Origin of the sequence: Spirosoma panaciterrae DSM 21099 (genome assembly GCF_000374025.1) — a bacterium.
Classification (GTDB): Bacteria; Bacteroidota; Bacteroidia; order Cytophagales; family Spirosomataceae; genus Spirosoma; species Spirosoma panaciterrae.
In genome coordinates this window covers 1-57671 of sequence record NZ_KB893194.1, presented here as the reverse complement: position 1 = coordinate 57671, position 57671 = coordinate 1, and the positions used below count along the sequence as shown (strand labels likewise).

50 protein-coding genes and 1 pseudogene (1 of these 51 running past the window's edge) are annotated in these 57671 nt (G+C 49.2%); 29 read left to right on the top strand and 22 right to left on the bottom strand.

What is annotated here, in order from left to right; translation table 11 throughout:
• The 3 genes and pseudogenes from B153_RS0120695 to B153_RS0120690 all read right to left on the bottom strand — a co-directional run.
• A protein-coding gene (locus B153_RS0120695; protein WP_026262323.1) for a YoaK family protein crosses the window boundary here: on the bottom strand, nucleotides 1-672 show its 5' portion. It extends 84 nt beyond the left edge of the window; only the first 672 of its 756 coding nucleotides appear in the window; the start codon lies at nucleotides 670-672; its stop codon lies off the left edge, out of view.
• A 286-nt stretch (nucleotides 673-958) separates the two neighbouring features.
• A pseudogene (locus B153_RS38885) lies at nucleotides 959-1129 on the bottom strand (cupin domain-containing protein); the annotation flags it as partial.
• A 160-nt stretch (nucleotides 1130-1289) separates the two neighbouring features.
• Nucleotides 1290-2144, bottom strand: coding sequence for a CPBP family intramembrane glutamic endopeptidase (locus B153_RS0120690; protein ID WP_020598655.1), 855 nt, complete (start codon nucleotides 2142-2144; stop codon nucleotides 1290-1292).
• 140 nt (nucleotides 2145-2284) lie between these two features.
• Here B153_RS0120690 and B153_RS0120685 point away from each other — a divergent pair, with 140 nt between their 5' ends.
• Nucleotides 2285-2608: a winged helix-turn-helix transcriptional regulator gene (locus B153_RS0120685; RefSeq protein ID WP_020598654.1), complete on the top strand. Its 324-nt coding sequence runs from the start codon at nucleotides 2285-2287 to the stop codon at nucleotides 2606-2608.
• A 176-nt stretch (nucleotides 2609-2784) separates the two neighbouring features.
• Here B153_RS0120685 and B153_RS0120680 read toward each other — a convergent pair whose 3' ends face one another.
• From B153_RS0120680 to B153_RS0120655, 6 genes are all read right to left on the bottom strand, one after another.
• A complete protein-coding gene (locus tag B153_RS0120680; RefSeq protein WP_020598653.1) occupies nucleotides 2785-3894 on the bottom strand; it encodes a Shedu anti-phage system protein SduA domain-containing protein in 1110 nt (369 codons plus the stop codon).
• Between the two features lie 136 nt (nucleotides 3895-4030).
• A complete protein-coding gene (locus B153_RS0120675) occupies nucleotides 4031-4720 on the bottom strand; it encodes an SIR2 family NAD-dependent protein deacylase (RefSeq protein WP_020598652.1) in 690 nt (229 codons plus the stop codon).
• A gap of 18 nt (nucleotides 4721-4738) precedes the next feature.
• Nucleotides 4739-7024 (bottom strand): family 20 glycosylhydrolase, encoded by a 2286-nt coding sequence (locus tag B153_RS0120670; RefSeq protein ID WP_040761781.1) that lies wholly within the window; start codon nucleotides 7022-7024, stop codon nucleotides 4739-4741.
• Between the two features lie 148 nt (nucleotides 7025-7172).
• Entirely contained in the window at nucleotides 7173-9866 is a 2694-nt protein-coding gene (gene topA, locus B153_RS0120665) for a type I DNA topoisomerase (RefSeq protein WP_020598650.1), read from the bottom strand.
• Between the two features lie 543 nt (nucleotides 9867-10409).
• Complete coding sequence (locus B153_RS0120660) at nucleotides 10410-12605, bottom strand: sensor histidine kinase (RefSeq protein WP_157634769.1); 2196 nt, start codon at nucleotides 12603-12605, stop codon at nucleotides 10410-10412.
• A 96-nt stretch (nucleotides 12606-12701) separates the two neighbouring features.
• The gene (locus B153_RS0120655; protein ID WP_020598648.1) at nucleotides 12702-13187 is read right to left on the bottom strand and encodes an Lrp/AsnC family transcriptional regulator; all 486 of its coding nucleotides are present in this window, start codon (nucleotides 13185-13187) and stop codon (nucleotides 12702-12704) included.
• A 114-nt stretch (nucleotides 13188-13301) separates the two neighbouring features.
• Here B153_RS0120655 and B153_RS0120650 point away from each other — a divergent pair, with 114 nt between their 5' ends.
• From B153_RS0120650 to B153_RS0120590, 13 genes are all read left to right on the top strand, one after another.
• Nucleotides 13302-14759 carry a CoA-acylating methylmalonate-semialdehyde dehydrogenase gene (locus B153_RS0120650; RefSeq protein ID WP_020598647.1) on the top strand — a complete coding sequence of 486 codons (1458 nt, stop codon included), beginning with the start codon at nucleotides 13302-13304 and terminating at the stop codon, nucleotides 14757-14759.
• 46 nt (nucleotides 14760-14805) lie between these two features.
• Entirely contained in the window at nucleotides 14806-16152 is a 1347-nt protein-coding gene (locus B153_RS0120645) for an aminotransferase class III-fold pyridoxal phosphate-dependent enzyme (RefSeq protein WP_020598646.1), read from the top strand.
• A gap of 246 nt (nucleotides 16153-16398) precedes the next feature.
• Entirely contained in the window at nucleotides 16399-17454 is a 1056-nt protein-coding gene (locus tag B153_RS0120640) for a nucleoside hydrolase (protein WP_020598645.1), read from the top strand.
• Nucleotides 17455-17551: 97 nt separating this feature from the next.
• Nucleotides 17552-19045 carry an NCS1 family nucleobase:cation symporter-1 gene (locus B153_RS0120635; RefSeq protein ID WP_020598644.1) on the top strand — a complete coding sequence of 498 codons (1494 nt, stop codon included), beginning with the start codon at nucleotides 17552-17554 and terminating at the stop codon, nucleotides 19043-19045.
• Nucleotides 19046-19179: 134 nt separating this feature from the next.
• Entirely contained in the window at nucleotides 19180-20562 is a 1383-nt protein-coding gene (gene hydA / locus B153_RS0120630) for a dihydropyrimidinase (protein WP_026262320.1), read from the top strand.
• A gap of 105 nt (nucleotides 20563-20667) precedes the next feature.
• Nucleotides 20668-21534 carry a nitrilase-related carbon-nitrogen hydrolase gene (locus B153_RS0120625; protein WP_026262319.1) on the top strand — a complete coding sequence of 289 codons (867 nt, stop codon included), beginning with the start codon at nucleotides 20668-20670 and terminating at the stop codon, nucleotides 21532-21534.
• A 96-nt stretch (nucleotides 21535-21630) separates the two neighbouring features.
• Nucleotides 21631-22986, top strand: a complete 1356-nt coding sequence (locus tag B153_RS0120620; protein WP_020598641.1) for an NAD(P)-dependent oxidoreductase — start codon at nucleotides 21631-21633, stop codon at nucleotides 22984-22986.
• Nucleotides 22987-23067: 81 nt separating this feature from the next.
• Nucleotides 23068-24336, top strand: coding sequence for an NAD-dependent dihydropyrimidine dehydrogenase subunit PreA (preA, locus tag B153_RS0120615; protein WP_020598640.1), 1269 nt, complete (start codon nucleotides 23068-23070; stop codon nucleotides 24334-24336).
• An 86-nt stretch (nucleotides 24337-24422) separates the two neighbouring features.
• Nucleotides 24423-25838 (top strand): FAD binding domain-containing protein, encoded by a 1416-nt coding sequence (locus B153_RS0120610; RefSeq protein WP_026262318.1) that lies wholly within the window; start codon nucleotides 24423-24425, stop codon nucleotides 25836-25838.
• A 92-nt stretch (nucleotides 25839-25930) separates the two neighbouring features.
• Complete coding sequence (locus tag B153_RS0120605) at nucleotides 25931-28252, top strand: xanthine dehydrogenase molybdopterin binding subunit (protein WP_020598638.1); 2322 nt, start codon at nucleotides 25931-25933, stop codon at nucleotides 28250-28252.
• Complete coding sequence (locus B153_RS0120600; protein ID WP_051097321.1) at nucleotides 28209-29243, top strand: XdhC family protein; 1035 nt, start codon at nucleotides 28209-28211, stop codon at nucleotides 29241-29243. Before B153_RS0120605 ends, B153_RS0120600 begins: the two co-directional genes overlap by 44 nt.
• A gap of 34 nt (nucleotides 29244-29277) precedes the next feature.
• Nucleotides 29278-29529 carry a hypothetical protein gene (locus tag B153_RS0120595; protein WP_020598636.1) on the top strand — a complete coding sequence of 84 codons (252 nt, stop codon included), beginning with the start codon at nucleotides 29278-29280 and terminating at the stop codon, nucleotides 29527-29529.
• A complete protein-coding gene (locus tag B153_RS0120590; protein WP_020598635.1) occupies nucleotides 29529-30044 on the top strand; it encodes an O-fucosyltransferase family protein in 516 nt (171 codons plus the stop codon). Before B153_RS0120595 ends, B153_RS0120590 begins: the two co-directional genes overlap by 1 nt.
• A gap of 111 nt (nucleotides 30045-30155) precedes the next feature.
• Here the strand turns inward: B153_RS0120590 and B153_RS0120585 are convergent, their stop codons facing one another.
• Entirely contained in the window at nucleotides 30156-31841 is a 1686-nt protein-coding gene (locus B153_RS0120585) for a RagB/SusD family nutrient uptake outer membrane protein (protein ID WP_026262317.1), read from the bottom strand.
• 11 nt (nucleotides 31842-31852) lie between these two features.
• Nucleotides 31853-34885 (bottom strand): SusC/RagA family TonB-linked outer membrane protein, encoded by a 3033-nt coding sequence (locus B153_RS0120580; protein WP_020598633.1) that lies wholly within the window; start codon nucleotides 34883-34885, stop codon nucleotides 31853-31855.
• Nucleotides 34886-35094: 209 nt separating this feature from the next.
• Here B153_RS0120580 and B153_RS0120575 point away from each other — a divergent pair, with 209 nt between their 5' ends.
• The 3 genes from B153_RS0120575 to B153_RS0120565 all read left to right on the top strand — a co-directional run bounded on the left by B153_RS0120575 (nucleotide 35095) and on the right by B153_RS0120565 (nucleotide 38233).
• Entirely contained in the window at nucleotides 35095-36018 is a 924-nt protein-coding gene (locus tag B153_RS0120575) for an MBL fold metallo-hydrolase (RefSeq protein WP_157634766.1), read from the top strand.
• A 46-nt stretch (nucleotides 36019-36064) separates the two neighbouring features.
• Nucleotides 36065-37429: a histidine--tRNA ligase gene (gene hisS / locus B153_RS0120570; RefSeq protein ID WP_020598631.1), complete on the top strand. Its 1365-nt coding sequence runs from the start codon at nucleotides 36065-36067 to the stop codon at nucleotides 37427-37429.
• Between the two features lie 63 nt (nucleotides 37430-37492).
• Nucleotides 37493-38233, top strand: a complete 741-nt coding sequence (locus B153_RS0120565; protein ID WP_020598630.1) for an FkbM family methyltransferase — start codon at nucleotides 37493-37495, stop codon at nucleotides 38231-38233.
• Between the two features lie 77 nt (nucleotides 38234-38310).
• On the opposite strand, the gene B153_RS0120560 is transcribed toward B153_RS0120565, so the two are convergent.
• The 4 genes from B153_RS0120560 to B153_RS0120540 form a co-directional block, all read right to left on the bottom strand.
• Nucleotides 38311-39117 carry a DUF3050 domain-containing protein gene (locus B153_RS0120560; RefSeq protein WP_020598629.1) on the bottom strand — a complete coding sequence of 269 codons (807 nt, stop codon included), beginning with the start codon at nucleotides 39115-39117 and terminating at the stop codon, nucleotides 38311-38313.
• Between the two features lie 196 nt (nucleotides 39118-39313).
• Nucleotides 39314-40066 carry a uroporphyrinogen-III C-methyltransferase gene (gene cobA / locus B153_RS0120550; protein WP_020598627.1) on the bottom strand — a complete coding sequence of 251 codons (753 nt, stop codon included), beginning with the start codon at nucleotides 40064-40066 and terminating at the stop codon, nucleotides 39314-39316.
• A 74-nt stretch (nucleotides 40067-40140) separates the two neighbouring features.
• Complete coding sequence (locus B153_RS0120545) at nucleotides 40141-42291, bottom strand: nitrite/sulfite reductase (RefSeq protein WP_020598626.1); 2151 nt, start codon at nucleotides 42289-42291, stop codon at nucleotides 40141-40143.
• Nucleotides 42292-42487: 196 nt separating this feature from the next.
• Nucleotides 42488-42736, bottom strand: a complete 249-nt coding sequence (locus B153_RS0120540) for a hypothetical protein (protein WP_020598625.1) — start codon at nucleotides 42734-42736, stop codon at nucleotides 42488-42490.
• Between the two features lie 27 nt (nucleotides 42737-42763).
• Between B153_RS0120540 and B153_RS0120535 the strand changes: the two genes are divergently transcribed.
• Nucleotides 42764-43843, top strand: a complete 1080-nt coding sequence (locus B153_RS0120535) for a tetratricopeptide repeat protein (protein ID WP_020598624.1) — start codon at nucleotides 42764-42766, stop codon at nucleotides 43841-43843.
• A gap of 410 nt (nucleotides 43844-44253) precedes the next feature.
• Here B153_RS0120535 and B153_RS0120530 read toward each other — a convergent pair whose 3' ends face one another.
• The 6 genes from B153_RS0120530 to B153_RS0120505 all read right to left on the bottom strand — a co-directional run bounded on the left by B153_RS0120530 (nucleotide 44254) and on the right by B153_RS0120505 (nucleotide 47792).
• On the bottom strand, nucleotides 44254-44700 hold the full coding sequence (locus B153_RS0120530; protein ID WP_020598623.1) for a YHS domain-containing (seleno)protein: 447 nt from the start codon (nucleotides 44698-44700) through the stop codon (nucleotides 44254-44256).
• A complete protein-coding gene (locus tag B153_RS0120525) occupies nucleotides 44697-45605 on the bottom strand; it encodes an alpha/beta fold hydrolase (protein ID WP_020598622.1) in 909 nt (302 codons plus the stop codon). The genes B153_RS0120530 and B153_RS0120525 overlap by 4 nt, the downstream gene beginning before the upstream one ends.
• Nucleotides 45606-45665: 60 nt before the next feature.
• Nucleotides 45666-46298, bottom strand: coding sequence for a LysE family translocator (locus tag B153_RS0120520; protein WP_020598621.1), 633 nt, complete (start codon nucleotides 46296-46298; stop codon nucleotides 45666-45668).
• A 34-nt stretch (nucleotides 46299-46332) separates the two neighbouring features.
• On the bottom strand, nucleotides 46333-46800 hold the full coding sequence (locus B153_RS0120515; protein ID WP_245564918.1) for a DinB family protein: 468 nt from the start codon (nucleotides 46798-46800) through the stop codon (nucleotides 46333-46335).
• Nucleotides 46801-46861: 61 nt separating this feature from the next.
• Entirely contained in the window at nucleotides 46862-47284 is a 423-nt protein-coding gene (locus tag B153_RS0120510; RefSeq protein WP_020598619.1) for a DoxX family protein, read from the bottom strand.
• Nucleotides 47285-47315: 31 nt separating this feature from the next.
• A complete protein-coding gene (locus tag B153_RS0120505; protein WP_020598618.1) occupies nucleotides 47316-47792 on the bottom strand; it encodes a YHS domain-containing (seleno)protein in 477 nt (158 codons plus the stop codon).
• 486 nt (nucleotides 47793-48278) lie between these two features.
• On the opposite strand from B153_RS0120505, the gene B153_RS0120495 reads away from it, so the two are divergent.
• From B153_RS0120495 to B153_RS0120455, 9 genes are all read left to right on the top strand, one after another.
• Nucleotides 48279-49016, top strand: coding sequence for a hypothetical protein (locus B153_RS0120495; RefSeq protein WP_020598616.1), 738 nt, complete (start codon nucleotides 48279-48281; stop codon nucleotides 49014-49016).
• Nucleotides 49003-50142: an ATP-grasp domain-containing protein gene (locus B153_RS0120490; RefSeq protein WP_020598615.1), complete on the top strand. Its 1140-nt coding sequence runs from the start codon at nucleotides 49003-49005 to the stop codon at nucleotides 50140-50142. The genes B153_RS0120495 and B153_RS0120490 overlap by 14 nt, the downstream gene beginning before the upstream one ends.
• A 15-nt stretch (nucleotides 50143-50157) precedes the next feature.
• Nucleotides 50158-50751, top strand: a complete 594-nt coding sequence (locus B153_RS0120485) for a GNAT family N-acetyltransferase (protein WP_020598614.1) — start codon at nucleotides 50158-50160, stop codon at nucleotides 50749-50751.
• A 31-nt stretch (nucleotides 50752-50782) separates the two neighbouring features.
• Nucleotides 50783-51532, top strand: a complete 750-nt coding sequence (locus B153_RS0120480; protein WP_020598613.1) for a phosphopantothenoylcysteine decarboxylase domain-containing protein — start codon at nucleotides 50783-50785, stop codon at nucleotides 51530-51532.
• 13 nt (nucleotides 51533-51545) lie between these two features.
• A complete protein-coding gene (msrB, locus tag B153_RS0120475; protein ID WP_020598612.1) occupies nucleotides 51546-52055 on the top strand; it encodes a peptide-methionine (R)-S-oxide reductase MsrB in 510 nt (169 codons plus the stop codon).
• Between the two features lie 11 nt (nucleotides 52056-52066).
• Nucleotides 52067-52717, top strand: coding sequence for a peptide-methionine (S)-S-oxide reductase MsrA (gene msrA / locus B153_RS0120470; RefSeq protein WP_020598611.1), 651 nt, complete (start codon nucleotides 52067-52069; stop codon nucleotides 52715-52717).
• Between the two features lie 69 nt (nucleotides 52718-52786).
• Nucleotides 52787-53209 (top strand): hypothetical protein, encoded by a 423-nt coding sequence (locus tag B153_RS0120465; RefSeq protein ID WP_020598610.1) that lies wholly within the window; start codon nucleotides 52787-52789, stop codon nucleotides 53207-53209.
• 10 nt (nucleotides 53210-53219) lie between these two features.
• Nucleotides 53220-53678, top strand: coding sequence for a DM13 domain-containing protein (locus B153_RS0120460; protein WP_020598609.1), 459 nt, complete (start codon nucleotides 53220-53222; stop codon nucleotides 53676-53678).
• Between the two features lie 60 nt (nucleotides 53679-53738).
• Entirely contained in the window at nucleotides 53739-54659 is a 921-nt protein-coding gene (locus tag B153_RS0120455) for a hypothetical protein (RefSeq protein WP_020598608.1), read from the top strand.
• 125 nt (nucleotides 54660-54784) lie between these two features.
• Here B153_RS0120455 and B153_RS35530 read toward each other — a convergent pair whose 3' ends face one another.
• Nucleotides 54785-55480 (bottom strand): GMC family oxidoreductase, encoded by a 696-nt coding sequence (locus B153_RS35530; RefSeq protein ID WP_020598607.1) that lies wholly within the window; start codon nucleotides 55478-55480, stop codon nucleotides 54785-54787.
• A gap of 775 nt (nucleotides 55481-56255) precedes the next feature.
• On the opposite strand from B153_RS35530, the gene B153_RS0120445 reads away from it, so the two are divergent.
• Nucleotides 56256-57392 (top strand): glycosyltransferase family 4 protein, encoded by a 1137-nt coding sequence (locus B153_RS0120445; protein WP_026262312.1) that lies wholly within the window; start codon nucleotides 56256-56258, stop codon nucleotides 57390-57392.
• Nucleotides 57393-57440: 48 nt separating this feature from the next.
• The coding region (locus B153_RS0120440; protein WP_020595249.1) for a transposase at nucleotides 57441-57671 on the top strand (231 nt) is incomplete at its 3' end.

Below are 57671 nucleotides of genomic sequence, written 5' to 3'. Positions count from 1 at the left end.
AATCGTTAAACCGATCAGTAACGTAAAGGAAGCGATGAACAGGGTTTTCATTTTGAATGTTGAAAAAAGAACTCCTGCCAAAATACCGCCTAGAAAAAAAGCCGTTATGATCGTTAATTTTAATTTTATGGCCGCCTTTAATTTGGCCTGTTGGCCCTTTGCTTTAAAGAAAAAGAGCTGAGAAACTTCTATCCCTAAGTCCGTAAATAATCCTGTTAAATGAGTCGTTCGTACGGCCGAGCTTGAAATAGTAGTAACCAGTGAATTTTGAAGCCCCATGGCAAACAGCATCGAGCAGGCAATCAAATTTGGATTGGCGAGGATATAGTCAAAGCTCAGCAACGCAATACTTGTCAGTATAACCGTTTCGGATAAGACGGGAATAATAAAAATATATTTATCCATCAACTTCTCAGTGATCTGGATAATCAGGTTTGAACAGAAAGAGCCTAAAAAGAAGAAAAATATATAGAGAAAATAATAGAAGGATTGGTGTAGATTTATTTTTAAAGCTTCTTCTACCATAAGCGCAAAATGCCCCGTCACATTGGTGGTTAATTTCTGAACGGCCAGAAAACCAACTACATTGACAATACCAGCCACAAAGGAGAGCAGAGAGGCTATTCCTAAATTCTGTCTCAAACTCCTGCTTTTCCCTTTATGCCTGAACATTTTTTTATTTACGGCGGGTTATATTGGGCATCTAACGTCGAGGTATTAGCGATGGTTAGGATTAGAATTCCGGCGGCCCGGAATCAAAGCCCGATAAAATTACAAAAGATGGTGATAATAAGCTAATGCTCAATAGAAATCCTTCTGCCTGAACCGAAGCTGATTAAAATTACAAATGTTGAGGTTTATTTCGTCCGACCAACTATTGTAAATACCATGTTGGGGGCTGGTGTTTTTTTGATTAAATGAATCGCTTCATATGGCTTTAACAGAATTGATCTTCTATTTATTTGGTAATTACAGAGGTTATTTGTCCTGTATGTTTAGTGGTTTTAGATTCAATAAGTATAATTAGACACTCTTTTTTTGAGAAAACTCTGTGATTTTTTCCTTTGTTTACAACAAACAAGTGTTTTTTAAAAATCAGGTCTGGCTGATTTTTAATTTTCATTAGAAGTGTCCCTTTTACAACGTAGAATAATTTATCTTCGTTTTCGTGATTATGCCAGGGGACTTCCTGCTATTTATTTTTTCGACTTTACTATATTGGTCATTTACTTCACCTATAATCCTTGGTGAAAAATAATTGCTAAGACTTGAAAACGCATCTTTCAAATTCATCTTTTAAATAGTTTGCTTTTTACAATTTTACCCTCTCTTATTGCCCGATAATAAAGTATTATTCCGATAAGCAATAAAAAAATTGGTGTAAAAATTGAGCCTTCAATTCCAAATGCACCCCCTGTTAATAGTTCTGGCCCCGTAAATTTTGATTGAATGATACTGCCAAAATCATTTGCTCCAGTGAGATTAGAGCCATAAAAAGGCTGAGCAAAATTCCAGCCTATATGGAAGAAATAAGGTAGCCAAATTCTTTTGGTATAAATAAACATCATGGCCATAGTAAACCCCCAAATCAAATATAAAGGAAGACTAAGTAAACTAGAAACGGGATTGGAAATGTGCTGTAATTCTACCAACATGGCAATGACAATGGCTATGTTAGTACCTAACCAATTTTCCAATACTCTTAGGATTAATCCCCTATGAAATAAGTCTTCAACTATCGCAGCAAATAGTAATACAGTAAACATTCTTGCTGAGTAGTGAGCAGTTGTAATACTAAAAGTCTGATAGTGGCCTAATACGTATAAAATGAAAATAGATAATGAAATTGTCGAAAAACCAAAAATAAAACCTCCAAACATTTCCCTGGGTAAATAGTTTAAGGATAGTTCGGTGATTTTTCTTTTATCATATAACCGGAATAAATAGTAATAACTAACCAATAATAGTATTGAAGAAATAAAAATAATAATCGGGTCAGCAATACTTTTTTCTGAAATAATGCTATAAAAAAACGGTTTTAATACAAAGTTTTGAATTACTACGAATAGAGAAAAAGGAACTGCAATGCCTACAATAATTTTTGTTATTGGAAAATGCAGAACTTTTTTAATTGATGCATTCATTGTTTCTTTTGATTTGTTGTAAGTAAAATTTCATGCAAAGAAAATTCCTTATTATCTTTACAGCAAGTATGTACAATAAAGTATCTTACATACTAAGAAGGTACTATTATTGATTATCAATAGTTTAAACTTAGGAATGAATGAAAAATAAAAATAAAAAGGCGCATTGTGCAGTTGATTATGCTTTCCAACGAATAGGTGGAAAGTATAAAGGCCGAATTTTATGGGTATTGAGAGATGGTTTTTTGAGATATGGGGAATTAAAAAGAGCAGTGGTAGGTATAACACCAAAAATGCTTACCCAAACGCTAAAAGAATTGGAAGCCGATGAACTAATTGTTAGAAAAGTTTATTTGGAAGTTCCACCGAAGGTTGAATATTCACTTACCGATACAGGAAAAGAGTTAATTCCGTTTATTAGTCAAATGAGAAGTTGGGGTGAAAAGCAAATGGCAACAAATTGAAACTTACAATTCTCAGGGTGTTGCGATATGCTTGTCACTAACGGTTTGCGTATTGGCGATGGTGGGGCATTAGAAAAACGTAAGCCCAACATTTGCACTAATGCCCAATAGAATTACAAATGTTGAGTTTACAAATGTCAGCCCCACTATTGCCAATACGATGTTGGCAGCTGGTTTTATTCACTTACCGCTTCTTGAAATGTATGCCTGTCAAAACCAAAATTCACCAAATTGTCAAGTGTTGTCCTCGCTCTATTCAAAAGCCAATCAAAGCCTACAATTTTTAAAATTCCTTGGGTTGATTCATTTTCTTGCTTTAGTCTCTGAGTTTGCATTTCGTCTAATTCAGCCTCTCTACCAATGACTACTAAACAGTAAGGTCTATAAATACCAGGGAACTTCTTGGATGCATAAAGGTTGTTGTTAATAGCCCAATCTCTAAAATCCATAGCTTGTCTCTTAGCATGAGTAGTTTTTGCCGATAGCTCTCCCGCCTTCGTCATTATTGGGAAATCTGCTTGCTCAATTTCAACTACTGTATATGTATTGTCCATAGAACGAATGAGAAAGTCAGGTATTAAATCTTCGCCAAATTTAGGTTTAGACCAAATTTGGGCATGAAATGGTTCTAGTATATAAGGATTTGCTTTTAAGAAGTTCTGATATTCAATTTCAGGTCTACCTGTATTATTCACCAAATGCAAAAAGGCTTGTAAACCTGTCGAGCTGAAATTGAACCATCTTGCTATCAAAGCTGCAAAAACATGTTCTGCAGCATTTTCATTAATCGCAAAACCTAAATTATTTGTGATTCCGATTGGGAATTTCTCCTCCGTTTCAACTGACTTTACAACATCTATCAAAGTTTCCTTTGCAGTCTTGGTCCATTCCTCAGTTTTATATTTATCGCTTGATAAGTCGAGTTCAATAACGCTCTTAAGATTAAAACGGGAATACATAAAGTCACTAAGTGCTTTACTAGAAATATGGCTTAATAAGCGAGTAGCATTGCTAATGGAACGAAATGAATTTGTTTTAATTGCTGCCTTTCCTAAACGTGCAATTCCTTTTGTCCCCCAGTGCAAAGCACCTAGTGCAGCAATATTTTGGAAGTCGTCTTTGTATGTTATGCCTCCAAATTCTGACATAGCAAGTTGGAGACAAAGGTCAAGGGCTCTGTCGTCATTTTGGGCAAACAACTTTGAAATTAGTTCGCTAACATCTTCTAAACTTCCTTGTGTCTCCGCTAATTCTATTTGCTTTTCAAATGGTATCTCTGCTTCCATTTTAGTGTGTCTTTAAACTTGCTGCCAACTCTTAAATAGACGCAATAAAAGATGTGATCATTGCGTCAACATAACATGTACGTCTGTATTGACGCAATGATATTGGTGGAAGAAAATAGAAAATGCGAAACTGGGGTTAGGCTTTTTTCAGTAACTCATCGGCTAATTGAGTCAGGCCGATAGTAGCGGGTTCGGGGATGAAGGTGACATTGGCGCGTTTGTGCATATCGGGGATGTTGGGGTCTACAACATAGATGGGCACGCCATCGCGAACGGCATAGACGAGACCAGCCGCCGGATATACATTCAGCGATGTGCCAACCACAATAAACAGGTCAGCTTCGTAGGTGATGTCCAGGGCAACATCCATCATCGGTACGGCTTCGCCAAACCAAACAATATGTGGACGAAGTTGCGAACCTTTTTCGCAGAGGTCGCCCTCCTTTATTTCCCAGCCCTCAATGTCATAAATTAGTGATTCATCGACGGTTGAGCGCGATTTGAACAACTCCCCATGCAGGTGAACCACCTTCGAAGAACCCGCTTTCTCGTGGAGATTATCGACGTTCTGCGTAATCACTGTTACGTCATATTTTTCTTCCAGTTTCACCAGGGCATAGTGGCCCGCGTTGGGTTGTACACTCAGGGCCTGTTTCCGGCGCTGGTTATAAAAATCCTGGACCAGTGCCGGATTTCGTTTCCAGGCTTCGGGCGTGGCTACATCTTCGATCCGGTGATTTTCCCAGAGACCATCGGAGGCCCGGAAGGTAGGTATACCGCTCTCGGCACTGATCCCCGCGCCAGAGAGCACAACAATTTTTTTCATAGGTTTTGTTGGTTTGGGTCATTCAACCACAATCTCATCGGTCGCAAACTTCGTTTTTTGACCTGCCCTGGGATGATCGGGTGGGCAAACGCCTGCGTTTTTGGCACGGATGCGAACGTACCGGGCACGGGCTGTTTTGAAATCGGCTACAATGGGCAGAATGTCCCAGGGGCCGGTTAGCTCATACTTGACAGGTTGCGAAATGGCGTCTTTATACTCAGTTCCGTCTTTCGATAACGCAATGTCGACCGACGTGGGCGGAAACGTTTGTTGGAGAATAATTTTCAGGAAGTTCAGGGATACTTTCGTTACACTGGTTACATCGCCAAGGTCGAGGACCACCTCCATTTCGTCGTTGAAGTTTACCCATTGGCGCTTATCGCGTGGGCTTTCTCCCCGGACTCCATCAGTGAGTTTGGTCATTGCGGGGTCGGCTGCCGGATCGGGTGCAATCGTGTACTTGTAAGATTTATTCTTGCCTTTGTGCAGGGTAAAGGTCTGTGTCAGACGGCCTCCAGTGGGAGTCATCGCTTTTACCGTGGCGGTTTTGGTTAGGGTAAAGGGGCCAATGTATTCGGTACTTTTCTCGTTGGGGTCTTTGCCGTTCGTCGTATAAAAAATCTGGCTATCTGTATCCAGCTTGCTCAGTTTCACCTGAAGTTGTCCCTGGTCGTTGGGTTGTGTACTGGCCGAAATGTCGAATAGCCGTTTGGCATAATTGACCGGGATAGCCGCCAATTTGGGCAGGTGATTTTTTAATCGCTGGGCAAAATCCTCAAAATTGTGTGGACCAGCCTGCATCCAGCCTATTTCGGCCAGGGCAATGGCTCTTGGATAGGTCATGTACTCAACCGTTTCGGGCGTAGGCATCATTTCGGTCCAGATATTGCCCTGAACGCCCATCACGTACTTCTGTTCATCAGACGACAGTTCGGTGGGCATGGGCTCATAGGCATATACCTGATCCAGCGGAAGGTAACCGCCAATGGCTAGGGGCTCTGTAGCGGGGTTACCCTGATAATAGTCCAGGTAGCAGGTGTTGGTGGGCGTCATGACCACGTTGTGCTTTTGTTTGGCGGCTTCAATACCACCCGTTGTACCACGCCAGCTCATAACGGTCGCATTGGGGGCCAGACCACCTTCCAGAATTTCGTCCCAGCCAATGATCGATCTGCCTTTGGTATTCAGGAACTTCTCAATGCGTCGGATGAAATAGCTTTGTAGCTCGTGCTCGTCTTTAAGGCCATTCTTCTTGATCAACTCCTGACAAAGCGCACTGGCTTTCCAGGCCGTTTTCGGGCACTCGTCGCCCCCAATATGAATGTATTTGCCCGGAAATAAGGTGATTACTTCGCTCAGGACATCCTGCAGAAAAGTAAAGGTTTTCTCCGAAGGGCAATAAACATCCTCCGAAATACCCCACTGCGTACGCACCTTGTACCCTTTGGCCGGGTCACAACCAAGTTCGGGGTAGGCAGCCAGCGCGGCCTGAGCATGCCCCGGCATTTCGATCTCGGGAATCACCGTTACAAATCGACTCTGCGCATACCGAACCACATCCCGGATCTCGTCCTGTGTGTAAAAACCGCCAACGGGCTTGCCGTCGAACTGCTGTGGGTAATTCTGGTAGTTTTGACCCACGACCGTTTCGGCCCGTTTACTCCCGATCTGGGTCAGTTTGGGGTATTTTTTGATTTCGATACGCCAGCCCTGGTCGTCGGTCAGGTGCCAGTGAAACGTATTCTGCTTGTGCATCGCCATCAGGTCGATAAACTTCTTGACGAAGGGGACAGGCATGAAGTTCCGGCCAACGTCGAGCATCAGGCCCCGATAGCCAAACCGGGGTTTGTCAGTGATGGCACAGGCAGGCATTGCTACATTCGACTGACCTGCTGGCAGCAGTTGACGCATGGTTTGAGCCGCATAGAATAGTCCTTTGGGGGTAGCCGCTTCGGCCAGTACTTTGCCGGGAGTTACGGTTAGTTTATACCCCTCGTCGCCCAGATTCAACTTTTTATTTAACGTCAGGAAAATGTTGGCCCCTTTGGCTACTACCTGGCTGGTAGGCGCCACCGGAAGAGAAAGACCAGTAGCGGTTTTAAGCTGCCCGGCAACGGTTTGCGCCACCGCACGTACACTGGCATCGGCAGCAGGGGTAATAACGATTCGGGTCGTATTGGTCAGGGTAAACTGGCCATTTTGCCCCGAAAAGCGAGCTGGGAATGGGATCAGATTATATTGATTGTCAGTTTGAGAGAAAGCAGCGGTGGACAGTACTAGAAAAAAAAGCAGGAAATGTCTCATGCGTTCGGTATTGCGTCGATTGTTTGTCTGCAAAATAGCGATGATTTCCCAATGGTACATCAAACTCAAAAGCCATCCGATTGGGGAAGGCTTTTGATGAGTTGGGTTCGTCGATGATCGGGTTACAATCGAGCGAGCGTATTATACCTTATTTCTTCGACGCTACTTTCTTGGTTGCCGTGGTTTTTTTCGGGGCTGCTTTTGTTTTCGAAGCTGCCTTGGTGGCCGATGCCGAAGCGGCTTTTTTGGCGGGCGCCTTCGAGGCTGCTGGATCATCACCCGCCAGTGTCAGGCAGTCTTCAAGGGTGAGGGTAGCGGGGTCAACGTCTTTGGGGATACGTACGTTCCGCTTACCAACTGCCAGATAAGGCCCATATTGCCCATTTACTACTTTGATTTCCGGGCGTTCGGCAAACTCCTTAATGTATTTGTTGGCTTCCTGCTGCCGTTTGGCTTCGATAAGTTCAATAGCACGTTCGAGCGTCAACCCGGCAATTGACTCATTTCGGGGAAGGGAAATGTACTTCTCGTCGTACTTCACATACGGTCCAAAACGACCTTTGCCGGTGGTAACGGGTTTACCGGCATAATCCCCCAGCGATTCGCTGATCGATTCGGCCCGCTTTTGTTGTATAAGCTGAATAGCCCGTTCAGCATCAATCGAGTACGGATCATCTTCCTTCGTGAGCGATACGTATTTGTCGTCGTGCTTCACGTAAGGGCCGAACTTACCGATGCCGATGGTCATGGCCTTATCTTCGAAGAAACCGACTTCGCGCGGCAGAGCGAACAGATCCAGGGCGTCCTGCAACGAGATGGTTTCGATCAGTTGGCCATCGCGCAGGTTGGCAAACCGGGGTTTGTCTTCATCACTGGCATCACCAATCTGCACGTAAGCCCCGTATTTGCCCAGTCGGGCCGAAACAGGTTTGCCCGAAGCCGGATCAAGACCCAGTTCACGGGCTCCGGTCTTGAACGAACCAACCGAGGCTCCCTGAATTTCTTCAATATTCTTGTGAAAATCGCCGTAGAAACCTTCCAGCATTTTCTGCCAGTTGATCTTGCCATCGGCTATTTCATCAAACTCTTTTTCGACCGTTGCCGTAAACTGGTAGTTGACGATGTCGGGAAAATATTCAACCAGAAAATCATTCACCACAATACCCGTATTGGTTGGAAAGAGCTTCGCTTTTTCGGAGCCAAAGGTTTCTTTGCCACTGGTTTCGGTAATGTGATTCTGCTGGAGCGTGAATTCCTGATATTTCCGTTCCTGGCCGGGTTTATCCTGTTTGATCACGTAGCCCCGGTTGATGATCGTCGAAATCGTTGGCGCGTACGTTGATGGACGGCCAATGCCCATTTCTTCCAGCTTTTTCACCAGCGAAGCTTCAGCGTAGCGAGGCTGGGGGCGGGTAAACTTCTCCGTCGCTTTCATCTGGCCAAGGTTTAGCACCTGACCAATGGTAAGTGGGGGCAACATACCTTTGGCCTCCTCATCGTCCTCGTCGTCTTTCGATTCCAGATAAACGCGTAAAAAACCATCGAACTTAATGACTTCTCCCTGCGCTACCAGTTCATTCGGAAAGGTTGGGTTCTGTGCCGGAGTCTTCGGATTAAATTTAACCTGTTTAGTCGGGTTGTAATCTTCGCCAAATACATCAAAACTCAAATCCTGCTCAAGCTGGGTGCCGTTGGCAAACCTGATACCGATGGTTACAATCGTTCGTTCGAGTTGCGCATCAGCCATTTGCGAGGCAATGGCGCGTTTCCAGATTAACTCGTAAAGTCGTTTCTGATCCCGGTCGGCCCCGGCATTCCGGTCGTTGAAATTAGTCGGTCGGATGGCTTCGTGGGCCTCCTGAGCCGACTCATTTTTGGTCTTAAACTGCCGGGTCTGTACGTATTTAGGGCCAAATTCGGTTTCAATCTCCGCTTTGGCTTTATCGATGGCTTCCTGAGAGAGATTGGTCGAGTCGGTTCGCATGTACGAAATCTTACCGGCTTCGTACAGGTTCTGCGCCAGCCGCATCGTCCGATCTACTGAATAACTGAGCTTACGGGAAGCTTCCTGCTGGAGCGTAGACGTCGTAAACGGTGGAGCGGGGGATTTTTTGGCGGGTTTTACTTCTAGGTTCTTGATCGTGAACGTAGCCCCGATACAGGCTTCCAGAAACGTACGGGCTTCACCCGAGGTTTGGAAATTCCTGGGCAATTCAGCGTTCAGAACTTTAGAGCCATCGACAATAAACTGGGCGGTTACTTTAAACGATGATTTGGCCGAGTGTTTGTCGATCTCCCGTTCGCGTTCGACCACTAGTCGCAGGGCAACTGATTGTACGCGACCTGCCGATAGCCCTGTGCTGCCGCCTTTAATTTTTCGCCACAATACCGGCGATAGTTCGTAGCCGACCAGCCGATCCAGCACCCGACGTGCCTGTTGGGCATTGACCAGATCGACATCGATGGTACGGGGAGTTTGAATGGCATTCAGGATCGCGTTTTTGGTTATTTCGCGAAACACAATGCGCTTGGTATTGTCGCGCAGGCCAAGGGCTTCTTTCAGGTGCCACGAAATCGCTTCTCCTTCGCGGTCATCGTCCGTTGCCAGCCAGACTTCTTCCGCCGACTTGGCCAGCGATTTGAGTTCACTGACTAATTTCTTTTTATCGGGAGAAATTTCATACGAGGGTTGAAAGCCATTGGCAACATCGACGGCCAGCCCATCTTTAGGCAGATCGCGTACGTGGCCAAAGCTGGACTTTACCAAAAAGTCCTTACCCAGATAGCCTTCAATGGTTTTCGCCTTCGCTGGCGACTCCACTATGACTAAGTTTTTCGACATATCGGTTTTCAGGTTGATGCGATTTCCGCTCTTGTTTTGACGTAAAGCATCTATATAACGTTTTGATCGGTTTCCGGTTTTGAGCCGCTTTAGTACACCGACCGGCCCAAATATAGACGCAAAAGCACTGACTTGTACAAATTGTCAAGTTTAGTAGTACGAAACAAAAGAGGGAGATTAGTAGCCCAGTGGGCTATTCCGGTTATAGAGATAGAACATAAACTACCCCTGTTCCGTTCGAAAGTTGACAAAGAAATGCCTCAAAATGAGTTGTAAAAGGGTATTTCAGCGGATGGCATAAACAACCGCATCCAATTCGGTATGATCGCCCATCGGCGGCCTCCTGCACGGATGAAGTTTTTTAAACATAGGCTCGTCACGACTACCTGCCGATTGAAGAAGGGACTGACCTGTACATCAGGCTGGAAGCTTCTCGTAGCGAATAGACGGACTCCACTCCTGTATAGGCGCTCTCTCACAGACAGGAATGTGTATAAACTCCTATGCAAAAACGAACTTGGATACGTACGAGGTATCCGTGTACTATCTGGGTAATTTAAGGATGAACTCAGAGCCTTCACCAACCTGAGTCTTAACCTGCATATCCCCGTTATGGCCTTTGGTAATGATGTCATAACTCAATGAAAGTCCCAGACCCGTACCTTGGCCAGTTGGTTTTGTGGTAAAAAATGGCTGGTAAATTTTGTGTAGAATGTCGTCGGGTATGCCCGTACCATTATCACAAATCGAAATCGTCACGTTGCCCTGGTCAGCTTTTGTTCGTACCTGAATAAGAGGCTTATAGTCCCTGCTCGCCTGCTTTTGTTTCGCCTGTACGGCATAAAAGGCATTATTGTAAACATTGAGTAAAACCCGTCCTATGTCCTGCGAAACCAGATTGACCATCCCGATAGAAGCATCCAGATCAAGTTGTAGATCCGCATTGAAAGACTTGTGTTTGGCACGAAGGCCATGATAGGCAATGCGCAGAAATTCTTCGACCAGATCGTTTAAATTAGTGGGTTGCTTTTGCCCACTCGTGCTGCGACTGTGAGCCAGCATGCCTTTTACGATGGAATCGGCCCGTTTGCCATGATGCGTGATCTTTTGTAGATTTTGGGTCAGATCGCCCATAATTTCCTCGGCATTGGCTTTTTCAGATTCGGGCAGATACTGGAAAAGGCCTTCTTTCAATTCATCGACCAATTCGACTGAAACCTCCGAAAAGTTATTGACAAAATTAAGCGGGTTCTGAATCTCGTGGGCGATGCCAGCTGTTAGCTCGCCCAGAGAGGCTAGCTTTTCCTGCTGAATGAGTTGATCCTGCGTTGCTTTTAGCTCGTTAAGCGACTGTTTGAGGGCCGACGTTCTGGCTTCTACCTCGCGTTCGAGTTGTTCGTTCTGGGCGGCAATGAGTCGATTTCGTTCAATTTCGCGCTCTTTTTCCAGTTGTTCCTTTTCAATGGCCTGCTGGATAACCTGTTGCCGGACCAGGTTGTACCGATTCATAAGGGCTCCTGTAAAGACAATAATCATCCAGGCGAAGCAGGCACTTTCAACATACTCTACATTTTCATATATGATGCGTGGAAGATCGACCCGAAAGTAGAGGCCCAGGGTTGCGGTTGTCAATGTGAAAAGCCAGAGGATGAAAAGTGGGGTCAGGGCCAGTAACAGGTAGCGGGCCTCAAACAGCCCCTGCTTCATCCGTTTGAACGCCATGAACATACAGAGCCCGTAAATCAGCCGGATCAGTACTTCAATCAGTAGAGCCCATTCATCTAGGGGAACGATAGGTATACTATAGCCGACTATCTGCACCAAATTAGCGACTACTGTTAACAGCAGCGTGGTTGAAATGAGCCTGTCCAACCGGATCAGCGAGGACGGTGACTGAAGTAGATTCCGAATCGATTGTACGAAAAAGATAAAAAAGACAATAAAGAATAAATTGGCGACCAGCTTAAAGGCATAAGGGTACTCTTCGAAGAAAGCCAGCTGAATGCGGTAATAATTGCGATCGAGTACAAAGAAAAACAGGCAGATACCGAAGTACAGATAGACGCGATCCGAGATCGAATAATAGATGAACAGATTGTAGCAGGAGGCCAGAATCAATATGCCGATAATAATGCCTTCGATGAGGTAATTTTTCCAGCCTTTTTCGATCACTATATTTTTAAAAACGGCTTCAATACGGCCTTGTTCCGTTTGCAACTGGGGCGACAGATAGGTGAGGGGGGAATGCCAGCGGGCATTTTGAGCCCGTTCGTACACGACCGTCTCCTGACCGGGGCCCAGTGTGAAGAAAAGCCGGGCGCGCTCAGGAGCGCCTTTATGAACCGGAAGCTGGCTGAATGGAACCAGATCGCCGGTCTGCTGGTGCTGCCAGTGGCCGGTACTGTCTAATCTAAACAGGTCAACATAGTCGCTGTTAAAGTCGCAGTAATATAGTCTTAATTCGTGTGGCAGGCTGTTTTTGATACGCATGCGCATCCAGTACGTATGGGAGTGACGCGTGCGGGAGAAAAACTTGTCGGATCGGAAAGCAGGGTGATTGAGAACGTCTTTGAAGGTAAGTTCGCCCTTCGCGTCTTCAAGAATCTGGAAATGGGTCGTGTCGGGTCTGAAAAACGCCGAATCCGTTTTGATTTCGAATACGGGTGGCAGGTTACTTTGTCCCCGTACAGAGGCAATTACCCCAAACAACCCGTAAAGAAGAAAGAGAAAAGTTTTCACCAGCGACAATCGTTCGTAGTTGCGCAATACCACTTTGGGTATCCAAAATACGTGATTTGCTGTGACATACTATCAATTACTTTATGATCTGGGTAGTCAGATGGAGGATTTCCCCGATAATAAATTCAGATCGGGCTGGGCATATTTGTAGACCTTGAAGTATAAGGTTGTTTTGGTCTGATAGACCCCCTCGATCTTTGAGATTTCATTGATAAATTCGACCAGGTCGTGATTCGTTGGGCACATCACATCTACTTCCAGGTCATAATCGCCCGATGTGCTGGCCAGAAAACTGACTTCAGGCATCTGGGCAATTCGTTCAGCAACAGGCTCTTTTAACGTAGCGGGCCGTACAAAGACAGCAATGTGAGCGTAGGCCCGGAAGCCGACTTTGTCGGGATCTACGCGGCCAATGATGCTGATAACCCCGTCTTCGATCAGGCGATTCAGCCGGGTTCGTGCTGTCCCGACCGACACAGCCAACTGGTCTGCAATGTCGGTAAACGACATACGCCCATCTTTCTGCAGGCAGGAGAGGATGGCGAAATCCAGATCGTCCAATACAAAACTATTCTTTTCCATTCCTTTTACGACAAGTTATGGTTGTAAAAATATTGTTAAAAATTGACTTGTATTTAACTTTTTTTTAGTTTGCATACTCTGTTTCTATAAAAAATGTAGAACACTGGCAGATATATGAAGTATAATCCCGTTCAGAATTACATCAATGGGGCCTTTGTCGATGCGGCTACCGATCGGACACTGGAAGTGATTTCACCAGTAGATGGCACCCGGCTATCAACGGTTCCTATGTCGGAAGCGGGCGATCTGGACAGGGCTGTACGGGCGGCTCAGGCGGCCTTCCCGGCCTGGAGCCGGACCACGCTAAAAGAACGGGTTCAGGTATTTTTTCGCTATAAAGCGCTGCTGGAGAAAAATCTGACCGAACTGGCTCTGCTTGTGCAGGAAGAAAATGGGAAAACGTATGAAGAAGCCGTCGCCGAAATTGAAAAAGGGGCTGAACTATCGGAATTTGCCTGTTCGCTGCCGCAGATCGTAACAGGGGAGATTCTGGAAGTGAGTCGGGGAGTGGAATGCCGAACCGAACGAGTGCCTTTAGGCGTAGTGGCCAGCATTGTACCGTTCAACTTTCCGAGTATGGTGCCCAATTGGACCATACCCAATGCGATTGCACTTGGTAACTGTATGATTATTAAACCGTCGGAGAAAGTTCCTCTGAGCGTAGGCCGATTGGCCGAATTATTACAGGAAGCCGGATTGCCCAACGGGGTGTTCAATATTGTGCATGGCGACAGCGAAGTGGTCAATGCCATTTGCGATCATCCGGACATCGAAGCGGTATCCTTTGTGGGCTCTACAAAGATTGCCAAACTCGTATATCAACGGGCGACGAGCCACTTTAAACGATGTCTGGCATTAGGAGGAGCCAAGAACCACCTGATTGTTCTGCCCGATGCTATACCCGGTATGACTGCCCAGAATATTACTGCGTCTATGGCGGGTTGTGCCGGACAGCGATGCATGGCAGCTTCTGCAATGGTAGCGGTTGGGCCAGTCGATCATATAATCGAGAAATTGTGCGAAGAGGCACAGAAAGTGGTACCCGGAAAAAACCTGGGTGCTGTGATAAACCGCTCATCGAAAGAACGAATTGAACGGTACATCACCGAAGCTGAAGAACAAGGTGCCAAAGTGCTGCTAGATGGACGAAACCCGAGGGTTGAAGGCAAAGAGAAGGGCACCTACGTGGGGCCAACGGTGATCGATTATGTTCGACCCGACATGGCGATCGCCCAGGAAGAATTATTCGGGCCTGTGATCAGCATTATGCGGACAAATACTGTCGATGAGGCCCTGGCAATCGAAAATGCAAATCCGTATGGCAATGCAGCCGCTGTATTCACGCAAAATGGAGGAATGGCCCGCTACGTAATGGACCGGGCGAGTGCGGGTATGGTGGGGGTCAATGTGGGCGTCCCCGTTCCGCGTGAGCCCTTTTCGTTTGGTGGCTGGAACGAGAGTCGGTTTGGAGTAGGTGATATTACGGGTAAAAGCTCCATCGAATTCTGGACGAAACTAAAGAAAACTACCACCAAATGGAACCCTGAAGCGGGTATAAACTGGATGAGTTAATCGATCTAGGCCAACCAATCATAAAAAAAGGTAAATCGTAAACGCTATGCTAGATACCGTCTCACTTACGGAAAAAGAGGAAGTGCTACAGGATAATTTCGATTCAACCGTTTTTGTCTGGAGCAAACAGCAGGGTATTTCACCAATCGCTGTGAAATATGCAAAAGGGGTATATCTGTATGATTACGATGATAAACGGTATATCGACTTTTCGTCTGGTCTGATGAACGTCAATATCGGTCACGGCAATCAGCGGATTACGGAGGCTGTGGTTCGACAAATGCAGGAGGTCAGTTATGTGACGCCCTATTGTGTAACAAAAGTGCGGGGCGAACTGGGAAAGAAACTGGCTGAAATCTGCCCTGGTGATCTCAACAAGGCTTATTTTACCCTCTGCGGGGCCACGTCCATCGAAGCGGCTCTGAAAATGGCCCGGTCCTATACCGGGCGGCATAAAATCATTAGTCGGTATCAGTCCTATCATGGAGCTACGTATGGGGCACTGTCGGTAGGGGGGGACCCTCGTAAACTCCCCGACGATTCGCAGCAGGCTCCCAATTTTGTCCATGTCGATATTCCCTATCGGTACCGCTGGAATCATGATGAAACCAGTCTGCTGACCGATTCGGTAGAGCAGCTCGAACGAATCATTGGATACGAAGGGCCGGGTAACATCGCGGCCATTCTGCTGGAGGGTGAATCGGGCACGTCGGGTTGTCTGCAATATCCAGAAGGGTATCTAAAGGCTGTTCGCACCATCTGTGATAAATACGGGATACTGCTGATTATCGATGAGGTGATGAGCGGATTTGGCCGGACGGGTAAGTGGTTTGGTTTTGAAAATCATGGGATTGTGCCCGATATGGTTACCATGGCAAAGGGGATTACGAGTGGTTATATTCCTTTTGGTTGCCTGATGATGACCGATAAAATTGCGGCAAAATTCAACGATACCGTGCTCGCAACCGGCATGACCTACAATGCCCATCCGGTTGGTTGTGCGGCTGCCCTGGAAACGATTAAAATTTACGAAGACGAGAATCTGATCGAGAATGCAGCCGACATGGGGCAATATGTTGCCCAGCAGGCGGAACGGATGAAACAGAAGCATCCCTGTATTGGCGATTTCAGAACAACGGGTTTGCTGGGCTGTTTTGAAATCGTCAAAAACCGGGCCACGAAACAACCCATGGCTCCGTTTAATGCCAAACCCGAAGAAATGGCCGTGATGGGTAAAGTAGCGGCAAAAATTAAAGAGTTAGGGATGTACACGTTTGTGCGCTGGAGCTACGTGTTCGTGGCACCCCCGCTCTGCGTAACCAGAGAACAGATCGATGAAGGGCTGGCTATGATCAGTGAGGCACTGCAGATTGCCGATGAGCATGTTGAGTAAAACCGGCATCTGGATAAGTCATTCGTAATCATTTGATGGTCGTGGATGGGCATTGTACAGCTTCGCATACAGAATGGCTGTAAAATGACCATAAATGACATTCAATAAGCAGAAACCGAATGGCTGATAAAGAAAATTGGTAAGCCAGGCCCGTTGAAATGTTGGTTTGGTATCTTATTTGCGGGATTTTGGTCTGTAACAGTGAACTGAAAGTGAAATTTCGTAAATAAAAAGAGCCGACTAAGCATGTTAACGTCAAGACGCAAATTTATTGGTGCCCTTTCGGTCGGTACGGCCTCTACCTTTTTGCCAGCCGTAACGCTTGCGTCTCTCAGAGGGAAAGGAAAAAAAGCCGACACCCGAACCCGAATCATACTGGATACCGATACGGCTACAGACGATGCACTGGCCCTGTTGATGGCGGTGAGTTCGCCAAAACTGAGCGTTGAAGCGATTACCATTACGGTGGGCAACGTGGGGTTTGAGCAGCAAACTAAAAATGCACTGTATACGCTCGAAGTAGCCGGTAAGTCAGGACAGATTCCGGTGTATCAGGGCTCAGCCCGCCCCTTGACCCGTGAGGTTCATGGCACGGCAACCTATGTGCATGGGAGCGATGGTATGAGTGATTCGTTTTTTCCGGACCCCAAACAAAAACCGGAAAAAGAACACGCTGTCGATGCCATCATACGGCTCGTCAATGCCAATCCCGGCGAACTGACCCTTGTCGCCATTGGGCCGCTGACCAATGTAGCGTTGGCGTTGCTGAAAGAACCGGCAATGGCAAAAAAAGTCAAAGGGCTGTACTTTATGGGCGGTTTTTACAAGTTTTACGGAAATATCAACCCGGGCGCGACGTATAATGCCTGGGTGGATCCCGAAGCCGCCCGGATTGTGTTTCAATCGGGAATTCCGATTACGACCGTTGGGTTCGATGTCAGTGTGAAAAGTTCGGTCTTTACCGACGAGGATTATGCGCAGGTGGCCACGCTCGGTACGAAGTATTCGGATTTTTTCATGAAGATCAATCGCATTCGTCGGACGTATTGCAAGGAGCATCAGAAAATGAAAGGCTCCAACCATCCCGATGCCATCACCGTGGCAGCCGTCATCGACCCGACGCTGGTAACCCAGTCAGTATCACGCTTTGTGGATGTCGAAACCCGTGGCGAATTGACATTGGGAGCACTGACGATCGATGAATTAGGGGTTTGGAAAAAGGCCCCCAATGCCACTATTTGTGTAGAGGCCGATGAAGCCCGATTTAAGAAATTGGTATTTGATACCTTGAAAATAAGTTAAAGAGTTTGTAGTTTGTGCGGGGCGGCCCGTGCATTTTAGCGCTTCCAGGCAATAAAACTGCAAACGACAGGGGCCGCCCCGTACAAACACGAACTCAATGCAGCAACAAAGCGACGCCCACCTGGGCGAATCATCGGCTCTTTATAGCGAAGATCTGGCTCCTATTCCCGCATCGAAGCGGACCTGGAGTACCTGGAATTATGCGGCTCTGTGGATCAGCATGAGTTTATGCATTCCCACGTATATGATGGCCAGTTCACTCATCGAAGGGGGGATGAACTGGTGGCAGGCCATTCTGACCATTTTTCTGGGGAATACCATCGTATTGGTTCCGATGATTCTGAACGGCCATGCGGGGGCTAAATACGGGATTCCATTCCCGGTATTGGCGCGGGCCAGTTTCGGAACCCGTGGGGCTAATATTCCGGCGTTGCTGCGGGCTATTGTGGCCTGTGGCTGGTTTGGGATTCAAACCTGGCTGGGTGGTTTTTCGGTATACCAGATGCTGCGGTTGTGGATACCCTCTCTGGAAACGTTGCCCCAGATCTTTCCAGCCTCATTCGGTCTGCAAACCGGCCCCGCTATTTGTTTCCTGTTGTTCTGGCTGCTGAATATGTATGTCGTCTATCTGGGCGTCGAAAGCATTAAAAAACTGCTCATTTTCAAAGCGTTCTTTCTGCCGGTTGCGGCCCTTGCGCTACTCTGGTGGGCTATTTCGGCCGGAAACGGACTCGGCCCGATCCTCCAGCAAACGTCCAAATTTGCAGACACGTCCGCATTCTTTGCGTTTTTCTTCCCGGCTCTCACCGGAATGGTGGGCTTCTGGGCAACGCTCTCGCTGAATATTCCTGATTTTACCCGCTACGCTACCAGTCAGAAAGCGCAGGTCCAGGGACAGGCTATCGGACTGCCGCCATCCATGACCCTGTTTTCGTTCATCGGGGTAGTAGTAACGTCGGCTACAACGATTATTTACGGAACCACCATCTGGGACCCCCTGATTCTGGCCGGAAAGTTTGATAACAAACTGCTGGTTAGTGTAGCCATGATTTCGGTGGCCATCTCAACCCTAGCTACCAATATTGCGGCCAACATTGTCAGCCCTGCCAATGATTTTGCGAATCTGGCCCCTTCCAGAATCGACTTTCGAAAAGGTGGGTATATAACTGGGGTTATCGGGGTTCTGATTTTTCCCTGGAAACTGATTGCCGATCCTACAGGGTTTATTTTTACCTGGTTAGTGGGGTATTCGAGTCTGCTTGGCCCGGTTGGGGGAATTATGATTGCCGACTATTTCTTCCTCAGGAAACAAAAGCTGGTGTTGAATGATCTGTACAGTGCCCGTGGGATGTATAGCTTCAAAAACGGGTTTAATACCTCAGCAATTCTGGCTTTGCTGGCCGGAATTATCCCGACTATACCCGGGTTTCTGATTACCATTCACGCTATGCCTGCCGACAGTGTACCCACCTGGATTGCCCAAATTTATAATTACGCGTGGTTTGTGGGCTTTTTCCTGAGTGGTAGTGTCTACCTGGGGTTAATGCGGAGTCGATACGCTGTCAATGAAGCACAATTGTCCGTGAGCTGACCAGCCGGAAAGGGGAGCTATACTAAGCCGTAGATAATCTTTGTTGGACGAGGGTGGTGTGCCAATGAGTCACCATACAGGTTTGTTTGTTGTGACCTTTTGCGGTTACCACGAGCAGTAAATACATGAATACCATGTCAATTCTCATTAAAAACGGCCGGGTAATTACAGCGGCCGACGATTACGTTGCCGATATTTTTATTGAGGGCGAAACGATTTCGGCTATTGGCAAGAATTTGCCCGTTCAGGCCGATACCGTTATCGACGCGTCGGGGAAACTCGTTTTTCCGGGAGGCATAGACCCCCATGTGCATCTGTCGATGCCCTTCATGGGCACGTTTTCGAGCGATACGTATGAAACCGGAACACGGGCAGCCCTGTTCGGAGGGACCACGACGGTTATTGATTTTGTGTTGCAGAAACAGGGGCATTCCCTGAAAGAGGCTCTTGACGACTGGAACTCCCGTGCCCGTGGAACAGCCGTAGGCGATTATAGCTTTCATATGGCTGTCACTGATTTCAACGATGACTCGAAGGCTGAGATAAAAGATATGGTTGATAACGAAGGTATTACCTCGTTTAAAACGTTCATGGCCTATAAAGGAGCCCTGATGATCAACGACAGCCAGATGGTCGGTCTGATGCAGGAGGTGAAAAAGCAGGGGGGGATGGTGACCGTTCATGCGACCAACGGTGATATGATCGACTATCTGATTGCCAAACATCGGTCGGAAGGAAAGCTGTCACCGCTTTACCATTATCGCTCACAGCCTGAAGTGACGGAAGCCGAAGCCAGCTGTCGTTTTACGGACCTGGCCGATTATACAGGTTGCCCCGGCTACATTGTGCATATGACCTGCGAGGGTGCGTTGAATGGGGTTCGCAATGCCACCCGCCGGAACCAGAAAGTGTATGCCGAAACCTGTATTCAATATCTCATACTGGATGCTTCACTCTATGAAAAGGACTTTGAGGGTGCCAAATGGGTAATGAGTCCGCCCTTGCGGGAGAAAAAAGACCAGCAGGCATTGTGGGCCGGAATCAATCAGGGATTAGTCCAGGTGGTTGCAACCGATCACTGTCCGTTTATGTGGGAACAGAAGCTCATGGGTAAGGACGATTTCTCGAAGATTCCGAATGGGCACCCGGCTATCGAGAACCGAATGGAATTGCTGTACAGCGAGGGCGTGGGCAAAGGAAAAATAACTTTGAACAAGTACGTTGAAATCGCCTGTACAAACCCCGCCAAAATATTCGGGATGTTTCCCCGGAAAGGTACTATAGGTATTGGAAGCGATGCCGATCTGGTGATTTTTGACCCAGAAGAGAAGCATACGCTCTCGGCTAAAACGCACCACATGAACGTTGATTATTCCGGCTATGAAGGCTGGGAACTGACCGGCAAGGTAAAAACCGTACTCCTACGGGGCACGGTCGCCATTGATGAGAATACCTGCCTGATCGATAAAGGATTCGGCCATTTTATTAAACGAACTAAAGTTAACGGAACGATTTAAAAGCAGAGGGCAGAGGGGGAAGGGCTTGGGGAATAACCGATAAACCCTATGCCCTTCCCCCAATACCCGCTGCTCCAAGCACAAACCAATTAATCCAATACACGCATGCCACGACCAATAAAATCGGGATTGATCCAGATGAGCCTGCCAATGACCGAAGGCGAAGGCACGATTGACGAAATTAAAGAATCAATGGTGCAGAAGCATATCCCACTCATTGAAGAAGCCGGAAAGAAAGGGGTTCAGATTTTGTGTTTGCAGGAAATTTTCAATACGCCTTATTTCTGTCCGGGTCAAAATGCCGACTGGTACAAATCGGCCGAAACCGTGCCGGGACCCACGACTGACCGAATGGCGGAATATGCTAAAAAGTACAACATGGTAATGATTGTTCCGGTCTACGAAAAGGAACAGGCTGGTGTTTTATACAATACGGCGGCCGTCATCGATGCGGATGGTACGTACCTGGGGAAATACCGCAAAAACCACATTCCCCATACCTCAGGCTTCTGGGAGAAATTTTTCTTTAAACCCGGCAACCTGGGATATCCAGTATTTCAGACACGTTATGCTAAAATCGGGGTGTACATCTGTTACGATCGCCATTTTCCCGACGGTGCCCGTTGCCTGGGCCTGAATGGGGCCGAAATCGTGTACAATCCGTCGGCTACAGTGGCTGGTCTTTCGCAATACCTCTGGAAACTGGAACAACCCGCCCATGCGGCTGCCAATGGCTATTTTATGGGTTGTATCAATCGCGTGGGTGAAGAAAAACCCTGGAACCTGGGCCGATTTTACGGCTCATCCTATTTCGTTGACCCCCGTGGTCAAATCTTCGCCCAGGCATCGGAAGATAAAGACGAACTGCTCATTGCTGAATTCGACCTCGATATGATCGACGAAGTCCGCAGTGTCTGGCAATTCTTCAGAGATCGAAGACCGGAAACCTATAAGGAATTGGTAGAATTGTAAAAGTAATAGGAGTGAGGAGTGAGACTGGCTGACGAATCAACGTAAAAACATGCCAGCAATGCCCACTTCCCGCTCCTGACTCCTCGCTCCTTATCTATGGCCATTCTCAATAACCGACTTACGACTGAACAGTACGAGCATAACTTCAGCGATATTCACCCGCCCTTCGAAACGCGTGAAGCGGCACTGGTGGAAGCCAATCGGTGTTTGTTTTGCTATGATGCCCCCTGCACGAAAAGTTGCCCAACGAGCATCAATATTCCAAAGTTTATCAAGCAAATTACCACCGATAATCTTAAAGGATCGGCCTATACGATTCTGGATGCCAATATTATGGGGGGCGGCTGTTCGAAGGTATGCCCCGTAGAGAAACTGTGCGAGGGAGCCTGCGTGTATAATCTGCTCGATGAGCCCCCCATTCCGATTGCCCGCCTTCAGCGGTATTCGACCGAAAAAGCCATTGCGCAAAAGTGGCCATTGTTTCAGCGTAAGCCATCTACAGGCAAAAAAGTAGCCGTGGTCGGGGCCGGACCGGCAGGCCTGAGTTGTGCTCACGTTTTGAGCCGCGAAGGAGTAGATGTGACGATTTACGAAAAGGAAAGCAAAGGGGGTGGTTTGATGACTTATGGCATAGCTGCCTACAAAGTCACCCCGCAATTCTGTGAGGATGAAGTAAATTTCATTACCTCACTGGGGGGCATTACGATCAACTATGGGCAGGAGTTGGGCCGAAATCTGACCCTGGCAGACCTTCAGGCTACTTACGATGCGGTCTACCTGGGCATTGGGGTGGGTGTGGCACGTCATCTGGCTATTCCGGGCGAAGAACTGGAAGGGGTCGAAGACGCCATCCGGTTCATCTACGACATTCGCGAGAAAGGGTATCCTTCGGTTCCGGTTGGAGATAAAGTGGCCGTAATTGGTTTAGGTATGACCGCCATCGATGCGGCTACCCAGGCCAAACGACTGGGTGCCAAAGAAGTAACGATCGTTTATCGGCGGACACAGGCCGAAATGCCAAGTACCGAAGTCGAGCTGAACCTGGCAAAACTGGACGGCTGCAACATCATCTGGCTGGCATCACCCAAGGAGGTCTTAGGCGAAAATGGCCGGGTGACGCAACTGGTTTGCCAGATTATGGAATTGGGAGTTCCAGATACCAGTGGTCGTCGTAGTCCGGTCGAAACGGGCGAAACCATCACCCTAGATGTTGATATGGTGATCAAAGCTGCCGGGCAAATACCCTATGAAGACCTGGTGAATACCAACCACCTGACAAACTGGTCTGGTAAACTGGCCATCAACGACAACTGTGAGACCAATATTCCCGGAGTTTTTGCCGGGGGCGACTGTGTCAACGGCGGCAAAGAGGTCGTCGATGCGGTACAGGCAGGCAAAGACGGAGCGCTGGCGATCTTACATTTTATAAAGAGCGAAAGAGTGCAAGAATGAAAGAGTGATTCGCTGGTGTGGCACACGCTGGCGTAAGCAACTTTCACTCATTCACTCATTCGCTCTTTCACTCTTTAAATTATGGCTGATTTAAGCACAAACTTTCTCGGTATCCAATCGCCAAATCCGTACTGGCTGGCGAGTGCTCCGCCGACGGATAAAAAATACAATGTCCTACGGGCTTTTGAAGCCGGCTGGGGGGGAGTTGTCTGGAAAACGCTGGGTTCACAGGTCAAAAATGTATCATCACGCTATTCGGCCGTCGATTATAACGGCAGCAGGGTGATGGGGCTGAACAATATCGAACTGATATCGGATCGACCGCTTGCCATCAACCTGCGTGAGATTGCCGAATGCGTTCGGGAGTTTCCCGACCGGGCCATGGTCGTGTCGCTCATGGCGGATAATACCCGCGAAAAATGGCATGAACTGATTGCGCAGGTCGAAGATACAGGCGCTCATGGTCTGGAACTGAACTTCGGTTGTCCACACGGCATGACCGAGCGCGGCATGGGGGCGGCCGTGGGGCAGGACCCTGACATCGCGAAAATGGTGGTGGAATGGGTCATGGAAAAAGCCACGATTCCGGTTATTACGAAACTGACTCCCAATGTACATTCGGTCGTGCCCACCGGACGGGCATCCGTCGAAGGCGGTACAAACGCCCTGTCGCTGATCAATACGATCCAGTCTGTAACGGGAGTCGATTTAGACACGTTTGTACCGAATCCATACGTGGCCGGAAAATCGGTGTATGGTGGGTATTGTGGTCCGGCAGTGAAGCCCATTGCCCTAAAAATGCTGACGACCATTGCTCAGGACCCCGTTACATCGCGCGTACCAATCTCAGGGATTGGGGGCGTCAGTACCTGGAAAGATGCTGCCGAGTTTATGTTGCTGGGGGCTACTTCAGTGCAGGTATGTACGGCCGTTATGAAGCATGGCTTTCGCATCATCGACGACCTGTGCGATGGACTGAACAACTGGATGGATGAAAAAGGGTTTAAAACCATTTACGACTTTATTGGTAAATCGGTTCCGACCATCACGCACTGGGAAGACCTCGACATCAACTACCATATTGTTGCGAACATCAACCAGGACAAGTGCATCCATTGCGGGTTATGCTACATCGCCTGCGAAGATACCTCGCATCAGGCCATCAACCTGACCTACGGAAAGCCCTATAACACCTATTCGATCATCGAAAATGAGTGCGTTGGTTGTAATTTGTGTAAATTAGTTTGTCCGGTAGATGGCTGCATCACGATGGTCGAACAGCGCAAAGGCGACGAATACCTGAACTGGAAAGAATTCCAACGGCGTGGCCTGCCTCTGAACGATCACTGATATCCATGAATCGACAGCGCTTTTTGAAGAATACCCTACCAGGGATCGGCTAGTGGCTTAATCTGGAATAACTTATAACAAACGCATTGATTTCCTTTATTTTAAATACGAAGGACGTTAGGACATCGTTGCCGCCTGGAACAACGGTGCTTGATTTTGTGCGCTATCATCAATACCTGTCCGGAACAAAGATCGGTTGTCGGGAAGGAGATTGTGGAGCCTGTACCGTATTAGTGGGTGATGTTGCGACCGGGGAATTACGTTACCGGACAGCTACCTCTTGCCTGATGCCGCTGGGAAATGTCCACGGGAAACACATCGTTACGATAGAAGGCATAAACCAGGACGAACTGAATCCGATTCAGCAGGCAATGGTCGAGGAATCGGCAACGCAATGCGGGTTCTGTACACCCGGTTTTGTGATGTCGCTGGCGGGGTTTTGCCTCAGCAAGAATGCCGCTACCATACAGAATGCCCATGCGGCTATCGATGGCAATATCTGTCGTTGTACGGGCTATAAGTCGATTGAGCGGGCGGCTGCACGGGTTGCTCAATTACTGGAATCGCGCACGAACGAAGTACCAACACAGTTTGTGGCTGATCGCGGAATTTTACCGGGCTATTTTTCTACCATTGAGGAGCGACTGCTTGGTTTATCGGCCCACCTGAATGGCGAACTGAGAAATGATTTTCCGCTTGCTGAACGCGTAGGCGGGGGTACGGATGTATATGTGCAGAAGCATGATGCGTTAAAAGAGTCATCCATTCTGTTTTTAGCGGAAAAAGCATCCCTGAAAGGGATTCGTCAGGAAGGGAATACATGTGATATTGGTGCTGCATCAACCGTAACTGACCTGATGGAATCACCCATACTGCAGCGCTATTTCCCCGATTTTAAGGCGTATACAAAACTGATTTCATCAACACCGATTCGTAATCTGGCTACTATCGGGGGGAATCTGATCAATGCCTCCCCAATTGGTGATTTTACGATCGTGTTTCTGGCACTGGATGCCGACATTACCCTCAACGACGGTACACAAAGCCGGAGTTTACCATTGCGAGACCTGTATCTGGGCTATAAAACCCTCGACAGGCAACCTGAGGAAATTCTGGAAAAAATTACCTTCGATTTGCCCAGTCCTTCGAGCCGGTTCAATTTTGAGAAGGTCAGTAAGCGAACCCATCTCGACATTGCCAGCGTCAACTCGGCCATTCAACTGCTAGTCGATGGGAATCTGATAACCTCGGTGAAATTATCGGCGGGTGGCGTTGCCCCAATCCCCAGGCGATTGACCAATACGGAAGCATTTTTAACCGGAAAGCCCCTTACGGAAGCCGTGATTCTTGAAGCCACGCAGGTTGCACAAACCGACATAGCACCCATTAGTGATGCACGCGGGACTGAAGCTTATAAACGGTTATTGCTCAGTCAGTTGATTAAAGCACATTTTATTAAGTTGTTTCCGGAGTTGAAGGTAGAGTCGTTATTGGCTCAATAGAACGCAGATGGGTATGCTCATTCGGATTGACACCGATCTTAACAAATCATACTGATCAGAATCATCTGCGGTCTATATAAACGGGATAGCCTATGAAAAATATAGATTCCAGAACGCATGTACGGGGGGAATCGGTATATCTGGACGATATCCCCCTGATTCGGGGAACGCTGTTCGGTGCTGCGTTTGGCTCGCCGGTCGCGCACGGAAAAATCAAAAACCTGGATTTATCGGCAGCACAAGCTGTACCCGGTGTAGTCAAGCTCTTTACATACAAAGACGTAACAGGCGAAAACCAGATTGGTGGCATCGTGCCTGATGAACCCCTACTGGCCGAACACCACGTTCATTACTGCGGAATGCCGATTGTGTTTGTCGTGGCCGAAAGCGAAGACATTGCCCGTTCAGCCGTAAAAAAAATCACCGTCGACATTGAACCGCTGCCCATCATTACCGACCCGCGCGAAGCGCAGGCGAAAGGGGAACTGATTGTCAGGCCCCGGACCCACAAGTTGGGGGATACTGCAACGGCCTGGGCGCAGTGTTCACATATCTTCGAGGGGCGAACCGAAACCAACGGTCAGGAGCATCTGTATATTGAAACCCAGGGCGCATATGCTGTTCCACAGGAGAACAACGGGATTAAACTCTATTCGTCTACCCAGGGCCCAACGGCTGTGCAACGCGCTGTTTCGCGCTCGTCGGGTCTGGCGATGCACAAGATTGATGTCGATGTAACCCGGCTGGGTGGGGGTTTTGGCGGTAAAGAGGATCAGGCCAATATGTGGGCAGCTTTGTGTGCGTTGGCTGCGCATGTGCTCCGACAACCCGTTAAATATTCCCTGCATCGGATGGAGGATATGGCTATGACGGGCAAGCGACATCCCTATTCGTCGGACTTTAAAATCGGTCTGGACGACCACCTGAAGATCATTGCTTACGAAGCTACATTTTACCAGAATGCCGGTGCGGCCGCCGATCTGTCGCCAGCCGTCTTAGAGCGGACTTTGTTTCACTGTACCAACACCTACTTTATCCCAAACGTAACCGCTACAGCTTATAGCTGCCGAACACACCTTCCGCCCAATACCGCGTTTCGGGGGTTTGGCGGGCCACAGGGCATGTTTGTGATCGAAGCGGCCATTGCTAAAGCTGCGGAAGAATTAGGCATTGAAGCCACGGTGATTCAGGGGGCAAACCTGAATAAAACCGGCGATGAGTTTGCTTATGGACAGAAAGCCGTAAGCGAAGCGCATGCCTGCTGGGACAAAGCGATAGAGCTGTATCGACTGGAGGAAATTCGCGCCCGGATTGATCAATTTAACAGTGTTAACCTATTGACTAAGAAGGCCTTTTCGTTGATGCCTATTTGCTTCGGAATTTCGTTTACAAACACCCGCATGAACCAGGCGAGGGCGCTGGTACACGTGTATACCGACGGTAGTGTGGGCGTGAGTACGGGGGCCGTCGAGATGGGGCAGGGGGTAAATACAAAAATGCTTCAGGTTGCTGCCCAAACACTGGCGATTCGGCCCGAACGGGTGAAATTGCAGACAACGAGTACGTACCGCATTGCGAACACATCGCCCTCGGCAGCCAGCGCCACCGCCGATCTGAATGGGAAAGCGGTAGAACTGGCCTGCACTGAAATTAGAGAACGACTAAAGGTTGTGGCGGCAGGTGAATTACAAACGACTGCCGAAGCCATTACGATACAAGATGAATGGGTGTATGTGAATGGTAACCGAACCGACTGGGACTGGAATCGGCTGGTGATGGAAGCGTTTACGAAACGCGTCAGTCTATCCGAGCACGCCCACTATGCTACGCCCGCTATTCACTATGATGCCAGCCGTGAAAAAGGCCATCCGTTTGCCTATCATGTGTACGGTACGGCCATCGTTGAAGTAACCGTCGACTGCCTTCGCGGAACCTATGAAATGGAGTCGGTGAAGGTGGTGCATGATTTTGGGGTCAGTATGAACCCACTGATCGACCGGGGACAGATTGAGGGGGGCATCGTGCAGGGGCTTGGCTGGATGACCATGGAAGAGGTTGTTTATGATAAAGAGGGGCGATTGCGGTCCAATGCCTTATCGACCTATAAAGTGCCTGACCTGTATTCTGTGCCTAAAGAAATAGCCATTGAGCCGTTGAAAACCGAGCAGGATAACCTGGCCATTTTTCGGTCGAAAGCCGTGGGCGAGCCACCCCTTATGTACGGCATCGGCGCCTATTTTGCCCTTCGGAAAGCTATACGGGCGTTCAACCCGACGGCAATCATTCCTTATGACGCCCCTATGACGCCCGAGAAAGTGTTGATGGCTCTGTATCCACCACGCGCTACACCAGGCTCCGTCCGCTCTGCCCATGAACAAACCGAAGTCACTGCTCGTCTGGCAGTTAATTCTTGAAAGTTGTCAGCAAAAGCAACCCGTGATGCTGTTGTATGTACTGGAGAGTCATGGAAGTAGCCCTGGTCGGCAGGGGTTTCTGATGGCGGTAACCGCATCGGGGAAAATGGCCGGGTCGATTGGGGGAGGGATCATGGAGCACAAGTTTGTGGAAATGGCCAAAGAAAAGCTACAATCGCAAACCGCTGAACCCGCTATCCGCACGCAGTACCACGACAAGAAAGCCGTTCGCAACCAGAGCGGTATGATCTGTTCCGGCGACCAAACCCTACTGCTGTATCCTTTACAGCCCCACGACGAACCGGCTGTTCAGGCGATTGTCGCTGGTCTTGACCAGTGTCAAAACGGCCTATTGACCTTGTCCCCGTCAGGCATTCAGTATACGGCAAACACCTCCCCCGATCGTGACTACCGATTTGTCCGACAATCGGCCGATGTGTGGTGGTATCAGGAGCGGCTGGGCTTTAAAAACGAATTGATCATCGTAGGAGGGGGGCACTGTGGGCTGGCATTATCCGGGCTGATGAGTCAGATGGATTTTTACATCCGTATCTACGATGACCGGCCTGACCTCCACACCCTGCAACTGAACGACCTGGCCCATGAGAAAATCCTTGTGCATACCTATAGTGATCTGGCCAATCTGATTCTACCAGGCAGAAACCAGTTTGTAGTGGTCATGACGTTTGGCTATCGTACCGATGACCTGGCTATCCGGGCCTTGCAGAACAAGACGTTTCGGTATTTTGGGGTGTTGGGTAGCCAGACGAAGATGAATACCCTTTTTGCTGAGTATCGGGCCGAGGGGATCTCCGATACGTTCATAAAACGCATTCACGCACCGATTGGCATCCCCATCCATAGCCAGACACCGGAAGAAATTGCAGTCAGTATTGCGGCCGAAATTATTCGGGTGAAGAATACCCCTGCGCTTGGAAAATCAACAGGTCATTTGGGCCAGCAAGTTGATCATAAACTGCCTGAAGCGTAATGAAATTTATCCGTTGCTTGGTTTTTGCAATCGGATGCGGGCCATAAGTTCGGCCATTGCATTTGCGAATGCGATGGAGCAAGCGCTTGAACTATACTGGATTCAGAATGAACAATTAAACTGCCCATTTTCAGCCTTGTTTGAACCAATAAAAGGGATAAGTCTGATTGAGTCTAAGCGAGTGCCTGTTTTTTTTAGCATGGACGAAGACGAAATCTATTTTTACCCGATCTGGTGCGGAAAATTGGCAGTGGCCCATTTTACCCTACCTCCAGACTATACCTAATGACAAAAGAGAATTATGATTTTTTACAGCTAAAGCAGTATTCGACTCTATATATGACGAGTTGCGTCCACTTTTACGATCCTCATGCATCGTATAGTGCGTTTCGGCCAATCGCTCCTATCCTGAAGAACCTAGCCGATGAAAACCAATCATTTAATGCGCATACCATGGGCGTTCATATCCGGCGAACCGATAATCAGAAGGCTCGGATACAGAGCCCCTTTACCCTGTTTATCGACGCGATGAAGCAGGAAATACAGCGGGAACCCCTGACCAATTTTTATGTGGCTTCGGATAACACAGCCGTTAAGCTCTGCCTGATGAATACGTTTGGCGAACGTATTAAAACGAATTGTGAACCCGTAAACCGGACCACAAGCCAGGGAATGCAGCGGGCTGTTGTTGAGCTTTTCTCCCTCTCGAAGACACAGAAAGTATTCGGATCGTATTGGAGTTCGTTTTCTCAAACTGCCTGTGAAATCAACGGTATCCCGGAAATAACCATTCGTATTTAATGCTAATCAGCCTGGGTCTGGCAACGATGTATCCGATCGATCTGTCCAGTCAAAAAAACAGGCGACCAGATTGATGAACTGGCCGCCTGCGTACAGTATTCGAAATACGGATTAATAACTCTGATTCTGGACTAGATACCCAGGCAGATTAGAGGCTCCATCAATAGCGGTTTGTGGAATCGGAAAAATGCGTTTTAGTTTATCGCTGTTCGTTTTTTCCGTCCAGGTGCCTTCGTATTTGCCAAACCGGATCATATCGGTCCGGCGAACCATTTCCCAGTACAACTCAAAGCCACGCTCCCGGTACAGCAAATCCAGATTCATTGCAGTTAGGGCAGGAGGAGGGGCAGTCACCGTCCGGGCCGCCCGTACCGTATTGACATCGGCTAGGGCGCTGGCTGCATCGTTGCTTTTCCGAAGTTTGGCTTCGGCCCGCATCAGGTAGATATCCGCCAACCGGAGAATGATAATATCGGCCTCCCCAAAATTTCGCCCACTCACCGATTTCTTGCTGAACTCATACTTTTCGACCCGGTAGCCGGTATTGTAGTTGCTGCCCGCTACGGTGAAGTCAATCTGTTCGGTAAAGTCAACGGCCAGTGTTGGCTTGTTGCGGGTATCGTGATACAGTTTCGCCACCTTAAACTTCCCATCCGGGCATTTCAGGAACACCCCATTCCGACGAATCAGACCGTATTGCTGTCCCCGCAGAATCCCCCGATTGATGTTGAAATCGGCTTCAGCTACGCAGGAGTCGGCTGGATTGGAGTAGATCGACAGGTTCTGCTTGTAAAAACGAGGATCGACCGTTGGATCTTTGGGTGCATAAGCATTCACCCAGGTACGGTAATAGTCGGGTGTGATGGCTGGCCCGTCGGTTCCATTGGCATTCGGATAGGCCGGAATGGGAAACTGGTCGCCCGAGAGGGAGAAATACGCCATCCGGTTGGTTCCGTTCAGATCGGCCCGCTGGTCGACGGCAAAGATCAACTCCTTGTTGTCGTGGTTGTCGGAGTTGAAAATGGCGAAGTAATCTTTCGACAGTTGGTACTGGCCCGAATTGATGATCTTATCGCAGTATTCAACCACTTTGTCCATGTCTTCCGGCTTAAACGTAACCTGAGCGCCGTAAATATCCCGATATACCCCCGCATTCAGGTAGAGCCGGGCCAGCAGCCCCCAAACGGCTCCTTTGGTCAGACGACCGGGACCAACCCCGGTTTCCAGGTCAGGTTCTACGGCCAGAAACTCGTTTTTAAGGTATTCGACGGCTTCGGTACCACGCAGAATGGTTGAGGTCGCTCCCAGGTCGTCTTTAACAAACACGATCCCAAACAGATCCAGGGTCAGCAAGCCATAATAGGCCCGCATGCCCCGGGCTTCGGCCAGATAGGTTTTCGTAACCGGATCTTTCAGCGTCGGCAGGGTATTGATGGCCGTAATAGCTCGTGATAGCCCCTGCAAAATGAGTGTCCAGGTGTTCCGCAGGTTTGGGTCGGTACTGGTATAAGTATGCTGGTGCATGGCCAGGTAGATACCATTGTCGCCCCAATCCGTTCCGCCCCGATAGGGGAGGATGGCCTCATCGGTCGAAATCTCCTGAATGGCGAAGTAATTGGTATGCAGAAAGATATCTGGCAATCGGGCATAAACCGGGGCCAGGATGCCATCGGCTGCCTGCCGGTCGGTCAGGCCCGAAACCGATGCCTCGTCGAGAACTTTTTCGGCCAGGTTCGTACAACCATTTATAAAGAGCATACCGGCCAGGGCCAGCATGGATATGAGTTTCTTATTCATTGGAATCGGAATTAAAAAGTAAGGTTCAGGCCAAATACAAACGTTTTGGCTTTGGGGTAGCTGAGGTAATCGATGCCATACGACAGAATCCCGTTGATGGTCCGGTCGGTGTTTACTTCGGGATCGAATCCGTCGTATTTGGTAATCACGAACAGATTTTGCCCCGTTGCCGACAGGCGGATACCCGAAATCCAGCGTTTCATGCCAATGAGTTTTGGGTCGAGATTATACCCCAGGGTGAGGTTGTTCAGCCGGAAGAACGAACCGTTTTTCAGATAGCGGGTCGATACCGGAGCCGAGTTGTTGATCGACTCGTTTGGGTACTGAATGGCTTCTGCCGTGGTGTTCAGCCCTTTCGATAGCCGAAGTTTGTAGAAGTTGGCATTCGCGGTGTTGTCATAGAGCTTGTTACCCGACACTCCGTTGAAATTGATGGCCAGATCGAAACCTTTATAGGCCAGGTTCCCGTTCAGGTTGAATTGTTTCGTCGGGAGCGCGCTTCCGGCAGCAATCCGGTCTTTATCCGTAATGATGCCGTCACCATCTACATCCTGAAATTTACTGATGCCTTTATCGTCCAGACCAATGAAGTTTTTCAGGAAGAACGTGCCAATCGGCTGTCCGTTGATATACCCGTTGATGGTAGCCGAGGTCAGCCCCGAACCCGAAGCCGAGCCGGATGGAATCACCGTATAGGGCGAATTGTTCACCACATTGTCAATGAAGGTGATGTTTCCGCCAATATCGAACCGGAAGCCGTTCAAACTAGCATACCGATAATTTAGGTCCAGTTCAAGCCCCTGATTGGTGATGGTCATGTCGGGTACGTTGGTCCAGAAGGTTCCGGCCGGTTGAACCGGGTCCGAAGGGATTACCTCCAGCAGGATGTTGTTGGATACTTTCCGGAAATAATCAACGGAACCAGTCAGAGCCCCTTTAAACAGCCCAAAGTCAACGCCTAAATCGGTCTGGTTCGATACTTCCCATTGAATATCGGGGTTGGCCAGTCGGGTGTAGGATGTACCGGCCGGGTAAGCCCCTGTAGCCGCCAGTGGGTAGCTGGTCGAGGCTGATACCTGCGAGGTGAACAGCGCCTGGGTAATTTTGGAGGGGATTTCCTGGTTACCCGTACGGCCCCAGCCCGCCCGTAATTTAAGATCGCTGAACGGTCCCGATTTCAGGAAGGATTCTTCCGATAGCCGCCAGCCCAGTGAGAACGAGGGGAAAATACCGTATTTGTTATTGGCCCCGAATTTAGAAGACCCATCGGCCCGTACGGTTGCCGTTGCCAGGTACTTATCCTTATAATGATAATTGGCCCGGCCGAAAAAGGACTGGAGTTCATTTTCCAGCGCAAACCCGGTCGGCTTGTTATTCGCCAGGGTCAGGTCCTGGCCTAAACCTGGGTTATAAATCGGCTCAATGGGCGATATGGGGAACTTATTGATGCTCGATGAGCGCTCCTGCACATAAATTTTCTGGTATGAATGCCCCAGCAGCGCGGTCAGGTTATGATCCTGCCGGGCCAGCGTATAAGTGAAGTAATTCTCGACCAGAATATTGCGGTTGATCCGGTAAATGGTTTCCAGGCGGCCATCCTGCTGAGGAACCAGACTCGGAAGCGACTGTACATCCCGCATCGAACTGGAGTTGTCGACACCCAGGTTGAGCTTGTAGACCAGATCTTTGGTGATCTTGAACGAGGGTGAAATATTGCCGACTACCCGGTTGATGGTGGTCATATCCTTTTCCAGGTTCAGGGTAATCAGCGGATTCGTACCACTCAGGTATTTATAGGGGTCGCCGTTGGTATCGTAGGCCGGTAAGGTCGGATTGGCCGAAATCGCACTACCCAGAATGGTTTCCGTCGGTGGGCGCATGTTGTAGGTATAGGAAGCGGTCAGGTTGACGTCCAGATTCAGCCGATCTTCAAGCAGTTTCTGCGACACGTTGATGCGGCCCGTATACCGGCTCATCCGGCTGTTTTTGATGATGCCCTCCTGATTTTGTACGCCTAGCGACCCATAATAGGTCAGCTTATCGGTCCCACCGCCAAATGAGAGGTTGTGATTCCAGGTTTGCGCAGTCCGGGTCACCTCTTTCTGCCAGTCGGTATTCCCTTTGAAGTCGTCGAGCACACCACCCACTGCCGGAACCTGCCGACGGTATTCATCGGCCGAAAAGACGGCCAGCGGGCGAGTCAGATTGGAAATCCCCAGGCTGCTCGACAGGGTGAAGTTTGAGAATCCCGCCTTCCCTTTTTTGGTGGTGATGAGCACCACCCCGTTGGCCCCCCGAGCCCCATAAATAGCGGTTGCCGACGCATCTTTCAGTACATCGATCGACTCAATGTCCTGCGGGTTCAGGAAGTTCAGCGGATTGGTAGCGCCCCCCGTGCTGGAGTTATCGAGCGCAATCCCATCCAATACAAAAAGTGGAGTGCTGCCCGTGCGAACCCCACCTGGCCCCCGGATCGTAATGTTTTGCTGACCACCCGGTTCGCCACTGGCCGACGTGACATTTACCCCAGCCACTTTGCCCTGCAACAGTTGTTCGGGCGAATTGATGATCCCCTTATTAAATTCGGTACTTTTGATTGATTTGACGGAGCCGGTCATATCTTTTTTGGAAGCACTCCCATAACCTATGACAACCACCTGAGCCAGCTCGGAGGCCGATGCCTTGAGGGTCACGTTGATCGTTGTCTGATTGCCAATGGGAACATCCTGAGATACAAACCCGATAAAGCCGAATACCAGCACCGAATTTCCATCGGGGGCAACAATCCGGTAATTGCCGTTGGCATCGGTTGTGGTGCCCCGGTTCGTTCCTTTGACGACAACACTACAGCCAGCCAGGGCTTCGTTGGTTGTTGCATCGGTGACACGGCCGCTAACCGTAATATCGGCGGCAGGGTTCTGGGTTGTTGGCGTAGCGGTAGAAACTGTACCGGGCCCAGCCATGGCAACAGAGCCGATCGCCAGTAGAAGCAAACAGGCCCATTTGTGGATGAGTGGGGGAGATGAAGGATAAAAATGCTGCATAATGAGTAAAGTGGTGGTAATGTTTGGTAAGTTTTGAAAAATGGGTACTCAATTAAAAAGGGTTTAATAAAGGTTAAAATAAAATTAATATGCAGCGGTATTATTTTGAGAATTATTTGCAGAAAATACTTTCTAATCGTTTGGTAGAACTACTTACTGGATGGAAAGCCGCACGATACAGTACGTATTCCTGGTCAGCGAAAAAAACATTGGCTGCTCGGCCTAACTGGATAGCATGGGTATTCGTTGGTCTGGTATTCGTCTGTACGCCGTCAATGGGGCAGCAAGTGGTCATTCTGGGTGTAGCTCAGGATGGAGGGTATCCCCATATCGGCTGCGCGAAAGCCTGTTGCCGGAAAGCCTGGCAGGATGAAAGCCGTCGGAATCATGTCGTGAGTTTTGCCCTGGTCGATACGTTACAGGCTAGTTGGTGGCTATTTGAAGCTACCCCCGATATTACCCGTCAATTGGAACGCTTCCAGCAACTGACCGGAGGGGCATATCGCTATTTGCCCGATGGTATTTTTTTATCCCACGCACACATCGGCCATTATACAGGGCTGATGTATCTGGGCCGGGAAGCGCTGAATGCCAGCCAGATTCCGGTGTATACGCTCCCGAAATTTGCAGATTTTTTACGGACCAATGGCCCCTGGAGTCAGTTGGTTTTGCTGAACAACATCAGCCTGAAGCCCTTACAGCCAGACCAGCCGCTCCACTTGAATGAAACCGTATCCGTAACCGCTTTTACCGTACCGCACCGGGACGAATTTTCCGAAACAGCGGGTTTCTCGATCCGGGCCGGTACCCGAAAAATTCTGTTTATCCCCGACATCGACAAATGGGCGAAATGGAACAAGTCGATTATTGATGAGGTAAAGCGTGTCGATATGGCCTTGCTCGATGCTACCTTTTCGAGTGCGACCGAGTTGCCCAATCGAAAAATAAGCGAAGTGCCTCATCCCCTCGTCAGCGAAACCGTAAGCCTGTTCAATGCACAGGATCAACAGACCAGACAAAAGGTTTATTTTATACATTTCAATCATACCAATCCCCTGCTTTGGGATGAACAGGCGCAAGCCGATCTGCTCCGAAAAGGATTTCATCTGGCAACCCTCGGTGCTATCCTGTAAGCAGCAACGGGTTACGGTAAACCATATAATTCTGTAATTTTGCCGGATGCAAAAACCGACATTACCTAAAGGAACGCGTGATTTTGGTCCGGAGCAAATGAGCAAACGGCTGTTTATTTTTGACACCATCCGGCAAACTTTCAAACGATTCGGCTTTCTGCCCCTCGAAACCCCAGCCATGGAGAATCTCTCCACGCTCACGGGTAAATACGGTGATGAAGGCGATCAACTGTTATTTAAACTCCTGAACTCCGGTGATTTTGCGGCCAGTCTGACCGATCTGGACCTGGCGTCAGGTTCTAAAAAACTTACCCCAAAAATTGCGGAGAAAGGGTTACGCTACGACCTGACCGTACCCTTTGCCCGCTATGTCGTGATGAATCGGAATGCGCTGACCTTGCCCTTCAAGCGATATCAGATGCAGCCGGTCTGGCGAGCTGATCGGCCACAGAAAGGGCGGTACCGGGAGTTTTATCAGTGCGACGCCGATGTAGTGGGCACCGATTCTCTGATCTGTGAAGCCGAAATTGTGCTGATGATCCACGAAGTGTTCCGAAACCTGGGCATTCAGAAGTTCACCCTTAAACTGAACAATCGAAAAATCCTGGCCGGAATTGCCGAAGCCATTGGCGTACCAGGTCAGGAGGGAACCTTATCGGTAGCCATTGACAAACTGGATAAAATCGGGCAGGAGAAGGTGTTGGATGAACTGCGCGAACGCGGGTTTTCAGAAGACACCCTCACGAACCTGCTGCCTTTATTCGCGTTTGCCGGACAAGACCTTCGACCGATTCTGGATCAGTTGAAAAGCTGGCTGGCCGCTTCCGAAACCGCTCAGAAAGGAATTGCTGAACTTGAAGAAACACTTCAGTTTGTGGCACTTTATGGCCTACAGGACAGCCAGATAGAGCTGGACCCAACATTAGCGCGTGGCCTTTCGTATTATACTGGGGCTATTTTTGAAGTGAAGGCCAACGGGGTGAGCATAGGTAGTGTGAGTGGTGGAGGGCGTTACGACAACCTGACAGGCGCCTTTGGCATGCCGGGTCTGTCGGGGGTAGGCATCTCGTTCGGGGTTGACCGGATTTATGATGTCCTGGAAGAGTTGAACCTGTTTCCGGCCAGTACCGGGCAGGGAACGAACGTATTGATCGTGCCTTTCGATGCCGAAGCCCGGACAGTAGCCCTGCCCTTACTGAGTCAGTTGCGCGCATCGGATATAGCCGCTGAAGTGTATCCTGATCTGGCTAAGATCAAAAAAATGCTCGATTATGCCAATGCCAAAGGGATTCCGTATGTGGTATTGATTGGCTCGGAAGAGGTGCAGACAGGCCTACTGACGCTGAAAAATATGCTCACTGGCGAACAGCACAAAGCAAAAGCGGAAGAAATCCGGGAGTTGACCCGATAAAGGCTCGTAGCTTCGATGCGCTCTGAGGGCCTGCGTGTTTATAAACATTTAAATGGAAGTACGATGAGCAAGTTGGCAACGGCGGTAAAGGCTGTATTTTCGTCGTTTGGGGTATTTCTGGCCCGAAAATACCCGGATCAGGTCAATGGCCTGAAACTGGAAGATGATTTACGGCAGCTTATTCGTCAGCCGAATCCGCTCTGTTTTGATGTTGGGGCCAATCAGGGGCAGACGATTCAGCTATTGCAGCAATGCCTGCTCAACCCGGTAATTCATGCCTTCGAACCCGCTTCGGCCACGTTTAACGGGCTGGCCAGGCAGTCGTTCGGGCCAACGGTTTCCTTGCATCAGCTGGCTTTTGGTGAAGCGGCAGGAAAGGCGGAGTTTCGAAATTATGAACAGTCGGAGCTTAGTTCGTTTCTGGCTGTCAACCCGGATAAAGCCGAAAATATTTTCCATGGCGAGCAGGTAGCTTCCGTTGAGTCGGTAACCGTCGATACGCTTGATCGATTCTGTACCGATCAGGGCATTGAGAAAATCGCCCTGCTCAAGATCGATACGCAGGGATTCGAACTTCCCGTGTTGCGGGGGGCTACGACTCTGCTGACTCAGAAACGAATTGGCGCTATTTTACTGGAATTGAATTTTGCCCCCATCTATGAAGGGCAATCCGATCCGCTTGTTATTCTTCAACTCCTTCGGGACTATGATATGCGGCTGGTCGATTATTACGAAAAAGAACGAATGACGGGCCGGGAGCTATCCTGGACCTCCGCCCTGTTTGTATTGCCCGCTCCAAAGTGAAAAAATGCTGCGCGTTTGATCGAGAAACTCGCCAAACGCTCAGCAACACGTCCTTGAGAAGAGCCGTTTAGGCCGGATTAGGCAAACGCGGTATCAACCGGCGTGGAGGCAGCTTGCCGGGTTAAAAGCGTTTCATAAACCCCATCCCACAGACGTATGCGTTGCTGTAGGGAAGCGATGGTAGCCTGTTCGGCTTCCTGCCAGAATGCATCCTTATCGCCACATAGGTTTGCGGTCATTTGGAGAGCCAGGTGGCTGTGGTGATCCCCATCCACTTCAATATGGCGTTCCAGGTAATAGGTGAACCGGGAAATATTGCCAGGGAAGTTCATGTTCAGATCCTGAATCATTGACAGGAACATCCCAGGTATCAGATCTTCCCGACCAAATGTAAACACCGCCGATTGTAAATGAGCTTTCTGACTGTTGATGATGGCAAATGTATACTTGACAAAATCGCTCGCTGCTTTCGGCGTGTCTGATGCCAACAAAGCCTGTTCCAGCGAACCATTTTGCTGTAGTATGGACAGGAAGTTCCCGATCTGACTACGATCGGCACCAGCTTGTTCCATAGCCTCCAGATACATTTCAAAGTGACTTTTCCGCTCGCCCATCAGATCAATATCCGACTCTTCGCCCGCAACGATTTCATTAATCAGATACCGGGTATTGGCCGAACCCGTTGGGTACCAGGGCACCGACGTACAGGTCAACTGATTCTGTAAGGTTTTAAGCAACGACATGAAGTCCCAGACTGCATATACGTGATACTGCATGAATATGGTTAAATCGTCGATGGTTTTGATGGCGGAGTAAACCTTGTGGTTAATAATTTCCTGCCGGAACGGTTCAATGGCCGTTTTTAATCGGTCGATAGGTTGCATGATGAATGAAGACACTTGTGTAGGGATGAACACCCAATTCTGGATGTCAATCGCTGTTGATTCAATTTACGGTTACAAAAATACATACGACAGCCCGCGAATGTCGGATTTTGTTGACAAAACGCGGGCTGTCGTATGTATTTTTTATACGATCAAGAAGGCTGCCTGGTTAACAAAAGACAGTTCGTTATAAGCGTCAATCCTGCTGATGCGTCGATTGACTGAGCGCAACCAGATCCGGAACCGCCAGTTTTGCGACTTCACCGACTACAATAATGGCCGGGTTGCCTACACCCGATTCGGTGGTTTTCTGCACGATGGTCGACACATGGCCTGTTACCACCTGTTGTTCGGGCAGGGTTCCATTTTGAATAATAGCCACCGGGGTGTCGGACTGCCCGCATTCTGCAAAAACAGCCATGATCTGAGCTAACTTATGCATGCCCATTAACACCACCACGGTAGCTGATGACTGAGCAGCCAACCGCAAATCGGTTGAGAATTGACCCTCTTTTGTTGTACCCGTAACTACCCAGAAACTTTCAGAAAGACCTCGTGTAGTCAGTGGAACCCCGGCCGATGCGGGTACGGCGTAACTGCTGGACAGACCCGGTACCACCTCCGTCGCGATGCCATGCTGCCGGGCAAAGTCGATTTCTTCGTACCCACGCCCGAACACAAACGAGTCGCCCCCTTTGAGTCGAACCACATGGCCATATTGCCGGGCATAATGCACAATCAGCGGGTTAATGTCTTCCTGCATGCAGGAGTAAGCCCCCCGTCGTTTGCCCACATATACCTTGAGCGCGTCAGGACGGCAATGTTCGAGCAAATCCGGGTGAACAAGCGCATCGTACATGACCACATCAGCCTGCTGCAACGCCTTAATCCCTTTCACTGTGATTAAATCCGGGTCGCCGGGACCTGCGCCAACGAGTGTTAATTTCATAATTCGAAAGAGTGAACAAGTGAACGAGCGAAAAAAGGTTTGCGTCTGCTTTTCGTTCGTTCACTCGTTGATCATTAACTATCCTGCGCCTGGGTTAATGCCTGCAATTCAGGAGCGCCTTCCAGTTCGATCTGGGTTTCGCGGTACGTCTGAATGGCTTGCAGGAATGCTTCTGCCTGAGCAATGAAGCGATTCGCGAACGCTTCAGAAGGCTCCTGTTTATTGATGCTGAACACCAGCGCTTTGAATTCACCGTCTGCCTGATGGAAATCGGGTTCGCCAACAAACGTTTTATCGAAGTCACTGACAATACCGTGCTGGGTGTTGGTGGCAACATCACGGCTCATCAGGGCGGCTTTAGCGCCGGTAATAAATACGTTATAGCCATGGTAAAGCGCATCGGCCCATCGGTTCTCGGCCAGCGCTTCACGAGCCCAGCCCAGCTTTTCGGACGCTTCGCTAAGGGTTGTAGCCACCAGGTCGATCAGGACACTGGCGCATTCGCCAATCCCTACTTCCGTAACATATTGCTCGGTATGATCCCAGTCGATATAATCACTGTCGACGAGGGTTTTCAGATCCGCCAGCGGTTTTAAGAGCTGGTAAAAATAGTTTTTACCCTGCCGGGCGTAGTAGTCGCTGAAGTATTCGCCTTCAAAGGCATTGGTATCGTAGTCCTGAAGCAGCAAACGCAATGATTGGGGGCCCCGTTTGGCGGGAATTTTGATCACCTTGTCGGCGATCAGCCCTTCGCCTTTCCCGTTGAAACCACCGCCAAGCAGCACCTGCAACGCGGGCAACACGTAAGCTCCATTTTTAAGCGATGAGCCATGGTAACCAATGTTGGCTACCGAGTGTTGACCGCAGCCGTTCATACAACCCGAAATCTTGATTTTGATATCGTTATTGTAGATCAGTTCGGGAAATTCATCCGTCATCATCGTTTCCAGCGCCCGGGTAATCCCATAGCTACTCGAAATAGCCAGGTTACAGGTATCCGTACCGGGGCAGGTCGTAATGTCGGCTGTTGTATCAAAACCGGGTTCTGCCAGTCCCAGGGTGTTCAGCGCTTCGTATACCGCAGGGAGATCTTCCGGTTTGATAAACCGAAGCAGATAGCCCTGGTTTACCGTAACCCGAATGTCATCGGCAGCGTACGTTTTAACCACCTGGGCCAGTGCCCGGGCTGTATCCGAATGCATATCCCCCAGCAACACCCGTAGCTGCACCGCATACCAACCCGCCTGCTTCTGCTCGAATACATTCGTTTTCAACCAACGGGCATACGTATCGTTATGCGGAAGCTGGCTCGGAGCAGGGGCATCAGGACGGGGGAGAGGTTCGGTAGCAAAATGGGCATTGCCTGCCTGCTGATCAACGGCAAACGATTTTACCCGCAGGGCTGGAGTCTCTTCGGCAATACGACGGAGCAATTCGTCCAGACCAATGTCGTTCAGCAGGTATTTCATGCGGGCCTTATGGCGTTTCTGGCGCTCACCGTAACGGTCAAATACCCGAATCACTCCCTCAATAAAGGGAATGGCCTGGTCTTCTTCCAGGAACTCAGAAGCTGTCTGAGCCGGGAAAGGCTGCGCGCCCAATCCGCCCCCCAGCATGACCTTAAAGCCTCGCTTTCCATCCTGAACACGGGCAATCAGGCCCACATCGTGCATATAGCCATAGGCTGAATCCTTTTCACTCGATGATACGGAAATCTTGAACTTCCGGCCCATATCCTGACAGATCGGATTTCGCAGGAAATAGTCGAAAATGGTGTATGCGTAGGGGGTAATGTCAAACGGTTCTTCCGGGTCAATACCGGCTCTGGCTGAGCCGGTTACGTTCCGAACGGTATTGCCACAGGCCTCCTTGAGGGTAATGCCGGCATCCTCCAGGTCGGCCCAGAGCTGGGGCGAATCGGCTAGTTTAACAAAATGGAGTTGAATATCCTGCCGGGTGGTAGCGTGGAGGTTACCCGTCGCATATTTATCCGACAGGTCGGCAATCCGAACCAGCTGATCGGCCGTGATACGGCCATGCGGAAGTTTGATCCGGATCATCTGGACCCCGGGCTGCCGTTGGCCATACACCCCTCGGGTCAGACGGAATTTGCGAAACGCTTCATCCGCTATGTCCCCCTGCTGAAATGAACTGATTTTCTGCTGAAGGTCCAGAATGTCGCGCCGGGCGACGGTACTCACGTTGTCGGAGAATAAGATAGACATAAAGTATATTGTCTATAGGATTAATCAACTAATGTAGTAAAAGGAAACGCCGGTTCCCTCCGGCGCTTGATTCTGTTGTAAAGATAAAACCAATCGGGGTGTATAAAGTTCAGGATTTTCCCAACTTCTGGTTATGGACGATAAGCAATTGTTATGCCAGCATGACCAATGGCTCTCGTGAACGGCAGGCTATACGTTAAAATACCGCATTCCGTTCGCCGGTTGCCTGCCAGTCAGCATCCATTTCCTGAAATCGGGCAGCTACTTTATGGAGAAAGGGTTCATCCAGCAAGGCAGGCACGGTTTCAGGGTCGGCCAGATCCAGCTCACTGACTTTATACGTCTGTTCGTAGGGGCCCGCTTCGATTTTGACAATATATTTGCTGTTCCAGGCGTAAAGCCCGATGCGGAATTGAGGGTGGGGGATGTCCTGAACGAAACGCACGGAGAAAGAATGAATTATACGTGGTAAATGATGAATTTGATTCGGCTGATCGGTTATACAAAGGTAGTTAATAGACCTGCTCAATTGTTTATCTGGGTAGGTATCCTCCCGATTTTATTGGACATGCTTCCGGCTTGTACCGACAATACCGACGAAGCGGCTCAGTTTTTCCTGAAAGGGAACGTTCAGTTGCAGAAGCGCGAGTATCGGGAAGCCATCCGGTATTATTCGGAGGCTATTGCCAAAAAGGCCGATTTTGCCGATGCCTATAACAACCGGGGGCTTGCCCGATTTCGGAACGATGATCGGGAGGGAGCGCTGGCCGATTATAGCCGGGCGCTTGACCTCGATCCCGATTTTGCTACGGCTTATTTTAATCGGGCGGAGGTTCGACTGGAAATAGGGGATGCGACTGGGAGCCTGAATGATCTGGAACACATCGAAAACCAATACCGCGACTCAACCTTTTACCATTCCCGCTTGGGGGATGTGTATACCCAATTGAACCGGATAGGTCCTGCCCAGGCCGCCTATGATCGAGCCCTGCAACTGGCCCCGGCCAATGTGGAGGCCCTGACCAATCGGGGAGCACTGTATTTTAAGCAAAAAGCGTACGGGCCTGCTCAACAGGATATATGTAAGGCGTTGCAACTGAATCCCAAACAGGATGCTGCCCTGAACAACCAAAGTCTGCTTCTGGCGCATGAAGGAAACTATTCCGAAGCCTTATCGTACATCGAGCAGGCGTTGGCTTTGCAGCCTCGTCAGCCTTACTACCTCAACAATAAAGCGTATGTGCTATTGAAACTGAATCGTCCTGCCGAAGCGCTTCCATTCATTGACGAATCCCTCAAACGGGACGATCAGAATGCCTGGGCCCACCTGACGATGGGTTTGTATTGGCTCAGTCAACATCAGCCGGCCAAAGCGATTGCCGAATTTCGTCGGGCCGAATCCCTGGATGCGTCTGTCGAAGCACTTTATTATTACATGGGAAGCTCGGAATGGGCTTTGGGGCACAAAACCGAAGCCTGCACCGCCTGGCAACGAGGGAATGCCGCTGGGGATGAACAGGCTGGGCAGGCCTTCAAGACCCAGTGTCGATAAGCCGGGAGCGATTGGTTCGATCATCAAAGTAGTCGGGAGTCCCAAAGGAGCCCTCGGTGCTAACCAACTGGACATGCTGACTAAAGTCAGGGCGCTCGGTATTGATCACGTCATTGTACGCGTAAATAATGATCGCTAAATTTTATTCCGGTGACCGTATTAAGATAGGCATTGGGGCTCTTGTTGTTAAAATAAAAGTTGGGTCAGTTCAGCCAACTGATCAAATTCTTTTACAGAGCCAAAAACCTGAATGCCGTGCTTGATGAGGGCTAACAGCAGTAAAACCTGCTCCCTAACGATTTCCTTGAAGGCCGTTTGAGGTTTTTTGTATTCACGAAAGGGTTAAAGGTTTACATGAGGCCAGTCTGAAATAGTGGTATCGTTAAAATCGGTGAGCCTTAACAAACGCATCAGTCCTTATCTTTTAGCGCAGGCCAGTTCATATTTGCTTTCTGGATATGGCCAGGGCGATCTTTATTCCATAGGGTTTGTACTTTCTTGTTATAGTTGAAATAGAGCTTTCCATTCTCGATTGTCCAGGCATCCGGTTCTGTTGGCGCTTTATGCCCCTCTGATGTACCATAAGCACAATAACCACCATACTGAGGAGCATATTTTTCAGGATTGGCTTTAAACGTATCCCGGTTCTGGGTACTGGCGAAATACCAGTTGGCCCCCTGATAAGCATATAAAATAGCCGAATCGCCCGGAACAGGCTTCCCTTCGGCAAAATAAGCGACGGGGTCATAGCCTCGTAACGCTTTCCCTCCTGGCGCAAAGACAGGAGATTTCTGCGCCAAAGCAGTTGTAATCGGTAAACAAAAGACAATGGCGAAATACAGAATGAGTCGTTTCATGGATGATAATTGGTTGAAAAATTGGATTGATTAGTTGACAATTGCTGGCGAATGGCAGCCCGAATCAAATCGGGTCGGCGCCAGGGAATAAAATGATTCATGCCGGGAATCAACTGGATAGTTACGGGAGCCTGCTGTAACATCCTTCGGGCAAAAGTGGCATTTCCGGGAGGTACCAGTTCATCCTCCGTTCCCTGAATGACGATTACGGGTATATGAATAGAAGGCCATAACGGCAGCATCCTCTGGAGTTCAACTTTTAGGGCACTAATTTCCCGGTTACTCACATCCAGCTCGGTGGGCAGTAAGTACCGAACCGGAAAAGCTGCTCCGATGGGACGATACCATTCACCTCGCTCCAGATCGGGGTCAATGGACGGAGCCACCAAAATCAGCCCGCCGACCTGTTCCGGATAATCCATCGCCAGCCGAACGGCCACTGGCCCTCCCAGTGAATGGCCAACGATAATGGGTTTATGGGTTGCCTGTTTCTGCCGAAGTAATGGGGCTATAGCGGCTGCCTGGGCTTGCAGCGACGTTACGGGATAGCCTAATCCTGACTTACCAAAACCCGGTCGGTCCACCGAAATCAGTTGGGCATGGTTGTAGAGAGACGAATCCGTAAAAAAGCCGATGAAGGCATCCCAGGACCCCGGCGAGCCATGAATGAAGAGTATCGTTGGTAAGGAATCGGCCCCGATACAGGCATAATGAATGGTTTGTCCATTACGGCTGATGGTGCCAAATGTAGGCTTAACCTTACTAAGCGCAAAATAGTCATCAATAGCCTTGTCAGACATCCGAATCGAAGCACAACGCGGCAGTACAACAACAATCAACACCAGCAGCAGTAGCCCGACGCGCCAGCGAGTACCAGAAGTCCATCCTCGTAGGAACTGTACCATTCGATAGGGGTTATTTCACCAGCATAATGGCCGACGTTAGCAGTTAGCTAGTCTCATCCATCAGCCCAATACCTGTATACTTTGCCAAAGGGCCATGCCGATAAATAGTATGCCGGTCAGCCGATTAATCCAGAAACCTTTCAGGTACTGCACGATTTGCTGGCGTAAGCGGTCGGTTAGCCAAACCACCAGAATCAGTAGGCCAAACGCCCCTGTTGCGGTTCCTAACGCAAACACCCACGGACTGGCGGGCTGGTTGACAGAAACCAGCGTATGAGAGCCGATCGGAACCCGGCTCAGGTAGAGCCAAACGGCGGACCAGAACGGCAACAACTGCGGGTTGGTGCTACCCAGTACCAATCCTTTCCAGAAGGGTAAGGACGCTTTTTGTTCAGACACTTGATTGAACGCTACCGGTTTTTGCCGAAAAGCTGCGAGTCCGGCCCCCAGCAATACCGGGATGGGCGCAATCATCAGCACATCCATCCAGTGCGAATGGGCTGGTATGAGCATTAATCCGCCTGCGGCCAGACTGCTGTAGGCAATTTCGGGCAGACTTCCCCCCAGCGCCAGCCAGATACCGGCCTGCCTGCTCTGGTTAAGCGTTGCCTGCATGACGGCCAGATTGACTGTGCCCGGATGCACAGATCCAAGAAAGCTGATAACACAGACACTACAAAAGAGCAAAAGCATACGGTTGCGGTTAGGTAGTTACAGATTCAATAATCTACTTCGACTGGTGCTGAACCGTTGAATACGCCACGCCAAAATGCATAGGTAAGTCTACGGTCGGGAAGTCGCTTTGAACGGCAATCTGGATCAGCGCCATGTGATGAATGGCATGCTCGATATTGTAGAGCAGTTCTCGTGCTATGGAGGATGGAATCTGAACGGGTTCAGTGCCTTTCACCGACAAGTCGGCCGTTAATACCAGCGGCTGGTTGAGGTCGAGCCGGTGAATCGTTCGGTCGACGGATCCGATCCGGCGAAGAACTTCATCGGTGTCGATTTCCAGGCGCAGATCGCGTTGGCGCCGGTCATAGTTGAGTTGCCCCATCTGGACACTGGTGACGAGCAATTCATAAAATTCGAGAATGTGCCGGACATGTTTGCCGATGGTATTGCCCGAAAGAACCGACAACGGTCGGGCATAATCAGCGTCGGTTAGCTGACCAACTACTTCGGCAAGCTGCATGAGTATATCGGTACTAGCAGATTTAAGTGACATCACATTAATAACCTTAATGGGTGAAGAATCAGGCATTTGTATGGACTTTTTTCTGATCCAGTACTCCCGCCAGAACGGGCATCCACTGCGTGCGGGTGAGCGCCAGAATGGTAGCGCAGCTAACCGCAACCACCAGAGCCAGAAAGAACAAATACCCGCCATCGTCCTGTACCGAAATGCCCAGAATGGTCAGGTGCGATACGATAGCCCCGGCCATGACACCCAGGCCCAAAGCTGCCCCAATCCAGCTTGTTCGTGGTAGCAGGATAAGTACAGAGGCTATGAGTTCAATAATGCCCGAACCGATGCGACCCCAGGGTTCAACGCCCAGTGTCGAGAAAATATAAACCGACTCAGGCTGGGCCAGAAATTTGAAATATAAGGTCTGAAGCAGAATGATGGCGGCCAGTAAGCGAGCGGCCCATAGAATGTAGGTCGTTGTTTTGTTCATGATTGCGGTAGGGCTTATAGAAATAACGTATTTACGACTGGATGAATTTGCCCCAGTTCATGTCTGCTTTTTTATGCAGATTTACCTCGTCTTTATTCCACTTGGGCAGTGTGTTGTTGATAAATGAGTGGTAGAACAGATAAAGCTTGCCGTCTTTGACCTTAAACGTTTCTGGATCGATCTCTACCTTTTCGCCCGTGGCGCCCATGGCGTAGGCGCACCAGCCACCATATTGCGGCTCGTAACGGTCGGGGGCTTCCTGAAACGCTTTCAGATTGGCGGGAGTCGCAAAGCGATACGTAACATTTTTGTACGTAAAGCTGTTGGTGGCTGAGCCTTTCACGGCTTTGTTCTGAGTGAAATAAGCCACGGCATCGTAACCCTGTAAGGCCAGGCCGTTTTCGAGATTGAATTGCTGTTTGCGGGCTGTGGCCGAATTCGATTGGGCTACAGCCGGAGCCCAGTAGGTAATGAATAAACCAATAAGCAGGAGCGAAAGCGTTTTCATCGGATAGCTTGTCTGAATTAGTTACATGTAATTGGCGGGCTAATTTTCTGATCGCTTCAGCCGTACCAACGGTTCGCTAATCCAATTGCCAAATACCATTCCAGATACGTTGTAAAAACGGAAATGGCCTCTACGCGCTGGAAACGGCCAAAATGCATGAGAAACCTGGCCAGAATTCAGATTTGTTCCCAGACTGGATTCCTGATATTTCGTAAGCATCCCGAAATACCCGTAGAAAATTGCGGTGTGGTTTACCCGCAGTAACCTGACCGTTTACCTTGCTAAAAATTCCTTTGCTGACTTTCGCCCTACCGTGGTTACCACTCATCAGCCCGCAAACGGTCACGATTGATCAAGAGACTCCCGCTATTTCGTGAAACCTACACCAGGGGTTTGTGTATCACTTTATGTAATCAACTGAAATTCAGTAATTTGAAAAAATGGTATAAACATTGGATAAGCATGGATTAATCAAGCTGAATACCCATGTGTACTGTCACATATTTACCGGCCGGGCCTACTGGCTACATCCTGACCCATAGCCGCGACGAAAAAGCGATACGTCCTGCTGCCCAGCCTCCCCGAACCGTAACCATCGGCGGGGCAACGATCACGTTTCCAGAGGATCCGCCAGGGCAAGGCACCTGGATAGCGTCGGGTATCCGGGATGATGAGTCTCCGGTGACCGTTTGTTTGCTCAATGGGGCTTTTACAGCCCATCGGCCCGAACCACCCTATCGGCATAGCCGTGGTCTGATTCCATTGCAGGTGTTTACATACCCAACCCTCAATGCGTTTATCAGCACCTATGACCTGGCGGGTCTGGAACCGTTTACGCTGCTGATCGCTGAAGAAGGCAAGTTGACAGAGTTGCGCTGGAATGGTAGTCGGCTTTTTGTGGATGAAAAAGGCCCCGACCAGCCTCACATCTGGTCGTCGGCAACGCTCTATAAACCGGAGATTGTTCGGCAACGCGAGGGCTGGTTTCAGGAATGGTGTCAGCAATACCCGGACTATTCGGTAGAAGCCATCCGGAATTTTCATCAGGTCGGCGGCCATGGCGATGCTGAGAATAGTCTCCGAATGAATCGCCAGAATGTGATGCTGACCGTCAGCCTGACAAGCGTCGTGCCTATCGGCGACGATCTAACTATGATTTACGAAGACTTCACCCAATCGTCTGTTTACCAGACCGCTGTCGGCTATACCTATGCAACCCATTAATACAACCTCTTCGGCAACCCTTTCCGAAAGCTCATTTGTTCAGGCAATACGTTCGATCCCGGTAACGGCCTGGGCATTCCTGACTCGTTTTGGCCGGACATCACTCTTTATGATCCGTCTGCGCCATTGGGAATACTGGCCGTTCGAAGTGGTTTATTTCCCCATTTTTATCTTCCATTTGTGGCAATCGGTCAAGGCTCGGTCGCTGTTTTATTTTTCCGCGTCTAATCCATCTATCGAAACCGGTGGTTTGTTTGGCGAGTCGAAAGCCGATATTCTGGCTGGCATCAGCGATGCGTATAAACCTATTACGCAGGTTGTATCGGCTTCGGCTGATGCCGAAACGGTGTTCAGCCTGATGCAGGCGCGTGGGCTGGTGTTTCCAGTTATTGCCAAACCGAATGTGGGCGAACGGGGCTGGCGGGTCGAAAAAATCGAAAGCCGCGAAGCCCTGAACAGCTACCTCGCTACCACACCGATTGATTTTCTGATTCAGGAGTATGTCGATGAGCCGCTTGAACTGGGCGTGTTTTATTACCGGATGCCGGGGCAATCGGAAGGCGTTGTGTCGTCGGTGGTGCAAAAGGAGTTTCTGACCATACGAGGCAATGGCTACGACTGTATCGAAAATCTGATTCGGCAAAACGAGCGGGCCATTCTGCAACTTCCGGTTCTGACCCGGAAATACGGCCATCAGTTCCATGAAATACCGGCTGTGGGCGAAATCATCACGCTGGAGTCGATTGGAAACCACTGCCGGGGGACTAAATTCCTGAATGCCAACCATCTGATTACGCCGGAACTGACCCGTGTATTTGATCGGATCAGTCAGTCGATCGACGGATTCTATTTTGGTCGTTACGATTTACGGTGTCGGAGTGTAGCCGACCTGTATGCGGGCAACCACATCCGAATTCTGGAGTTGAATGGGGCAGGTGCCGAACCCGCCCATATTTACCAGCCCGGTTTTTCGCTCCGTGAAGGTTATCGGGTGCTGTTTCATCATTGGCGGGTGCTCTACCACATCAGCCGCGAAAACCACCGCCGGGGTGTTCCATACATGACCTTCCGGGAGGCTTTTCGGCTATGGAAACAGACCAACGCATTGAAATCAACCAAGCCCTAGAACGACGCTATACCCATGACCAAACTACCGTTAAATGACAGTTATTTCGTCAAAGAAGTACAGTCTGACGAGTGGCATCAATTTTTTGAGGAACACGTAAGTCAGGTCTTCCCCAACGAACAGTCGATGCCCCTGAATTTTCTGCTGAGTCCGACTGAACAGGCTAAACTAGACGGCTTGCAATCAAATCTGTCGCAGCGTAAAGCGCTTTATTTCCTACTAGTGGATGAAGACAAACCCATTGGCTGGCACTTTGGCTTTCAGCGTAGTGAACTGGAGTATTTTATGGCCAATACGGGTATTCTGCCTCCGTATCAGAACCGGAAAATTTATTCCAGTTTTCTGACTTATGCCATTGAGCGAATTACCGACGAAGGATTCCAGTACATCACCAGCATTCACCAAGCCAACAACAATGCCGTACTGATTCCCAAACTTAAAGCGGGGTTCTTAATTCAGTCGTTTGGCTTTCTGATTCAGACCATGATCCTGGAGTCGAACTATGGCCCAATGATTCAACTCGTCTATCCAACCAAAACGGCTTACCGAAAGCTATTCGAGCCTCAATTTGGGATAAACGCCCTGAACGAGTCGCTTACATCAGCCTGAGCAACTCATAAAAAAGAACGACCTATCAAGCATGTCTGTGTCTTACGCAACCATCGACACCATTCTGGAAAACAGCCCATCGCTAGCGGGGTTAGGTGTCCTTCTAACGGCTGGCCCCACGCAGGAGGCCATCGACCCGGTTCGGTACATCAGCAATCACTCGACCGGCAAAATGGGCTACGCACTAGCCGAGGTGCTGGCCGAACGGGGAGCGCAGGTTACGCTGGTGAGTGGGCCAACCAACCTGACGGTGCTGCATCCATGCATCGAACGAATACGGGTTCGGTCGGCGGCCGATATGTATCACGCCTGTCTGCATTACTTTCCGAAAGCTAGCCTAACCGTGCTGGCGGCTGCCGTTGCCGACTATACACCCAGGGTAGTAGCAGACCAGAAAATCAAGAAGAATGAGAGCACGTTTTATCTGGAGCTTGTCAGGACGGTCGATATTGCCGCCAGCCTGGGAAAGCAGAAACGTACCGGCCAGTATTTGGTTGGATTTGCCCTCGAAACCGACAATGAGTTGGCCAATGCACAGACCAAACTGGTAAACAAAAACCTGGACCTGATTGTGCTGAACTCATTACGTGACGAGGGTGCGGCCTTTGGTCATGATACCAATCAGGTCACACTCATTCATCGAAACGGAGGTATTCATCGTTTCGGCCTCAAATCCAAACGAGCCGTCGCCTGCGACATTGCTGATCACATCGAGCAATTATTCAAGAAAACAGAAACGGCCCTTGCAGCCATAAAGTCCACTGCATTTACACAGGCTTAAGAACAATAAAACTATGAATCGATCCACAGTTCTGGCTAGCCTGACTAGCCTTTTACTCATCATGTCGCCTGCCTTTGCCATACTGCTGACAGGCCCAGCCGGTAGTGATACCAATCCAGAAAAGCCCCCGCGACGGGTCGAAAAGACAGAAGCCGAGTGGAAACTGGCTCTCACCCCTGATCAGTTTATCGTAACCCGCAAACAGGGAACCGAACGCCCATTTAGTAGCCCACTGGCCAGCAACCATGAGCACGGGACTTACCGCTGTGTTTGCTGTCACGAGCCGTTGTTTAGTTCCGATACCAAATTTGAATCAGGAACGGGCTGGCCCAGTTTCTACGCTCCCCTGCATAAAAATGTGGTCAAGGACCTCCACGATACCAGCCACGGCATGATTCGAACCGAAGTACAATGTGCCGTATGCGACGCCCACCTCGGCCATGTGTTCGACGATGGCCCCGCCCCAACTGGCCTACGCTACTGTATGAATGGTCTGGCTCTCGAATTTATCAAAACTAAATAGCCTACTTTAGCATGAAATTCATTCAGATTCTTCTGGCCAGTTTCTGGCTGTTGGCGAGCTGTACGCAGGCTCAATCGGTTGATACTACCCCCGCCCGGCTACCAGCGTTGAAACCCGGCGAGGCCGTTGCCACCTTTGCGGGCGGCTGTTTCTGGGCGCAGGAAGAAGGGTTCGATCAACTGAAGGGTGTCCGGGAAGTCGTTTCCGGTTATTCGGGAGGCCATGTGGCCAACCCCACCTATCCGGAGGTTGGCACCGACGAAACGGGCCATGCTGAGTCGGTCCAAGTGTATTACGATCCGAAGGTGATCAGCTATCGGGAACTGCTCGATGCTTTTTTTGCCGGACACGATCCGACCACCCTCAATCGGCAAGGACCCGACGTTGGCCGCGATTACCGTTCAGTAGCGTTTTACCGGACACCGGCCGAAAAACAGGAAATCATGGCCGCCATTCAGCGAGTCAATGCATCGAAGCATTATGCCAATCCCGTCGTAACGGAGGTGGTACCATTCAACGTGTTCTATCCGGCTGAAAACTACCATCAGAACTACTGCAAGCTGCACCCAAACCAGCCTTATATCCAGCATGTTTCGATACCCAAGATCGAAAAACTACGCCATGCCATGAAGGGAAAACTGAAACAGGAAGATAATCAGTAAATGGATAATGAATAATGGATGAGGGCCATTTCATTATTCATTATCCATCAATTAACTCCTCATTTTTACATGGATACATTAAACCTAGCCGATAAAACGTTGCACTGTCTGGCCCAATTGATTGCCCTGACGGGTATGCAATGCCTACCCCAACAGGCCGACGACAGCCAGACCAACATGGCCTGGAATTACGGACTGCACTGGTTGGAAGGACGGGTATTTGATGCACAGCAACACGAGCGGGCGGCTATTTGGGCTAGCTATGCGATCGCTGACTCCATCTGTCCTGAACCCTATTTTTATCTATCTGGCTACCATAAGAGGCAGCCGATCAACTTTCTGAACGCGCCTTCGCTGTCCGCAGGGGAGTGGCGCACAGGAGCCGACTGGCAAGGAGCCTTACTACCTATTTCGGCCAGTCTTACCCCCGACCGCATCGACGCTTTCTTCCGGGAAAGCTACACCTGGCTTCATAAATTAATAAACGAATAAACAGGTATTTATGAAATCGCCCTTATCAATTAGTCTCCTGCTTACGTTGCTGGTTCTGGGAATCGGTGGATGCGTAAAAGACAAAGACCTGGTTCCACTGGGGAGTTTGGGTACACCTGTCAGTGTGGTCGATCCGGTACAGGTTTTTGATACCACCGGCCAGCGCTTACTGGCTTCGGGCAAATTCCAGAACGGCGTTCATACCGTGAGTGGTCAGGTACGTTTGTATGAGCGCAACGGCAAACAAGTCCTAGTTTTTGAGAATTTCAAGAGCGATACCGGGCCTGATTTACGCATCTATTTAGCCGCTGATACACAAGCCAGCAACTTTACGGAAGTGAGCCTTCTGACAGCCGTCGGTAGCTTTTATGTGGATGTACCGTCAACTATACCCCTTAGCCATCAACGTTTTGTGCTGATCTGGTGCAAGCGATTTGCCGTGCATTTCGGAAATGCTGAACTGAAATAGTCACTACCTTAACCCAAATGGATTGTAGGGCAAACCTGTCCTACAGCCACCCAATATCAGATGAACAACCGCCTGCCTTTTTTCCTAACGGTATTTCTGCCGTTCGCCAGCCAGTTACCGACTCTTGCCCAGGGATGCAGCGATGCTGGCTTTTGTACCATTGGCGCACTCAAACAACACGCTTCTACGGACACCAAAGGTCAGAAAATCACCGTCCTGCTGCCCGTTGGCCTGGGTGATGAATCGGTACTGGTTTTTGCGCCGGGGCTTCAATACGACAACCAGTTGTCGGCCCGATGGGCCGTTCAGGCAAAACTTACGGGCAATTATGCCAGCGGAAACTTAGGCAGTGTCTCTGGCCTGGGCGACGTTTTTCTATCAGCTACGTACACACTGCCTACACAAACCAAATGGGCCACATCGCTGACTCTGGGTACAAAACTACCTTTAAGTAGTAGCAACCTAAAAGTCGGTGATCGTCCGTTACCGATGCAATACCAGAGTAGCCTTGGTACGGCCGATCTGATAACGGGGCTTTCGGTAGGCAATGGCCAATGGCAATTTTCGGTAGGCTGGCAGCAGCCCCTTACCGGAGCCAACAGCAACACATTCCTGCCCAGCTTGAATGGTAAACCCGAAGCGCCCGCTTACCCGCCGTCCAATCAGTTCACGCGCAAAGCCGACGTGCTGGGTCGTACAGCTTATACCTGGAGGATAAGCCCAAAACTTAGCCTGAATGGCGGGTTGCTGGGCATTTATCACCTGGCCGAAGATACCTACATCGATGCTAGTGGCAAGTTGGTAGCTCTCACAGGATCGCAGGGACTAACCCTCAACGCAACACTGGCTGGCTGGTGGAACCTGACCCCAAAAACACGCATCGGATTTACAGCCGGTACGCCCCTGCTTGTTCGGGAAATCCGTCCAGACGGCCTAACCCGAAGCATCGTTTTTGCGCCCGAAATAAGCTGGCTGTTTTAACTCGCCCTCGTTTATGTTCTTTGGTCCAATGTTCGCTCTTTTATCTGGCGGACTCCAAGTTTTCTCGCCAGCGCCTGCTGACACGCTACCTCATCCGGCATCTGCCCACAGGCGGAATGTACCGCTCAGTGAGCAACGCGATATGCTCGATGTGGCCCGCAAGCTAGTGCCATTTCTTCATCTGAAAAACGAAAAAGATACCGTAACGCTGCCGGTGGGCCGAACCTTCGCCTGGGTATTACCCGAAGCGGGCCGGTTATAAGCCGGGTAGCAAAAGTGTTGGTTTGTAATGTCACGTTAGGAAATTGCAAAGCTGCTCGGACATTCGTTACGTGCGCATCGGCTTTAGCTTCAGATGGATCGGGAAAGCCGTCGAAATTGCTCAACACCGTGGGTGCATTGGGCTGTCCGAGTTTATCCTGCCCTAGTCGCACCGCCATCGGAATGGGGAATGGCTTCAGACCAGCTCGCTGGACGTTTTCGTACAGATCTTTGGCAAATGGTTCGGGGGTAATAGGCCCAAACGGATAGGGCTTGCTGGTCGGCGGTTCGGTGGGATCAACGCCACGGATGCCATGCACGCTGTACAACTGTTCGGCCTGATCATAATAGGGGGCAAAATCTGCATAGGTTAGTGGCCAGGCGGGCGAAATGCCGGATTCGTGCTGGGTTTGCTGAAAGTCGGATTCGCGCAGCCGGAAGCTGGCGGCTCCATACATCTTACTGTTTCCACCCACCACGTAATGCGTAAATGGCGCAAAAGGCTGGTTGTCTTTATCAAACCAGACTTCGTTGGTACGGTAGCGACCCTTCACCACCACTTCCGCAACGTCCCAGTTTTCTTTCTCTTTAGGTATAAAGTCGCCCCGTTCCAGAATCAGAATTTTTTTTCCGGATGGAGCGAGTCGCTGAGCGATTGTTCCGCCACCGGAGCCGGTTCCGATGATAACGATGTCGTATGATAACGATGTCGTAGGTACGTGCAGTCATGGTTTGGGCCATTCGTTTTGTTTTCCGATTGTTGGGTGTGCTGGTTTCAGCCGCCCGTCGGTTTTTAGAATGCCAACACCATACCAATTAAGCAGGAGGGTCAAAAATGCCTTTTACGGCTTGTAATAGGCATTTTTACTTAAAGAAAAGCCTTTTCCATTCGACGTTTGATTCCTGATATTTCAGGAGGATTTGGGCATATCGGGAGTTGAAAAGGCGTCTGATTAGCTCATGAAAGGCGCTTGTAAGGAGGGCCTGTAGTAGAACGTTTACTGAGGAGTCATTTAATCCATCGGAAATAGCTTACCTCGTACACCTTGTAAAATGGTCAGTTACTGAACGGTTAGCCAGCGGCATTTTCCAATTTTCGATGGTGAGTTGCGTCCGAGTATGCAACAACTTTTATTAAACTCCTTTGGGCAAGGGAATAACTAGTCGATTCAGGCTATAAATAGCCTTTCGTCTATGCAAGTCGCCACTACTATTGAATTTAGGCAAAAATATTGTTTATTGCGACTTGTAAATAAATATTAATTAATAGAGTACTAATGCGGCTGCATGGCTAGGGGCATTAGCCACTCTTTAAGCACACCGAAGCTAGGCTTAATGAGGATTCTTGCTATTCATAACATTCTTTGGTCGCACTATAAGGCTAGGATTTTTAACGGTATTTATGAGAGTTTACACCTTCAAGGTGTAGATTTTTTTGTTGTTCAAATGGCTTATAGTGAACGGAGCCGTTTGGCCCTTAAAACAGATTCCAGTATTCATCAATACCCTTATAAAGTACTATTTTCTGATGAGGCCGTTGAAGATATAAGTGCTTTAGAGAGGATTGGTAAACTAACAAAGGCTGTTAAAGACTACAAGCCCGATATAATTTATCTCAATGGCTATTACGATATAGCCTACTGGTTTGTTGTATTCTATTGCAGGCTGAATAAGGTAAAATTAATTATTGATTTTGAGAGTAATGAAATTAGCCGGAAGAGGGTTTGGTGGAAAGAGTATCTGAAAATGTTTTTTCTAAGGCAGTGCAATGGTTTAGTTTGCCTTGGTCAGAAAGCGGCCGAGTATGCTGTAAAGCTTAAAGTGCCTCCAGCGAAAATTCTTACAACAAAAAACGTAGGTGTTGATAACGATGCACTCTTGTCTATATTTAAAAAAGAGTCTCATCTAAAAGAAAAAAGAAAAAAAGAATTAAACCTCCCGTTATATAATTTTATTTATGCTGGTCGGTTTGTAGAGCGCAAGAATCTGATACGATTAATTACAGCCTTTCATTATGCTAAATATGACGCCAAAAACGGAAAAGATTGGGGCCTTATCCTAAGTGGAGAAGGTGAACAAAAGGAGGCTTTGGTAAAACTTGTTTCAACATTAACTAATCCATCTGTTTTTTTCTTAGATCCCTGTGAGTGGTATGAAGTACCAATTCGGTATACCCTTGCTGATGTTGCAGTTTTACCAAGCACATTTGAGCCTTTCGGCTTTTTAACAAACGAAGCGATGGTTTATTCAATGCCTGTTCTTGTTTCAAACCGCTGTGGAAGTGCTGCCGATTTAGTTAAGGATGGTTATAATGGATTTCAATTTGACCCTTATAATGAAGATGATTTAAAAGATAAATTAATGGTGTTGATGAGTAGGACTGGTGAATTCGAAACATTGGGGGCGAATGGCAAATTGATTATCGACCAATGGGCTCCCGATATTATTGTTAAGAGCTTGTTGGGGAATTGATAAGGACTGGTAGTCGAGTCAACTTTGTATCGACCAAGAAACAAAGTAATGACTAAGCAGTGGCAACCACTGACCGACTACCAGTGGGCAGCAATTTCGCCTTTTTTTAACCTTCAACGCAAGCGTAAACACCAATTACGTGCCGTCATGGATGCCATCTTCTGGATGTTACGCACCGGCTGTCAATGGCGAAACCTGCCGCCTAGCTTTCCGCACTGGCAAGCCGTATACTATTATTTTGACCAGTGGAAAAAGGCCGACTACTTTGAACACATCAAC

Coding starts and splice junctions, on each gene's coding strand:
- B153_RS0120690 (WP_020598655.1), bottom strand. CDS start 2,144: ATGAATGCATCAATTAAAAAAGTTCTGCATTTTCCAATAACAAAAATT.
- B153_RS0120685 (WP_020598654.1), top strand. CDS start 2,285: ATGAAAAATAAAAATAAAAAGGCGCATTGTGCAGTTGATTATGCTTTC.
- B153_RS0120680 (WP_020598653.1), bottom strand. CDS start 3,894: ATGGAAGCAGAGATACCATTTGAAAAGCAAATAGAATTAGCGGAGACA.
- B153_RS0120675 (WP_020598652.1), bottom strand. CDS start 4,720: ATGAAAAAAATTGTTGTGCTCTCTGGCGCGGGGATCAGTGCCGAGAGC.
- B153_RS0120670 (WP_040761781.1), bottom strand. CDS start 7,024: ATGAGACATTTCCTGCTTTTTTTTCTAGTACTGTCCACCGCTGCTTTC.
- topA (WP_020598650.1), bottom strand. CDS start 9,866: ATGTCGAAAAACTTAGTCATAGTGGAGTCGCCAGCGAAGGCGAAAACC.
- B153_RS0120655 (WP_020598648.1), bottom strand. CDS start 13,187: ATGGAAAAGAATAGTTTTGTATTGGACGATCTGGATTTCGCCATCCTC.
- B153_RS0120650 (WP_020598647.1), top strand. CDS start 13,302: ATGAAGTATAATCCCGTTCAGAATTACATCAATGGGGCCTTTGTCGAT.
- B153_RS0120645 (WP_020598646.1), top strand. CDS start 14,806: ATGCTAGATACCGTCTCACTTACGGAAAAAGAGGAAGTGCTACAGGAT.
- B153_RS0120640 (WP_020598645.1), top strand. CDS start 16,399: ATGTTAACGTCAAGACGCAAATTTATTGGTGCCCTTTCGGTCGGTACG.
- B153_RS0120635 (WP_020598644.1), top strand. CDS start 17,552: ATGCAGCAACAAAGCGACGCCCACCTGGGCGAATCATCGGCTCTTTAT.
- hydA (WP_026262320.1), top strand. CDS start 19,180: ATGTCAATTCTCATTAAAAACGGCCGGGTAATTACAGCGGCCGACGAT.
- B153_RS0120625 (WP_026262319.1), top strand. CDS start 20,668: ATGCCACGACCAATAAAATCGGGATTGATCCAGATGAGCCTGCCAATG.
- B153_RS0120620 (WP_020598641.1), top strand. CDS start 21,631: ATGGCCATTCTCAATAACCGACTTACGACTGAACAGTACGAGCATAAC.
- preA (WP_020598640.1), top strand. CDS start 23,068: ATGGCTGATTTAAGCACAAACTTTCTCGGTATCCAATCGCCAAATCCG.
- B153_RS0120605 (WP_020598638.1), top strand. CDS start 25,931: ATGAAAAATATAGATTCCAGAACGCATGTACGGGGGGAATCGGTATAT.
- B153_RS0120600 (WP_051097321.1), top strand. CDS start 28,209: ATGAACAAACCGAAGTCACTGCTCGTCTGGCAGTTAATTCTTGAAAGT.
- B153_RS0120595 (WP_020598636.1), top strand. CDS start 29,278: ATGCGGGCCATAAGTTCGGCCATTGCATTTGCGAATGCGATGGAGCAA.
- B153_RS0120590 (WP_020598635.1), top strand. CDS start 29,529: ATGACAAAAGAGAATTATGATTTTTTACAGCTAAAGCAGTATTCGACT.
- B153_RS0120585 (WP_026262317.1), bottom strand. CDS start 31,841: ATGAATAAGAAACTCATATCCATGCTGGCCCTGGCCGGTATGCTCTTT.
- B153_RS0120580 (WP_020598633.1), bottom strand. CDS start 34,885: ATGCAGCATTTTTATCCTTCATCTCCCCCACTCATCCACAAATGGGCC.
- hisS (WP_020598631.1), top strand. CDS start 36,065: ATGCAAAAACCGACATTACCTAAAGGAACGCGTGATTTTGGTCCGGAG.
- B153_RS0120565 (WP_020598630.1), top strand. CDS start 37,493: ATGAGCAAGTTGGCAACGGCGGTAAAGGCTGTATTTTCGTCGTTTGGG.
- B153_RS0120560 (WP_020598629.1), bottom strand. CDS start 39,117: ATGCAACCTATCGACCGATTAAAAACGGCCATTGAACCGTTCCGGCAG.
- cobA (WP_020598627.1), bottom strand. CDS start 40,066: ATGAAATTAACACTCGTTGGCGCAGGTCCCGGCGACCCGGATTTAATC.
- B153_RS0120545 (WP_020598626.1), bottom strand. CDS start 42,291: ATGTCTATCTTATTCTCCGACAACGTGAGTACCGTCGCCCGGCGCGAC.
- B153_RS0120535 (WP_020598624.1), top strand. CDS start 42,764: ATGATGAATTTGATTCGGCTGATCGGTTATACAAAGGTAGTTAATAGA.
- B153_RS0120530 (WP_020598623.1), bottom strand. CDS start 44,700: ATGAAACGACTCATTCTGTATTTCGCCATTGTCTTTTGTTTACCGATT.
- B153_RS0120525 (WP_020598622.1), bottom strand. CDS start 45,605: ATGGTACAGTTCCTACGAGGATGGACTTCTGGTACTCGCTGGCGCGTC.
- B153_RS0120520 (WP_020598621.1), bottom strand. CDS start 46,298: ATGCTTTTGCTCTTTTGTAGTGTCTGTGTTATCAGCTTTCTTGGATCT.
- B153_RS0120515 (WP_245564918.1), bottom strand. CDS start 46,800: ATGCAGCTTGCCGAAGTAGTTGGTCAGCTAACCGACGCTGATTATGCC.
- B153_RS0120510 (WP_020598619.1), bottom strand. CDS start 47,284: ATGAACAAAACAACGACCTACATTCTATGGGCCGCTCGCTTACTGGCC.
- B153_RS0120505 (WP_020598618.1), bottom strand. CDS start 47,792: ATGAAAACGCTTTCGCTCCTGCTTATTGGTTTATTCATTACCTACTGG.
- B153_RS0120495 (WP_020598616.1), top strand. CDS start 48,279: ATGTGTACTGTCACATATTTACCGGCCGGGCCTACTGGCTACATCCTG.
- B153_RS0120490 (WP_020598615.1), top strand. CDS start 49,003: ATGCAACCCATTAATACAACCTCTTCGGCAACCCTTTCCGAAAGCTCA.
- B153_RS0120485 (WP_020598614.1), top strand. CDS start 50,158: ATGACCAAACTACCGTTAAATGACAGTTATTTCGTCAAAGAAGTACAG.
- B153_RS0120480 (WP_020598613.1), top strand. CDS start 50,783: ATGTCTGTGTCTTACGCAACCATCGACACCATTCTGGAAAACAGCCCA.
- msrB (WP_020598612.1), top strand. CDS start 51,546: ATGAATCGATCCACAGTTCTGGCTAGCCTGACTAGCCTTTTACTCATC.
- msrA (WP_020598611.1), top strand. CDS start 52,067: ATGAAATTCATTCAGATTCTTCTGGCCAGTTTCTGGCTGTTGGCGAGC.
- B153_RS0120465 (WP_020598610.1), top strand. CDS start 52,787: ATGGATACATTAAACCTAGCCGATAAAACGTTGCACTGTCTGGCCCAA.
- B153_RS0120460 (WP_020598609.1), top strand. CDS start 53,220: ATGAAATCGCCCTTATCAATTAGTCTCCTGCTTACGTTGCTGGTTCTG.
- B153_RS0120455 (WP_020598608.1), top strand. CDS start 53,739: ATGAACAACCGCCTGCCTTTTTTCCTAACGGTATTTCTGCCGTTCGCC.
- B153_RS0120445 (WP_026262312.1), top strand. CDS start 56,256: ATGAGGATTCTTGCTATTCATAACATTCTTTGGTCGCACTATAAGGCT.